Source organism: Aquabacterium sp., from assembly GCF_049317225.1.
Lineage (GTDB): Bacteria > Pseudomonadota > Gammaproteobacteria > Burkholderiales > Burkholderiaceae_C > Aquabacterium.
The window spans coordinates 1-55,689 of the sequence record NZ_JBMOIR010000018.1; the positions used below are offsets into that span (position 1 = coordinate 1).

Here is a 55,689-nt window from a genome sequence, read left to right on the forward strand (position 1 = left end):
GCACGCGCACCACGTTCGAGATCGCGGCCAAGCGCCTGAGCGCCGACGTCATCAATCTGGACATCGCTCGCTCGTCGGCCTCCAAGGGTGAAAGCCTGCTGGACACCATCTCCAACCTGTCGGCCATGAGTGCCGACATGTTCGTGGTGCGTCACTCCGAGTCTGGTGCACCTTACCTGATTGCCCAGCATGTTGCGCCCCACGTGCATGTGGTCAACGCCGGTGACGGCCGCCACGCGCACCCGACGCAGGCCTTGCTCGACATGTACACCATCCGCCACTACAAGAAGGATTTCACCAATCTGACTGTGGCGATCGTGGGTGACATCGTTCACTCCCGCGTGGCTCGCTCCAACATCCATGCGCTGACGACCTTGGGTGTGCCCGAGGTGCGCGTGGTCGGTCCTCGCACCCTGGTGCCCGGCGACCTGCGGGAGATGGGCGTGCGTGTCTGCCACAGCATGGAAGAGGGCATCATGGATGCCGACGTGGTCATCATGCTGCGCTTGCAAAACGAACGCATGTCGGGCGGGATGCTGCCCAGCGCCGGTGAGTTCTTCAAGGAGTTCGGTCTGACCGAATCGAAGCTGGCACTGGCCAAGCCGGATGCCATCGTGATGCACCCGGGCCCCATCAACCGTGGCGTGGAAATTGACTCCGCTGTGGCCGATGGCAAGCAAAGCGTCATCCTGCCCCAGGTCACGTTCGGCATTGCCGTGCGCATGGCCGTGATGTCCATTCTGGCTGGCAATGAGGCCTGATCCATCATGAAGATTCTGATCAAGAACGGCCGACTGGTCGATCCCGCTTCCGGCCTGGACCAGGTTGGTGACTTGGCCATCGCGGGTGGCCGTATTTCGGCACTGGGTTCCGTGAGCGCCGACTTCGCGCCCGATCGCACCATCGACGCCACGGGCCTGATCGTGGCGCCCGGTCTGGTGGATCTGGCTGCACGGTTGCGCGAGCCCGGTCACGAGCATGAAGGCATGCTCGAATCCGAACTGGCTGCGGCGGCAGCCGGTGGGGTCACCAGCGTCATCTGCTTGCCTGACACCGATCCGGCGCTGGACGAACCCGGCCTAGTGGAAATGTTGAAGCTGCGCGCGCGCAAGCTCAGCCGTTGTCGTCTGTTCCCTCTGGGGGCGTTGACCCGCGGCCTCAAGGGCGAGAACCTGACCGAAATGGCCGAACTGCAGGAGGCTGGTTGTGTCGGCTATTCGCAGGCCGAGCACCCCATCAAGGACACACAGGTGCTGGTGCGTGCCATGCAGTACGCGGCCACCTTTGGCTATACCGTCTGGTTGCGCCCTCAAGATCCCTGGTTGGGCAAGGGTGTGGCGGCCAGCGGCCCGGTGGCCACGCGCCTCGGTTTGTCTGGCGTGCCCGTCACGGCTGAGACCATTGCCATCCACACCATTGTGGAATTGGTGCGCACGACAGGTGCTCGGGTTCACTTGTGCCGCCTGTCGAGCGCGGCAGGCGTGGATCTGGTCCGTCAGGCCAAGGCGCAAGGTTTGCCCATCACGGCCGACGTCAGCATCAACTCCTTGATGTTGACCGATCTTGACATCGGCTTCTTCAACTCATCCATGCGTGTGACGCCCCCGCTGCGTCAGGGCCGTGACCGCGATGCCTTGCAGGCTGGGCTGGCCGATGGCACCCTCGATGCCCTCGTGTCTGACCACAATCCGGTCAGCGCCGATGAGAAGAACCTGCCATTTGGCGAAGCTACACCGGGTGCCACGGGGCTGGAGCTCCTGCTGAGTCTGGCGCTGAAGTGGTCGGGCGCCGACCTGAGCGATCAGCCCGACGCTGAGAAGTTGCGCCGTGCGTTGGCCGTGGTGACCCAAGGGCCTGTGAAGGTACTGGGTGATGCGTTGGGTTCGTTGTCGTCCAGCGCCGGTCGCTTGACACCAGGTGGTGTGGCCGATGTGGTGGTGTTTGACCCTGCCGCCCGCTGGCCCGTGCAACCCGATGTGCTGGTCAGCCAAGGCAAGCACACCCCGTTCGCCTTCCAGACTTCTGGCTTTGAATTGGCCGGACGCGTGCGCCTGACGCTCGTGGCCGGACAGGTCGCGCACGAAGCCGAATAAGCAAGGCTGAGCGCTGATGTCGACTGGCAACATGGGTGCGTCCTCTTCTGTGGCATCGGTGCCTCATGTGTCGCTGTGGCGATTGCCCGTGGCCCTTTGGCGTCTGTTGCGTGTTTTGGGCCATGTTCTGGTGGCATGGGTCAAGTCATGGATCGTCTGGCCCGGGCTCGACGAGCATGGGTGGCATGACGAAAACTTGAAGTGGTCATGCAAGTTGCTTCAAATCTTGGGCATCGAGTTGCATGTCCAGGGGCGAGCGCATGATGGCGCCAAGCTGGTGGTGGCCAATCACATCTCGTGGTTAGACATCGTGGCCATCAATTCGGTTGTGCCGTCGCGCTTCGTGTCGAAAGCAGAGGTGGGGCGCTGGCCCTTGATTGGGCGACTGGTGACCGCAGCTGGCACGTTGTACCTCACCCGGGAGCGCCGTCGCGACGCCATGCGCGTGCTGGGTTTGATGGCTCAGTCGTTGCGGACGGGCCACACGGTAGCCGTTTTCCCGGAGGGCACGACGGGGAGTGGTCATGGCGTCATGCATTTCCATCCCAACTTGCTGCAGGCCGCGATTGACGCTCAAGTGCCGGTTCAGCCTGTGGTCTTGCGCTATGCCGACAGGGATGCTCCGGTCAGCGCCAAAGCGGCTTATGTGGGGGACACCAGCCTGATGCAGTCCCTCTGGTGGGTGGTGTCTGCACAGGGCTTGTCGGTGCACGTCACCGTGCTGCCCTCGCAATCTGTGTCTCATGCGGATCGCCGCGCCATTGCTTCCGAACTGCGAAATGGCATTGAAAAAGTTCTGTATGACGAAATAGATGCTGCAAATGTGAAAATTTGCGCAAATTAATCCCGTCTTTTCGGACTGCAGGTGTCAAGTAGTAACTCTACTCTGACGACATCCACATAGCCCCTGAGGCAAAGTGGATGTACGCCGGTCCGGAATTCCAAAAGAATTGTGAAGCTGGATCGGTGTGGCATCCCGTCAACCATGTTGAGGAGTCACTCCAATGTCTGACAAGAAAATTCGGCGCCTTCCCCTTGCCGCCGCGGCCATGGTCGCGTGCATGAGCGCCCATGCCGGTTACACCTCCCCTGATGGCAATTTCAGCCTGTCTGGCTTCGGCACGCTGGGTGCTTCTCGCACAACCACGGATGAGGCACTGTTCAACTACCCTGGTCAGGGTGGTGGTGCCGGGAAGACTTTCAGCTTGGATCCCGACAGCAAGGTTGCCGTCCAGGGTACCTACAAAGCGACGCCGACGGTGTCTGCCACCGCGCAGGTCATGACCAAGTACGACGCCGAAGGCTCGTACGTGCCGAATTTCGAATGGGCTTTTGTGAAGTGGCAACCTGTCAGTGGTTTGTCTGTCCGTGCCGGCCGCATGGGCGCTCCCTTCTTCATGGTGTCTGACTTCCGTGACGTGGGTTACGCCAACGTTGCTGTGCGTCCCAACCTTGATGTGTACGGTCAAGTGCCGGTGAGCTACTTTGATGGTGGCGACGTTTCTTATCAAACATCCCTGGGGCCAGCCAGCGTCACCGGTACGTTGTGGGCGGGTAGTTCGTCTGCCTCCTTCACCAGCGCGCTGAACAGCCCTCTGGGCGCGGTGCCTCCTAGCGACATCGACATCAAGCGCGCTTTGGGTTTCAACTTGCAAGCCGAATTTGATGGCGGCTACACCCTGCGCTTGGGCCACATGCAAGGCCGCTTGACGACCAAATCTGCAACAGCGGACTACGTTGTGGGTGCAATGGCTCCTGTGATCGCCGGTTTGGCTGGCGCGACGGCTCAAGCAGAGGCTTTGGCCTTGTCTGAGCAGCTTCATGTGAGCAACGAACGCGCCACGTTCTCTGGTGTCGGCTTCACCGTAGATCGTAACAATGTCGTGGTTTCGGGCGAGTACACCAAGCGTAAGGTGGGTGGTGTTGGCTATGTGCCGGACACAACTGGCTGGTACACGCTTGCTGGCTACCGTTTCGGGAACTGGCTCCCCTATGTGTCGTTCTCTAAGCTGAAGGTGACCAATCCGAACGCCAAGATGCCGACAGTGACGTCGGCAGTTCTGGCGTCGGCTGTGGTCGGCACGCAAACCGTGCTGAACACGCAGAAGTTGAGCGAGCGCACCAACAGTGTTGGCATTCGCTGGGATGCAACATCCAGCTTGGCAGTGAAGGCGCAGTTTGACCGTGTGGTCAAGCCTGTTGACTCGAACGGTCTGTTCCTGGTCGAGAATCCTTCCGGTGCCTTGCTGTCTGGCGGCAAGTTCCTCGGTGCCAAGAAGAACATCGACGTGCTGTCGCTGTCTGTCGACTTCGTCTTCTAAGCTGAAGGGAGCAATAACATGAAATCCAAGATCACCCTTCAATCTCTGGTTGTGGCAGGTCTGATGCTGGTCGCTCAAGCTGCCAGTGCCCAGGTCGCCGTCATTGTCAACCCAAAGAGCCCCTTGGCCTCCATGACGCAAGATCAGGTCGCTTCGATCTTCTTGGGTAAGACCAACACGCTGCCTTCTGGCGCAGCAGCTGCACCTGCGGACTTGCCTGAATCCAGTGCGATTCGCGAACAGTTCTACAGCAAGGCTGCTGGCAAGACTTCTGCGCAGGTCAAGGCTACTTGGGCGCGTCTGACCTTCTCGGGTAAGGCTACGCCTCCCAAGGAACTGGGGGCCGCGAACGAAGTTAAGAAGTACGTGGCATCTAACCCGGATGCCATTGGCTACATCGAAAAGTCGGCTGTTGACAGCAGTGTCAAGGTCGTTCTGATCGTTGAATAACGCGTCCATCGCGTTTTTCAAGGAGGGCTGCCGCGCTGGCATTGGCGTGGCAGCCCTTTTGTCTTGTGTTAAGGCAAAAACGCTTGCGCCGGGACCTCTACAATGCCGCGTTCCGTTGAAAGGTTCCTGATGTCTGATTTCTCGTTTACTGGATGGCTGCACGACGGTCTCCTGTCGTGGGCAATCAATGGTCTGGCCGATGCTGCCTGGTGGCAGATCGTGGCCTACACCCTGATCCTGACCCATATCACCATTGCGTCGGTGACGATCTTCCTGCATCGCTCGCAGGCGCACCGTGCGTTGGAGTTGCACGCCATCCCGTCGCACTTTTTCCGTTTCTGGTTGTGGTTGACCACGAGCACGGTGACCAAACAGTGGGTGGCGGTTCACCGCAAGCACCACGCCAAGTGCGAAACCGTCGAAGACCCTCACAGCCCCGTCACACATGGTATTCAGACGGTCTTGCTGCGTGGTCGCGAACTGTACCGCGACGAGGCGTTGAAAGAGGACACACTCAAGAAGTACGGTCACGGCACACCGGATGACTGGCTTGAGCGTAACCTTTACACCCCTCGCAACAACTGGGGTCCCATCGTGATGCTGCTGATCGATCTGGCGCTGTTTGGTGCCATCGGTATCACTGTCTGGGCCGTCCAGATGGTCTGGATTCCGATCACGGCGGCCGGGATCATCAACGGTTTGGGGCACTACTGGGGTTATCGCAATTTCGAGGCCCCTGATGCGTCAACCAACATCTCGCCGTGGGGCATCATCATTGGCGGTGAAGAGTTGCACAACAACCATCACACCTATCCCACATCAGCCAAGTTGTCCGTCAAGTCGTATGAGTTCGACATTGGCTGGGGCTACATCCGTGCCCTGGAGATGATGGGGCTGGCCAAGGTCCGCAAAACGCCGCCGCGTCTGACCCTGGGCGACATCAAGCCTGTTGCCGATGCGAAGACGTTGGAGGCCATCGTTGCCAACCGTTATGAACTGATGGCTGGGTATGCCCGAGAAGTACGTCGCGCCTGCAAGGTCGAGTTGGTCCGTCTCAAGGCGTCTGGCCAAGAGGCTGCCGCCAATCAACTCAAGCGTGTGCGTCCTTGGGTGCACCGCGATGCGGCGCAAATGCCTGTCGGCATGGAGCAGCAGGTGCAGCAGGTGTGTGATGCCAATCCTCAATTGAGCAAGCTGTTGGCCATGCGTGAGGAACTGCGTGCGCTCTGGACGCGGACCAATGTATCGGCTGAGCAACTGGTATTGGATCTGCAGGCGTGGTGTCAGCGTGCTGAAGCCAGTGGCATTGCCGCGTTGCAAGAGTTCTCGCTGAAGGTGCGTGCGGCTGCGGTCTGAAGAAGCGCGCCTGTCACCGTGCTTTCCAAGCCGCCTTCGGGCGGCTTTTTCTTGCCTTGGTGACGGGGGGGGCTTGTGTGGCCAAGCCTTATAGCCTGCGGTGTGTGGCAACGGATCGGCGTTCGTGCCTGCTGGCTCTGGGTTGTTGGCCGCCTTGTTGAGCTTGAACTTCAGCGGTGCCCTCGGAGAAAGTGCAGGCAATAAAAAACCCGCCGGCTTGCGCGAGGCGGGTTTTTGAGGGAAAGGCTGAATTACTTCAGCTTGATTTCCTTGTACAGCACGTGCTTGCGAGCCTTGGGGTCGAACTTCATGAATTCCAGCTTTTCAGGCGTGGTCTTCTTGTTCTTAGCAGTGGTGTAGAAGTGGCCGGTACCCGCAGTGGATTCCAGCTTGATCTTTTCGCGTCCGCCTTTAGCAGCCATGGTTCAGTCTCCAATCACAGTTCGCCACGGGCGCGCAGGTCGGACAGGACCTGATCGATACCCACTTTGTCAATCAGACGCAGAGCGGCTGTCGAGATGCGCAGACGCACCCAACGGTTTTCGCTCTCGACCCAGAAACGACGGTACTGCAGGTTGGGCAGGAAACGACGCTTGGTCTTGTTGTTGGCGTGGGAAACATTGTTCCCGGACATCGGGCCCTTGCCCGTGACTTGACAGACGCGTGCCATGACGCTTCTCCGTTCGCTGTATTGCGCTTATGTTGCGGTCGATGCCCAGAGCAGGGGGTGTTGACGCCATTGCTGGCTTCGGCCCTGTTGAAGCACCCTTCCGGAAGCATCCGCATCAAGTGACTTGACGCATCCACTCCGGGACGAATTTTGCAAAAACCGAGATTATAGCGAGATTCTGGCGACTTGGCAAAGCCTGTCACGCGAATCTCGCGAAAGTCCGGTCAGCCTTGCTCTTGCTCGAGGAAACGCTGGGCATCCAAGGCGGCCATGCAACCGGTGCCGGCGCTGGTGATCGCTTGGCGGTACACGTGATCTTGCACGTCGCCAGCGGCAAACACGCCGGGTACGCTGGTCATGGTGGCAAAGCCATTGTTGCCGCCACGGGTCACGATGTAGCCGTCCTTCATTTCCAGCTGCCCCTTGAAGATATCGGTATTGGGCGAGTGGCCAATGGCGATGAAGCAGCCCTTCAATTCCAGTTCTTTGGTGCTGCCTTCGTTGACGTTCTTCAGGCGCACGCCGGTGACGCCGCTCTGGTCGCCCAGCACTTCGTCCAGCACGTTGAAGAGGTGCAACTCGATCTTGCCGGCGGCAACCTTCTCCATGACCTTGTCGTTCATGATGGGTTCTGCGCGGAACTTGTCACGACGGTGGATCAGGTGGACCTTGCTGGCGATGTTCGACAGGTACAGCGCTTCTTCCACGGCCGTGTTACCGCCGCCCACCACGCAGACCACCTGGTCGCGGTAGAAGAAACCGTCACAGGTGGCGCAACCGCTCACGCCGCGGCCCATGAACGCCTCTTCGGACGGCAGCCCCAGGTATTTGGCCGAAGCGCCGGTGGCGATGATCAGGGTGTCGGTCGTGTAGGTGCCCGCGTCGCCTTTCAGGGTGAAGGGGCGCTTGGACAGATCCACTTCATTGATGTGATCAAACACCATGCTGGTCTGAAAGCGCTCAGCATGCTGCTGAAAGCGTTGCATCAGATCGGGGCCCTGGACACCATGGACATCTGCCGGCCAGTTGTCCACTTCGGTGGTGGTCATCAATTGACCGCCTTGGGCCATGCCAGTGACCAGGGTGGGCTTCAGGTTGGCGCGGGCAGCATAGATGCCAGCGGTGTAGCCTGCGGGGCCGGAGCCCAGGATCAGAACCTGGCTATGTTGGGGCGTGCTCATGAATGAGGCCTTTCGAGATGTTGATGTCGACTGGATGCAAACTGTGTGGCTAACCGGGGGCAAGTTCTGGTATGCCGATTAACGTCCACTCGTTAAAGTGCTAAATATTTCCGGTACACAGCCGAAAATTGTAGAGACAGCCTGTTTGTCACACTCCTGTACGGGTCAAAAAGACCTGTTTTAAGGTGTGTGGAACCGACAGACTCAGAAAAATTCAGTCTTCACTCACGAGGAGCACCCCACATGGCCATGTTGTCCAATCTTGATCTGATCCGGCGCGTTCCGCTGTTCTCGATGCTGACGCCGGCCCAAGCCGAGTCCGTGGCCGAGGGCGTGGTCAAGCGTCGCTACCGTCGTGGTGAGTTGATTGTTGAAAAAGGGCGCAAGACCAATGCACTGTTCATCCTGTTGACTGGACGTGCGCGCGTGGTGGCAGCAGATGAGCGTGGTCGAGAGGTGATTCTGGCTGTGCTGGAAGCGGGTGACTACCTGGGGGAAATGAGCCTGATCGACAACGAGCCGCACTCTGCGACCGTTCGTGCCGAGGTGCAAACCGATGTTCTGGTCTTGGGTCGCCCCGAGTTTGCGCGCTGTCTGCCCGAAAATTCCTCTCTGGCGTATGCCATCTTGCGCGGCATGGTGCAGCGTCTGCGTGCTGCAGATCGCCAGATCGAGTCTCTGGCGCTTCTCGATGTCTATGGCCGCGTGGCGCGTGCATTGTTGGATATGGCGGATGAAGATGCTGGCGAAAAAGTTATTCGCGGCAAGGTTTCGCGTCAAGATCTGGCCAAGCATGTCGGTGCTTCGCGCGAAATGGTCAGTCGTGTCATGAAGGACCTTGAAGAGCGTGGCTTGATCGAGACGCAGGAAACCGGCAGCGTGGTGCTCAAAGAGCGTTTGGCATCTACGGCCTGATCTTTTTTGTTTGCACCTGTAAACCGCCCCTCTTCAGGGGCGTTTTACTTTGTCGGGCCACGTCGAGCCAAGGCAAAAAATGCCATCAAAATGACGACATGACATTTCCTCTCGGATCCCTTCATTCCGACAGTTCGCCGGTGACAACGCGCATGGGTGGTCGGTTCCACAGGCAGGCGGCCATACCGTCAGTTGGGCCTGTTGAGCCTCTGGAAAACACATTTCGGTTTCAGTCCGCACTCTTCATCAGTGGTCTGCTGTGGGTGTTGGCGCTGCTGGCCATGACCAGTCACAGTCCGCTTGATCCTGCCTTCACCACGTCCGGGCAGAACACGGAACCTCGGAATTGGGCGGGGCAACTGGGCGCCTATGGTGCTGACATTGCCATGATGCTGTTCGGTCGTTCGGCATGGTGGTTGCTGCTCATTGGCTTGCGTGTGTGGTTGGGCGCGTTGGCCCGTTGGCTGCGCCGGGACACGGGTGCCAGCGTGTCGGTGTCTGGCGCGCCACCGGTGGTGCCGCATGAGCGCAGCCTGACGTCTTGGCGCTTCTGGTTGGGGGTGGTGGTGCTGGTTGCGGCCAGTTGTGCGCTGGAATGGTCCCGTCTTTATCGGAATGAACTGGCCGTACCAGGGGAACATGCTGGCGGCGTGTTGGGCATGGCCTTGGGGCAGTTGGGCATGCATTGGCTGGGCTTCAATGGATCCGGCGTCCTGTGGATTGCTTTGTTGGTGGTCGGTGCCGCCTTGGCCTTTCGCTTCTCTTGGCTGGATGTGGCCGAAAAGATCGGTGAATTGACCGATCGCCTGCGTCAACAGCGCGAAGCGCAGCGCGAGGTCGAGCAGGACATCCGCATTGGCGAGCAGGCCGCCATCGAGCGTGAGCGGGTCGTCGAAGAGGTGCGTCACGAACTGCCCGCTGAGCCTGTGCCGCTCATCATCGAGCAACCGGTGATCGAGGTGCCCAAGTCCGAGCGCGTGGTCAAGGAGAAGCAAAAGCCCTTGTTCGTTGAAATGGGTGACAACAAGCTGCCCCAGATCGATCTGTTGGATGCTGCACCCGGCCGCATGGAAACCGTGACCCCCGAGTCGCTGGAGATGACGTCGCGCCTCATCGAGAAGAAACTCAAGGACTTTGGTGTGGATGTGCGTGTCGTGGCGGCGTCGCCGGGGCCAGTCATCACCCGTTATGAAATTGAGCCTGCCACCGGGGTCAAAGGCTCGCAGATTGTCAATCTGGCCAAGGATCTGGCGCGCTCCCTGTCGCTGGTGTCCATCCGCGTGGTCGAAACCATTCCGGGCAAAAACCTGATGGCGCTGGAGTTGCCCAATGCCAAGCGCCAGATGATTCGCCTGACTGAGATCCTGGGCTCGCAGATCTACCACGAGGCGCAGTCCATGCTGACCATCGGTCTGGGCAAGGACATCGTGGGGGCACCTGTGGTGGCCGATCTGGCCAAGATGCCGCACTGCCTGGTCGCAGGGACCACCGGCTCCGGTAAGTCGGTGGGCATCAATGCCACCATCCTCAGTCTGTTGTACAAGGCCGAGGCGCGGGATGTCCGTCTGATCCTGATCGACCCGAAGATGCTGGAAATGAGCGTCTACGAAGGCATTCCTCACCTCTTGTGTCCCGTTGTGACGGACATGAAGCAGGCGGGCAACGCGCTGAACTGGGCTGTGGGTGAAATGGAGCGTCGCTACAAGCTCATGTCCAAAATGGGCGTGCGCAACCTGGCGGGCTACAACAAAAAGATGGACGACGCCAAATCGCGTGGCGAGCTCATCCCGAATCCGTTCAGCCTGACTCCCGATGAACCCGAGCCGCTTGACCGACTGCCACACATCGTCATCGTGATCGACGAGTTGGCGGACCTGATGATGGTCGTCGGCAAGAAGATCGAAGAGTTGATCGCGCGTTTGGCGCAAAAGGCGCGTGCGGCCGGCATTCACTTGATCCTTGCCACGCAACGTCCTTCCGTGGACGTTATCACCGGCCTGATCAAGGCCAACATTCCTACCCGCATTTCGTTCCAGGTGTCCAGCAAGATCGACAGCCGCACGATCCTGGATCAGATGGGGGCCGAGGCCTTGCTGGGTCAGGGGGACATGCTCTATTTGGCGCCGGGTACCGGCTTGCCGACGCGCGTGCACGGCGCCTTCGTGTCGGATGATGAGGTGCACCGTGTTGTCGAATACCTGAAGACCCAGGGTGAGCCCAATTACATCGAAGGCATTTTGGAGGGCGGCAGCCTGTCTGATGAGGGCAGCAACCTGGATGGCTCACCGGCAGGCGGCAGCGAGGGCGAGCAAGATCCGATGTACGACAACGCGGTTTCCATCGTGCTGCAGCATCGCAAAGCTTCGATTTCGCTGGTTCAGCGCCACCTGCGCATTGGCTACAACCGTGCGGCCCGGTTGCTGGAGCAGATGGAGAAGTCCGGACTGGTCTCGTCCATGTCGACCAATGGCAACCGCGAAATCATTGTCCCTGCTCGCGGCGGCGAGGGCGGTGCCACGGCGGCACCGTGGGACGCTTGATGAAGGCAATCTGATGTTGAACTTGAATCTTCGCCGGGTGGTCATGGCGGCTGCGCTGTCCGGCGGCTGGGCTGCTGCGCAAGCCGACGCTGTGGGCAGCTTGCGCCAATTTGTCAAAGACGTGCAAAGCGGACGAGCCGCCTTCACGCAAACCGTCACGTCTCCGGACGGCAAGCGGGTGCGTAAATCGCAGGGCGCGCTGGAATTCCAGCGGCCCAACCGGTTCCGCTTCACGTACAACACCCCGACAGAGCAAGTCATCGTTGGGGATGGCAAGCAGGTCTGGCTGTACGACGTGGACCTCAATCAGGTCACGGTCCGTCCCATGAGTGATGCCTTGGGTGCCACGCCTGCGGCCGTGCTGGCCGGCGGGGCGCTGGACAAGGACTTCACCCTCAAGAATGTGACTGCGTCTTCATCGGGTGCGGCGTCCGCGGCCCCGATGCCTCAACAGGCAACGACGTCTCTGGAATGGGTGGAGGCCTTGCCGCGTCACAAAGAGGGGCAGTTCCAGTCCATGCGGGTCGGATTCCGCCAGGGCCAGTTGGCCGCATTGGAAATCCTGGATGGGTTTGGCCAGCGCTCACGGCTGGACTTCACGCAATTCGATGCCAAGGCCGCCTTGCCGGCGTCCCGGTTTCAGTTTGTGCCGCCAGCGGGCGCCGACGTGCTCAAACAGCCTTGATGCACAAGGCATGCCCCTTTGGTTGGTGCCAACTGGGGTGTCCACCTGACTGGTTTGGTGAATGCGCCAGATCCGTTCGTTGCGGATCTGGCGTTTTGCTTGGTGCGTGGGCACCAAGCTCAGCTGGCATCAGCCTTCGCGCTTGCCGAAGCCAGGGCGCTTGCCGCCAAAGCCACCGGGTTTGCCGCCCGACTTGAAGCCGGGCTTGCCGCCGAAAGGCTTGCCGCCAAAGGGCTTGTCACCGAAGCTGCGCTCGCCGCCAAACGACTTCTCGCCGAAGGACTTGCCGTGAGCGGGCTTGCCGCCAAACGGCTTGCCGTGCGGACGATCACCAAAGCTGCGCTCACCGCCAAAACCACGGTCGCCTTGAGGGCGCTCGTTGAAGTTGCGCTCACCGCCAAAATCGTTGCGGTCGTCAAATGGGCGGCTGCCGCGCGCGCCACGGTCGGCAAACGGACGGTCCTGACCACCGCTGCGGGGTTCAAAGCTGCGCTGCTCGTGGCCGCCGAACGGCTTGCGCTGTTCGCCGCTAAAACCGGCCGGTTTGAAACCCGCCTTATGCACCACGCGATGAGCGCCATCCTGGCCGCGATCCCGGTCGCCAAAGCCACCGCGGTCGCCGCTGAAGCGACGCTCTTCGCCACCAAAGCGCTCGTTGCGATCGCCCTGGAATTCGCGACGACCGCCGCCGAAGCCGCCTTCACGGTTGCCTTCGAAGCGAGGACGCTCACGATCACCAAAACCGCCGCGATCACCGCGGTCGCCGCCAAAGCGTGGCGCACGGTCGTCGCGGCCACGGTGGGCGGACATCGACTTGCCACCCATGCGGGACGCCTTGTCGGCGAAAGTCTTGAGCTTGGGCTCCAGGCCTTCGATCACCGACTCGGGGATGCGTTGGGTGGTGAAGCGCTCGATGCGACGCACCATGGGGATGTCACGGCGTTCGGCCAAGGTGATGGCCAAACCACTGCGGCCGGCGCGACCCGTGCGACCAATGCGGTGCACATAGTCTTCGGCCTTCATGGGCATGCCGTAGTTGATCACGTGGGTGATGGTGGGCACGTCGATGCCGCGAGCGGCCACATCTGTTGCCACCAGCACGCGCAGTTGACGGTTGCGCAGGGCTTGCAGGACGCGGTTGCGGCGACCTTGCGGCATGCCGCCGTGCAGGGCAGCCACAGCATGACCCACGTCAGCCAGACGGTCAGCCAGGATGTCGGCGTCGCGCTGGGTGGCGGTGAAGATCACGGCTTGGTCCAGTGCGCGGTCTTCCAGCAGGCGGTCCAGCAGCATGTTCTTGTGCGCCAGCGTGTCAGCCAGGTGCAGACGTTGCTCGATGTTGTCGTGGCTGTCGGTGTGCGAAGCCACTTCGATGCTCACGGCATCACGGGTCATGCGCTGAGCCAGTTGGCCCACGTGACCGGCGAAGGTCGCGCTGAACATCAAAGTCTGGCGTTCTGCAGGCGTCTGGTCGGCAATGGCTTCGATGTCATCGATGAAGCCCATGTCCAGCATGCGGTCGGCCTCGTCCAGCACCAGCACTTCCAGGTTGCTCAGCACGGCGGCGCCGGTGTTGAGGTGATCCAGCAAGCGACCAGGGGTGGCAATCAGCACGTCCAGAGGACCCTTCAGCGCCTTCAACTGGTAGGCGTAGGGCACGCCACCGACCACGGTGGCCACGCGCAGACCTTGCATGTGGCGGCCGTAGGTGCTGGCCGACTTGGCCACCTGCATGGCCAATTCACGGGTGGGGGCGAGGACCAGCACACGAGGGCCGTGTACCTTGCCCTTTTCGCGACGCTTGGTGTTGTCGCCACGGGCGGCAATGATGCGCTCCAGTGCAGGCAGCATGAATGCAGCGGTCTTGCCGCTACCCGTGCTGGATGCCACGCGCAGGTCAGCGCCTTGCATCGCGGCCGGGATGGCTTGAATCTGCACGGTAGTGGGTTGCGTGTAGCCCGACTCGGTCAAAGCTGCGCACAGCGGTGCGCTCAGGCCCAGATCGGTAAACGTGGGGCCGCCAGCGTGCACTTGCGTGGGCTCGCCGGTTTCGGCTGCTTCGCAATCAAAGGCCTCGGCCTCGATGCGACGCGCCAGGGCGTCCAGCTGGGATTCACCAGATTGAATAGGGGTTTGATTCGACATGAACTTCTTTCAAGCAATGCAAAGCTCAGCCATTTGTCAGTCAAAGACAAATGACTTGCAGGGGCCATGACGCTGATACGCAGATCAGTCAACCAGCCCCAAGTGGGGTCGCTATGGATTCGTGTCCGTACTTCGTGACAGGCGCACGCAGCGCTCGAAGGATCACGGTGAGTCGGTTTGAAAGCGACGGCATCGCCGCCAACCGGAACTCAAGACACGCTCTTGGCAAAGCACCCGACGGTGTTGCCCGGCTTGAAAAAGGTCAGAGGGGATGAACGAAAATTCCCTGCAATTCCAAGGAATAGGTAATTGTGACACGTCCATTAGGGTTTGTCTAGGGGGCTATGAACGCATTCGATCTTTGGCGCAGCATGGGCATACATCCGGTGCTCGCACTCCTGCGACAATTTCCCCATGAGCACACAAGAGAGCCTGTCGCTTGATCTCCCCGGGGCCGACGGCCCTTCTTCGGCCTCAGTGTCGGGGTCTGTGCCCCTGGGCGCGCCCCTTGCGGAGCGTTTGCGCCCTCATACGCTGGATGAGGTGGTTGGGCAAGATCACCTGCTGGGGCCTGGCCAGCCATTGCGTGTTGCATTCGAGTCGGGGCAACCCCACTCAATGATCCTGTGGGGGCCGCCGGGCGTTGGCAAAACCACGCTGGCTCGCCTCATGGCGCATGCTTTTGATGCGCAATTCCTGGCAATCTCGGCTGTGCTGGGCGGGGTCAAGGATATCCGTGAAGCCGTTGAGCAGGCGCAGGCCGCGCGACGCACCGGTCGTCGCACCATCGTTTTTGTGGACGAGGTCCATCGCTTCAACAAAGCACAGCAAGACGCCTTCCTCCCGCATGTCGAGTCAGGGCTGTTCACGTTCATTGGCGCCACGACGGAGAACCCCTCGTTTGAGGTCAATGCCGCCTTGTTGTCACGTGCGACGGTTCATGTGCTGCGCGCCATGGACGATGCCGCCATGCTCACCTTGCTGGAGCGCGGGCGTGCCGCGTTGGCGGGGCCGGCTCTCACGCCCGCAGCCCAAACGCGATTGATTGCCTATGCTGACGGAGATGCCCGTCGCGTGCTCAACACCTATGAGACCCTTGCAGGCATGCTCAAGGGGCGCGATCTCATTGACGAGGCCGCACTGGAAAAGTCCCTGGGGGAACAACTGCGTCGTTACGACAAGGGCGGTGACCAGTTCTACGACACCATCTCGGCCCTGCACAAGTCCGTGCGAGGCTCAGATCCCGATGCGGCTTTGTATTGGTTTGTGCGCATGGTTGATGGTGGGGTGGATCCGCGCTACATCGTGCGCAGACTCATCCGCATGGCCAGTGAAGACATTGGCCTGGCCGATCCGCGTGCGTTGCGACTGGCACTGGATGCTGCCGAGACCTATGAGCGCCTTGGCTCGCCTGAAGGTGAGCTCACCCTGGCGCAATGTGTGGTGTATCTGGCCGTGGCCCCCAAGAGCAATGCGGTGTACACCGCGTACAAGGCCGTGCGGGCTTGGGTCAAGCATGACGTGACCCGACCTGTGCCCATGCATTTGCGCAATGCGCCCACCAAGCTCATGAAAGAGTTGGGGCACGGCGATGGCTATCGCTATGCGCACGACGAGCCGGATGCGGTGGCTGCGGGCGAACGGTATTTTCCGGATGGCATGCCCGCGCAAGCCTTCTACCAGCCTGTTGCGCGAGGCTTGGAGATCAAGATTGGAGAGCGGGTGGCACAGTTGCGCTCGCTGCTGGGCGACGAACGCTCGAAAGACTGATCGGCCTCGTCCGTCGTGTCCAATCAGGGCAGTGTGATCGTGATGTTGGCAACCTGCGGGGCCATCTGGACGATGTGATGAGGTTCGCTCAGCCGCTCTCGGGCGAAGCGTGTGAGCTGCCAATTCAGACCCAGGAATGTCGTCAGAGCGAGTAAGCCAATGATCGACGCGATGACCCAAAGAGGGACTTCGCTTCGCAATTGATGTCGTACTCGGTCTGGCGCCTCCCAATGAGGCGCGAATCCGGCGCCATGACCTTTGATGCGCGCAATTTCGTCACCCACGCGCGCGGTGAGGTAGCCGAGCTTCTCTGAGCCTTCCATCAGGTACTTGCCTTGAAAGCCCAACAAAAGGCACATGTGAAAGACTTCCATGGCTTGTACTCGCGGTGCTCCCTCTCTGCGCAACGCTTCCAGCTTGTCAAAGAACAACTCACCGGCCAATTGATCGCCAAAGAACTGCACTTGCAAGGGTAGGCGCTGCCACGCTTCCCGAACCTTGAAACTCGACATGAGTATGGCTTCGTCGATCGTGGCGCAAAACGCGTATTTGCAAGCATAGACATCTTCGGCTGATGCATTCAATCTCGTTGCGCCTCGCTCGAAAGAGGTCAAGAACTGTTTGATGCGATCTCGGAAAACTTCGCCATCCAGCGGAGCATGTTTGGCGCGGAGCAAAAACAGAAGATAGAACCCGTCGTACATCAAATCAAGCAAGCTACTGCTGTCACTGTGCTGCTCGTGTGCCGAGTGGGTTTTGACGGGAGGCCGGTCGAAAAGGCTTGGGTTCTCGTGGGTGGAACGCATCATGAAGTCCGATCAAGCAGTGATGGCAATCAACTCCAGTCCCAAGTCCTGGATGCCGGACGGCACATAAACGGTCACGGATTGGGATTGCAGCATGCGCTCGTAGAGATTGCCGCGCTGCTCCATGGCGAAGTAGTAACAGCCGGGACGAACAGGCACTGCCGCTGGAACCTGTGGTGCGTGCACGAGACGCACGCCAGGCATGGCGGAGAGTACCAACTTGTCCACGTCATCAGGCGCACCGACCTTGAAGCGCTGAGGCACGATCTCGACCAACTCGGCGGGCGTCACGGATGCTGAGACTCCGAGGAAGAACTGCGTGGTTTCTGAGATTTGGTCCGACGCCAAACGACCAGCGTGGAATGACGGCACCTTCTCTTGAAGTGCAATGGAGAAGCAGCGTGTGGAGATCACCGTCTCAAGCAGTTCGCGCACGATCTGGTCCAGCTTGGTGAAGGCAGGCCCCGGGTTCGCGTGCTCGTAGGTTGGCAAGTCTGCCAGCGAGTACGTCTTTGAAAACGTCATCAAGGCACCGGCCAATTCCAGCAACTTCTCGAACAGTCGTTCCGGGTGCAGGCTGGCATGGCGCGCAAGATGAGACAGTCCTGCAAAGGCGGTGCTGGCCGTGTGCAGCAGCCAAAACGATGCCACGTCACCCGAGCGAAACTCGATGATGTTCTTGCTGGGCTCCCGGTGTATGCCGTACAGCGCATCGACCTTCGCCTGCAGGACATCCAGCAGGCGGCGCAAATATAAAAAGAGTGCTGGTGATGATTGGATCTGAATCGTCGGAGGGATGAACCGACCGTCAAGCTCGTAGCCTCCCGTAGCACTCCGTTTGAGCCTCAGGGCTGGCATGGTGATCAGATGAGATCGAGGTTCGCGATCTGTGAGCAGCTTCGCGGACTTTTTGAGTGTGGTGAGTTCTGCTGTGACCGACGCCGTGAAGATGTCTGCCACGTGCTGGTGGTGGAGATAGTAACGAACAGCCGTGTCTGCTTCTTCCTGGGTGCTGGCCATGTTGCTGCCAGCGCTGCGCAGCGGGGCCAATGCGAGGTGAACGATCTCTTCACCGTCTCTGGTCGACAGTTCGTTCAACGAAATGGCGGGGGGCAGGTCATCCTCGCTGGGAGCATTCAACAACTCCCCGTCTGGCATGACAGCCTGAATTTCCAAGATGCGCAGCAAGCCGGATTGGAGTGCATCGGCATCAATCTTGATGTGTTTGATGCCCCATGCATAAGGATGGACCAGGCGCGTCATCTGAGCCAGTCGCCACTCATGATAGGCATCTTGCTGCTGAAAGTGTTGCGGGCGCAGGAACAGTCCTTCGCCCCAAAGAATCTTTTGTGAATGGATCATGAATAGCTTATGAGTGAGGGCTTACATCCGCTCAGGGCACGGAATGGCTACGTGACGTGCGGTGCCGGACGGCATGTTCATTGGCTCGCCAATTTGCACACTCATCGCGCACGCATGCGCTCCGATGGAGAGCCCTGTTGCTTCGGCAGTGCTGGCCTTGAAGGCATAACGCCATCGACCGGGCGCAGGGTTTCGATAGAGCATCACCACACCAATGAACTTGATCTCGCGCGGAAGTCTCTCCGACGCTTCATAGCGCTTTCCGGGGTAGATCTGAACTTCCTTGACGCTGACGAGCTCATCTCCCATGGCCGCTCTTTCCTTGTCGAGGTCGCCAAATGAACCAGCAGGCGCTTGCAAGAAGCTGTCGACGCCATGCAGTCTGTAAAGGCGGACCAGAACAGACAAGGGCAGGCCATCGGCGGTGGTGTTCAAGGATGAGCTGGCGGCGATGCGCCAGTTGATATGGCGATCAGGGCGTGCGCTGTCCTGGACGTCAGGCCTCTTGAGCCCAAAGCTATCCAGAACTGTGTCGGTTACGTTGCCGAACCATCCAGGCCACTGTGAAGGGGCTTGACTTGAAGCGTCCAGCAAACCCTGATCCCTGTCCAGTGCCGCCGAGGCAGATGGCGGAGCGCTGGCGCATGCGGAAAGCGTCGTGCAAGCCGCCATGAAGCATTGGCGGGTCCATCCCTGAATTGATTTATGCATATCTCTGACCACGTTTGTGACGCGGGTTGATAAAAGTTTATGTTCTATTTGAGGATCAAATCATGAGCCACACCTAACAGAGGGGTGGTATTTGCAACGAGATGAAAGAGTCTGTAATTCACCCCCGAATGGGGGCGGGCAAGCCAAATGAATTTAGATTTAATGCGCGCTGTTCGTGGTGGCTTGATCTGCTGCGAGCATCAAACAAAAGAAATTCAGGGAGTACTCGAATGACGGAGATGAATGCCCAGCGAGCCGTTTCTCGCATGCTGGCCATCGTTTTGCTAATTGCTGTATCGGCCTGTTCAACCGCCCCCAAGCGGGATGCAGAGGCAGAGAAACAGGCTGTGCAGGAGAAGGTCGGGGAAAGTCTTTCCGCTGCGGACAAGGCGCACAAAGCGGGGCAGGTGGATCAGGCCTTTGAGCAAATTGACAAGGCCATCAAACTGGATCCGGCCTCCAAGCAGCCGTGGCTCAAGAGAGCGCAAATTCACTTTGATGCACGGCAGTATGGGTTCGCCATTTCCGACGCCGAAGAGGTGCTTCAGCGTGACGTCAACGATGTGACCGCAAAGAGCATTCTGGCCGTCAGCGGCTTGCGCGTGAGTGCCCAGGCACTGGAGCAATTGCGCAAAGTCAATGAGGTGAGTGGTTCGACGCGCAGCGAAGCTGAAAGCGTTGCACGCATCATTCGCGAGGCACTTGGCGAACCCATTCTGATCCCGGCTGCAGCCATGCCCGTGACGCCTGCAACCAAGACAAAGGCGCGCCCCGCGCCTCGCAAGGTGGCCGGTGCTGGGAGCACTGACGCCGTCGCGTCAGAAGCGGGCCCAGTGTCGACGGCCAAGCCGTCTGCACCCGTGAAGCCCGCCAGTCCCCCAGTACGCAACAACCCGTTTGGCGCTTTGCAGTAATCGAATTCAAGAAGGGATCGTCATGGCCAAGAAAGACAGCATTCAGGATCGATTGGGGCGTGTCCGAGCCCCTCGCGTTCAACTGACATATGACGTTGAAGTGGGTGATGCCATCGAGCAAAAGGAAATTCCTTTTGTGGTGGGTGTCATGGGTGACTTCACGGGGCAGCCCAATCCGGACAAGCCCCAGACCAAGCTGAAGGACCGCAAGTTTGTCAATGTCGACATGGACAACTTTGATGAGGTCATGACCGGCATGGCACCACGTGCCAGCTATCGCGTGACGAACCGGTTGACCGGGCAGGGTGGCGAGTTCGCTGTCAATCTTGCGTTCAACAAGATGGATGACTTTCGTCCGGAGTCCGTGGTGCAGCAGGTGGATCCATTGCGCAAGTTGCTGGAGGCGCGCACCAAATTGTCCGACTTGCGTAACAAGCTGGCGGGCAATGAAAAGCTGGAGGACGCACTGAGCGAAGTGCTGAGCAACACGGAGAAGCTCAAGCAAATCGGTGACGAGGCTCAGAGCGTGGAGCAGGAGTGAACCCATGAGCGCACAACTGCAAACTCAAACGGCGGCACCTGTCGAGCGTCATACCCTGTTGGATGACATTGTCGCGCGCAGCAAGGTTGCCAAGACTGAAACCGAGCACGCCCGAGCCAAAGACATCATTGGTGAACTGGTCAAAGAGGTGATGGAGGGCACGGTGATCGTGTCTGAGAACCTTTCGGCCAACATCGATGCACGCATTGCAGAAATCGATCAGCTGATTTCCGAGCAACTCAGCGAAATCCTTCATGCCCCGGAGTTCCAGAAGCTGGAGTCATCTTGGGCAGGGCTGCATTACCTCTGCAAGCACACTTCAACAGGCGAGCGACTCAAGATCAAGCTCTTCAATGCGACCAAGCGAGACATCGTCAAGGATTTCAAGACAGCCATCGATTTCGATCAGTCGGCGCTGTTCAAGAAGATTTACGAGGAGGAGTTTGGCACCTTCGGTGGCTCGCCATTCGGCACGCTGATCGGGGATTTTGAAGTGGGCCGAACAGCCGAGGACATGTACTTTGTCGAGCAAATGGCGCATGTGGCGGCCGCCGCCCATGCTCCATTTATCTCGGCAGCATCGAACGAGTTGTTTGGACTGGAGAGCTTCACTGATCTGGGCAAGCCTCGGGATCTGGCCAAGGTCTTCGACACCGTGGATTACGCCAAGTGGAAGTCTTTCCGAGAGTCAGAGGACTCCCGTTATGTTGGGCTGACACTGCCGAGGTTTCTGGGGCGACTGCCGTACGACCCCAAGGAAGGTACGACCACAGAAGGCTTCAATTTTGTGGAAGACGTTGACGGGTCCGATCACAGTAGGTATCTGTGGGTGAATACAGCCTATGCACTGGGTGCGCGCTTGACGGCCGCCTTTGAGACCCATGGCTGGTGTGCCGCCATTCGCGGTGTGGAGGGCGGGGGCTTGGTGGAAGACTTGCCCACGCACACATTCAAGACCGATGACGGTGAATTGGCCTTGAAGTGCCCGACCGAAGTCGCCATCACAGATCGCAGAGAGAAAGAGCTAAGCGATTTGGGCTTCATCCCATTGGTGCATTGCAAGAACACCGACTACGCCGCGTTCTTTGGCGCCCAGTCTGCTCAGAAGGCACGCAAATACGACAGCGATGCCGCCAATGCCAATGCTGCCTTGTCTGCACAGCTGCAATACATGTTTGCTGTCTGTCGGATTGCGCACTACATGAAGTCCATGATGCGCGACAAGGTGGGAAGCTTTGCCAACACGCTCGATGTCGAGCGCTATTTGCATAACTGGCTCATGCAGTACGTGGTGGATTCTCAGGATGCCTCCCAGGAGATCCGTGCTCAGAAGCCGCTTCGCGAGGCCAGCGTTGAAGTCAGCGAAGTGCCCGGTCGTCCAGGTGTGTACCGTGCGGTTGCCTTTGTGCGGCCGCATTACCAGTTGGACGAATTGTCTGTTTCGCTGCGTCTGGTTGCGGAGATGCCGCAAGGTTCGAAGTAAGCCAGAGCACATCGACCGACGGCCCAGACGCCGTTGGCGCTAACTCAATCAGGAGTGATCCATGAAGGACATCTACGTCAAGTTCAGCAAGCCGCTCAACGGCAAAGAAATAAAGGGCGAGTCGCGTGACAACGGGACGGGCACCACGCATCCGGCACCTTGGTTTGAGGCCACGAGCTGGAACCATTTCATTCGCCAACCGAAGTCTGCAACAGCTTCTACGGCGGGTGGTCACACCGCAGAGCGTTGTGAACACGGTGAAATGATCTTCACCAAAGATCTGGATCTGGTGAGCCCCCAGCTCTGGGAAGCGTGTTCCGCAGGCACCTTGTATGACGACGTAGAGATTCACTTCATGCGTGCGAATGGGACCAATGATCGGGTCTTGTACCTGAAGATCCAACTCAAGAAGGTCATCATTTCTCAAGTGGTGCCCAGCGTGGATCAGGAGGGTTTGCCGACTGAAACCTTTGGCTTGAAGTACTCGGCTGTGCAGTGGACCTATACGCAGCAGACGATGGATGGCAAGTCCAAACCGGGGCAGGTTGCGTCCTGGAGCCTGGCAACGAACAAGGCAACCTTCGACGCCCCGAACTGATCGGTGTGTGACTGAGCGTTGACCAAGATGGGGCGGGTGGTGCCCCATCTCTTTTTAGAGGCAACCATGTCCAAAGTCGTGCGCATCCGTCGCAGCATTTTTGACCGATTGCTGGGGGGGCATAGTGATACCCCAGAGGGGGTGATGCAGACCTGCACCATTGAGCAAATGCGTGACGCCGTGGCGCGTGACCTTGAGTGTTTGCTCAATGCAAGATCGGCCCTGGACTTTGAGTCCAAGGAGCTGGGTCCGTATGCCAGTCGCTCTGTGGTTTGCTTTGGCGTCCGGGACTTCGTGGGGCGCGTGATGTCGAGTTCCGAGGATCGGCGACACATCAGCCACAGCTTGTCTCATGCGATTGAAGCACACGAGCCGCGACTTCAACATGTGCGGGTCGAGTTCCATGAAGACCAAAAGGACCGTGGTTCGTTGGGGTTCACCATTCGCGCGATGTTGGTCATTCGACCTGCGCGTGAGAGCGTGAGCTTCGATGCAGTGCTGCAGCCCTCGCTATCTCGCTATCGCGTGACGCAGGCACGTTTTGCCACGCATTGATGAATTAACACTCGCCAGTCGAGTCGCCGTATGGATGAACTGCTGCCCCATTACGAACGCGAATTGGCGTTTTTGCGAAACCGGTCAGGGGACTTTGCTCGTCGCTATCCCAAGATTGCTGGGCGTTTGCAGGTCAGCGGGGACGTGGGGGATGATCCTCATGTCGAGCGGCTCATGGAGTCATTTGCCCTGCTGGCCTCGCGTGTCCATAAGCGCTTGGACGATGATTTTCCGCTGTTCACCGAGTCCTTGCTGGAGGTGCTGTATCCGCACTACCTTCGGCCTTTTCCATCGTGCTCTGTGGTGGCCTTCGATTTGGGCAGTGCAGCGGCGCAGATGAGTCAAGCTGTGGTGGTTGAACGGGGATGCTCCTTGCATTCACGGCCCGTCAAGGGGGTGACTTGTAAGTTCAGGACGACACAAGATGTGCGCCTTCTTCCAATCAAGCTGACAGAAGCGAGCTATCGCAACGCCATCGCTGCGCCCAGTGGCGGGTCTGCGTTGCCGCAAGGCGCAACCTCTGTGCTTTCCCTGTCACTCACGCGGATATCGACGCAGATGTCTTGGCGGCAACTGCTGGAATGTGCGCTCACGGTCTATTTGGATGGCGAGGCATCACAGGTCAGTGTGCTCCGAGAAGCAATTTGCCATCACGCTCAGGCCGTGATGATTCAGATTGGCGCCAACCAGCCTTGGCGCCAAGTGTGCGATGGCGCGAAGGGAGCAGCCAGGGCGGTCTTGCAAGGGTTCGACGCAGATCAGGCCTTGGTTGACTGGGACGCGCGATCAAATGTGGCATATCGCTTGTTGGCGGAGTACTTTGCGTTTCCTGAGAAATTCAACTTTGTCTCCTTGCCTGCCGTTGGCGGCTTGATTCCTGAAGAGGCCGCGGTGGACTGCATCACATTGCATCTGCCGATGTGCGGCATCCGTGCAGATTCAGATCAATCGCGCTTGCTGGAGACCATCTCGGCGAGCAACTTTGTGCTGGGTGCAACGCCTGTGGCCAATCTCTTTCGTCAAGCGGCTGATCCGATCCGGCTGACTCATCGCAACTCGAGCTATCCCCTTGTGGTGGATGGTCGCAAAGCGTTTGGCTATGAGGTCTACGCACTTGATAGGGTGTTTCGGGTTCGACAGTCAAGTTCGGGTGAGACCGTCGATGAGGTGCGCCCGTTTTTCTCCCTGCATCACGATGACTTGGCGGGAGATGGTGGGCGCGGGGAGGGCGTGTCGCCCGGGCACCTGGGCTACTGGCAGCTGAGCCGAGATGAAGATTTGGCGCAAGTGAGTCCAGGGTACGAGACGAGCCTCACGTTCGTGGACGGGCGCTTTGAGCCCATGACACCGGGCGTGGACACACTGTCCCTCGAAGTGACGGCAACCAACAGAGATCTGCCGAGTTTGCTGTCACCAGGGACTGCCGGTGGGGATCTCTTCGTGGAAGGTGGTGGTCCTGCGCGTGAGATCAAGTTGCTGAAAAAGCCAACCTCCTCGATGCGGGTGGAGCGTGGGCGTGGCGTGTTGTGGCGCTTGATCTCCCATTTGTCGCTGAATCACTTGTCGCTCTCGGGGGCTGGACTGGATGCGATCAAGGAGATGCTGCGTTTGTACGATTGGCCGCGAAGTGCCGCCAATCAGCGTCAGATCAATGGCTTGGTGGCGATTGACTTTAAACCGGCTTCAGCGTGGTTGCCGGGGCAACCCTTTGCGACGTTTGTACGTGGCACCGAGATTCGCCTGACGGTTGACGAAGAGAGCTTCGTTGGTACAGGGCTGGGCTTGTTTGCTACGGTGCTGGATCGCTACTTTGGCATGTATGTGCATGCCAACAGCTTCACCCGTTTGACGCTGGTGTCGGCACGAACTCAGGAAGAGGTGGTGACATGCCTGCCCCGCAACGGCGACATCACACTGCTGTGATTCCAGCGCTGCTGGATGAGCCGCAGCGCTTTGAGTTTTTTCAGGCTGTTCGCCTGTTGGATCGCTGGCTGGCATCTGCTGAGGCGGGGCGCGGTCTGCGTCGTGTGCAGTTCCGCAATTCAATTTCACTGGCATTTCCAAGCAGCGAGATCGAGTCGCTGACGGTGCGCGGGCGTACTGATCTGGAGGATGTCGATCGCACAAGCGGTCGGGATGCATCAGAGATTGATGCTGTGGAATTGACGCCATCCTGCATGGGCTTGCTGGGTGTGTCCGGTGCACTGCCTTTGTTTTATACCGAGGCGATTGCGCAGCGTGAATTGATGCACCGAGATCCCTCGGCGCGGGCCTTCTTGGACATCTTCAGCCATCGAGCCGTGTCGATGTTCTATGAAGCATGGCGCAAGCATCGACTGCCCATTCAGTTTGAGCATGACCGTCGGGATCGCTATCTTCCGATCGTGTTGGCTTTGTCCGGTTTGGGGCAGCGCGGGATTCGCGAGCAGCTGCGCTCGCTCCTGGGCGGTGTGCGGGACGAAAGTCTGGCCTTTTTTTCTGGGGCTATCCAGCAGCGTACCTGGTCTGTGCATCAGATGCAGAGTGTGCTCACTCAGTATTTCGGCGTTCCGGTGCGCATGGAGCAGTTCGTGGGACGGTGGTATGACGTTCCAGAGGAGGGCCGAACTTGTCTGGGGCGTGAGACTGTGCGTCTTCGCGGAGCGGGTGTGCTGGGCCAGTCGGCTCTGGTGGGCGCGCGTGTCTGGCAGCGAGATCTGCGCATGCGCGTCGTTCTGGGGCCATTGAACCGCCGCCGGTTTCAGAGCTTCTTGCCCGGTGCATCTGGTGCGCTGGCACTCAGGGAGTGGCTGACCTTGTTCACTGGCGTGAGTCTTGAGTACGAGATCAACTTGCAGTTGGCCAAAAACGAGGTCCAGGGGGCCAGTCTGACGAGTGAGCGACTGCCCATGCAGGGGTGTCTGGGATGGGACACCTTTTTGTTGACCGCCGGCGCTCAGTCCGACCGGATGGACGTTCGTTATGACATTCATTTGGCCTGATCCGAGCCAAACAAAACATTTACCTACGCTGTCATCGCCATGAGTCAAAACCTGAAGACACTCATCACCAAGCTCAACGACACCACAAGGCAGGCCGCTGAGCGTGCTGCCAGCCTTTGCATGAGCCGTGGTCACTTTGAAGTGGACATTGAGCATTTCATGCTGGCACTGTTGGAGCAGCCTCAGAGTGACATGGCCGTGCTGTGTCGGCGTTTTGATGTGTCCGTGACAGGGCTGCAGAGCGACTTGGAGGATGTTCTGCGCGACTTCAAGGCTGGCAATGCCCGAACCCCCGTTTTCTCTGCGCATCTGCCTGTCTTGCTTGAGCACGCGTGGCTGATCGCATCGCTGTCATCGCACACGGTGCGGATACGAAGTGCCGACTTGCTGCTGGCATTGCTGACAGAACCCGCGTTGAGCCAACTGGCCGCACGTGCTTCTCGGTGGTTTGCTCGATTCAAGTTGGACGAGATTCGGCACCGTTTGGCTGAGTGGACTCGGGACTCCGTGGAATCAGAGCAGGGCTCTCAAGCATTTCTGGGATGCTCTGCCGATGGTGAGGGCGAGGCGCAGGGGGCTGCGGGGCGAACGCCAGCGCTGGATCAGTTCACCATCAATCTGACGGCCCGTGCGCAAGCGGGCAAGGTGGATCCTGTCATTGGGCGTGATGCCGAGATTCGGCAGGCCATTGATATCTTGATGCGCCGTCGTCAGAACAATCCGATCCTCACGGGGGATGCGGGGGTGGGTAAGACCGCTGTGGTGGAGGGGCTGGCGCTGAGAGTGGTGCAAGGGGATGTGCCGCCGAGCTTGCAAGGCGTCGCCATTCACGTGCTGGACATGGGCTTGCTTCAGGCAGGGGCTTCGGTAAAAGGCGAGTTTGAGAACCGCTTGAAGAACGTGATTGATGAGGTGCGAAAGAGCCCTCACCCCATCATTTTGTTCATTGACGAGGCACACACCATGATTGGTGCAGGGGGACAGGCCGGACAGAATGACGCCGCCAATTTGCTGAAGCCTGCTTTGGCTCGCGGGGAGCTGAGGACGATTGCCGCAACAACTTGGGGCGAGTACAAGAAGTTCTTTGAGAAGGATGCGGCACTTGCTCGGCGCTTCCAGGTCATCAAGGTCGAGGAGCCGACGGAGGAGTTGGCATGCGCCATGTTGCGCGGCATGGCGCCGCTGATGGCCAATCACTTTGGTGTGAGGCTGTTTGACGAAGCCATCACCGAGGCGGTGCGGCTGTCTGCGCGATACATCAGTGGCCGACAGTTGCCCGACAAAGCCATCAGCGTGCTGGACACAGCGTGTGCCAAGGTGGCATTGGGGCAGAGCGCCACTCCCGCGCGCGTTGAGGATGCGCGTAAATGGGTGGATCGTTTGGATGCGGAGGCGGCGTCGCTTCAACGAGAGCAAGCCACGGGTGTGTCGCACGAGGCACGATTGGCTGATTTGAAGGGGCAACGTGACGCAGCAGAAGCGCAAATGTTGGCCGATGAGCAGCGTTGGTCTGCAGAGCAGAGCTTGGTGCGAGAGATTGTGGCGCTGCGAGATCGGATGGAGCATCACGCGGGGGGGCTGTCCAGCGAGGAGCAAGCGGTCCTGACGCAGAAGCAAACCGAGCTGGCTGCGTTGCAAGGTGAAGCACCGTTGGTGCCCATGCAAGTGGATGGGCAGGTGGTGGCTGAAATCGTCGCGGCCTGGACGGGGATTCCGCTGGGCAAGATGGTCAAAGACGAGATCAATACGGTGCGCAACCTGCAGGCCACGTTGCAGGACCGGGTGATCGGCCAGGATCATGCGTTGACAGCGATCGCGCAGCGTGTTCGCACGGCCCGTGCCGGACTCGAGGATCCGAACAAGCCTAAAGGGGTTTTCTTGTTTGTGGGGCCGAGTGGCGTTGGCAAAACCGAGACGGCTTTGGCGCTGGCCGACATCCTCTATGGCGGCGAGCGCAACCTCATCACCATCAACATGAGCGAGTACCAGGAGGCGCACAGCGTCAGTGGCTTGAAGGGCTCTCCCCCGGGGTACGTCGGCTATGGCGAAGGTGGTGTGCTGACCGAGGCCGTCCGTCGCAAGCCTTATAGCGTGGTCTTGCTGGATGAAGTGGAGAAGGCACACCCGGATGTGCTGGAGATGTTTTTCCAGGTGTTCGACAAGGGTGTCATGGATGATGCCGAGGGGCGTGAGATCGACTTCCGAAACACGGTGATCATCCTGACCTCGAACGCTGGCTCGCAGGGCATCATGCAGGCCTGCTTCAAGCATGACGAGGCATTGGGGGGGGCGATCATGAAGACGCCAGCGGAGTTGCCCGCCGCAGATGAGTTGGCCGAGGTGCTGCGGCCGGTGCTGTACAAAACGTTCAAGCCAGCTTTCATTGGACGGACCAAGGTGGTGCCTTACTACCCGCTTCAGGACGAGGTGCTGGCAGAGGTGATTCGCCTGAAACTTGATCGCATTGCCAAGCGCGTGCGGGCGAACCATCAGGCCGAACTGGAATATGACAAGGCCTTGATCGAGACGGTGCTGGCGCGCTGCACGGAGGTGGATACCGGTGCACGCGCCGTCGATCACATCTTGAATGGCAGCCTGTTGCCGGAGGTGGCTGACAGTGTGCTGGCACGCATGGCGGCAGGGCAGGTCATCAACAAGATCAAGGTGTCAGCGGGCAAGAATGGCGCTTTCAAATTCAAAGTGAGCTGAACTGTGCTGTGTCGCGGGGGCGCGCAGGGGCGTTGCGGTCAGTCTGCGAGCATCAGCAATGCTTCGTCGCGCCAGTACAAGACGGCCTCGTAGTAGCCTTCCCACACGCAGCCGTTACAGCCTCGTCCGCAGCATGATGTGGGCGCTGGTGGCGGCGAGCGTAGTGCAACGCCCTTTGATGCAGCCTGCGCCTGCAGCGTGGCAAACATGGCCTGAGCCGAAGCGAGGTCGGTGAGCGGGAAATCCTGCGGGTTCATGGGCGACAAATGGGTCGTGCAAAGTGCTGATCTGATCGAGCGCGCCGTGGCATATTGCGTGACTGACTGCATGCCGTTGAGGCGGGCTGGGCCTGGGGTGTTGCGGTGATCTGTCGTAATGGCTTGAGATGTCCCACATCAACCCTGAATTGTCCAATATCGATGTGCCCACGACCACGACCACGACCGCGATGCTGGCGGTGTATGGCCGTGTGGTGACGTGGAAGCATTTGATTCTCACTGCAACGGGGATCTTCTTGCTCATGAGTGCCGCGTCGGTGGGCGTGGCGTGGTGGGCGTGGCAGAACCTGGCTGCACAGGTCGTGCTCAAAGAGCAGGATGTGCGAATCCGGCTACCCGAAGCTTTGGCAGTGGAAGCTGCTGTTAGTCAGCGGGTACAGGTCAGGGTGGATCAGACGGTACCGGTTCGGGTGCCAGTGCAGCAGGATGTGCTCATTCCGCTGGATGGGGAGATCCCGATCCAGGTCAGCTTGGACACGGTGGTGCCGATTCGGCTGGCGGTGCCCGTCAAACAGGTGTTCAAGGTGGATCAGCTGGTTGACCTCGATACGCGTGTTCAGACAAAGGTGCTGGGCATGTCTGTGACCGTGCCCATCAAGGGGCAGGTGCCTGTTCGCGCGGACGTGCCCATCGACATGATGATTCCGGTGGCGCAGGATGTGCCCATTGCGATGACCGTGCCGGCAAAGGTCCAGGTCAAGGAGCCCTTGCGCACGCGCATTGACACGGTCATTGAGGCGAAGGTGCCCCTCCATCAAGCCTTGTCTGTGCCCATTACGGCACCGGTGAAGGCTCGACTGACTTTTCCTGAGCGCACGGTGGCGGCGGGCTTGAATCTGATGGACGTGACCATCCCATTCGATTCGGTCAAGCTGATTCAGCGCGAGGGCATGCCCCAAGGACCTGGGGGGCATTGATGTCGGTGCCAGGGATGGGTGAGGCTGCGCGTGGATGGCACCGGCCCGTGACAGGTCGGGTCTTGCTGGGTGTGAGCGTGGGCTTGTTGCTGGTGTGGGTGCTGGCGCTGGTCACGGGCGCCTGGCTGTTTTATGCCCATTGGCAGAGCGTGATCTCGGTGGTGAATCAGCCCATGACCTTGCGCTTGCGCGATGGCACGCAGGCGGTGGCCGAGGTGTTGACGCCTATGCAGGCGCAGTGGCCGCGTGTGGCGCCGCTACGCCTGCCCGTAGATCAGGTGATCACGGTATCGGCGCAGGATGACGTGCAGGCACAAGTTCGGGTGCAGGCGAGACTGCCGCTCAGGACCGAGGTGCATGTGCAGCAGGCTGTGCCGGTGAAAACAACCATGGCCTTGAGTGTGCCCGTGGTGTTCGACTGGCTGCCTCGCCTGGATGTCAGGGTGCCCATCGAACTGAGCTTGCCCGTGGACATGCACGTGCCCGTGGTGGCAGACATTCCGGTGTCCTTGGACGTGCATGTGACCGGGACGTTGCCGGCGTCCCTGGACGTGCCTTTGCGAGCTTCGCTGCGGGTGCGTCCCGCGTTGTTGGGGGCGATGCAGTCCGAGGTGGTCTCGCAGACTTTGTTTGCATGGCGGGCGCCGCAGTCACCGGTGCCGATGATCATTGAGTCCGCGAACTTGCGCGTGCCGTTTGATTTGACCTGGCTGCGTCAGCGCTGAGGCTCGGCTTGATCGGCTTCACGGAGGACTGCGATGGCCTCCTTGCACCAGTTGTACCAGCCGTGCTCGTACATGATGCCGGTCTTCAGAATGAGGTGCTGGATGCGTGCCTCGCGGGTGAGCGGGGTGCCTGTTGGGAAGTCTCGTGCCTCGATGGCGCGGTAGGCGGCCAGCTTGGTGGCGTGCAAGGCCATGCGCCGTTCGATTTCGGCCTGCATGCCCAGGGGGCCGATGACGGCATCGGCGCGCAGTCGCACCATGAGTTCGTCGCGCATGTCGACCAAGGGAGCTGGTTCGCGCGCCCAGCGTTCCAGTTCGATGCGGCCGGCATCGAGCACGTGGTACATCTTTTTACGGGTGCGTCCGCCATCGGGGGCCGCTTCGGAGGCGATCCAGCCGTCTTTTTCCATGCGCGCCAACTCACGGTAGATCTGCTGGTGCGTGGCGCGCCAGAAGAAGCCGATGGACTTGTCAAAACGGCGGGCGAGGTCGTAGCCTGAGGACGATTTTTCCAGCAGGGACGTCATCAAGGCGTGAGAAAGCGACATGGCGCCAGTCTACGTGTCGTCAGACAACTATGCAACCAGTTGCATACCTGTCTCGAATCCCCTAATATGCATTCATGCAACTGGTTGCATAGTTGCGTTGTCCTTATCGTTTCTGTTTCATCATCAGAAAGAGCCTTTCCATGAGCGCTTATCCCCACCTCCTGCAACCGCTTGACCTGGGCTTCACCACCCTGCGTAACCGTGTCCTGATGGGCTCGATGCACGTGGGTCTGGAAGAGGCCAAGGATGGCTTCGAACGCATGGCTGCTTTCTACGCTGAGCGTGCGCGCGGTGGCGTGGCGCTGATGGTGACGGGTGGCATTGCCCCGAACGACGCCGGCCGTCCTTATCCCGGTGGTGCTCGCATGGCCACGGAAGAAGAGGCCGCGCAGCACAAGGTGGTGACCGATGCCGTGCACGCTGCCGGCGGCAAGATCGCCATGCAGATCCTGCACTTTGGTCGCTATGCCTACCATCCTGGTATGGTCGGCCCCAGCCCGATCAAGGCCCCGATTTCGCCGATTCCCCCCCGTGAACTGACCACTGAAGAAGTCTGGCAGACCGTGGAAGACTATGCCAACTGCGCCGCCATGGCTCAGAAGGCAGGTTACGACGGCGTGGAAGTGATGGGGTCGGAAGGCTACCTGATCAACGAATTCATCGCGGCTCGCACCAACCACCGTACCGACGAGTGGGGCGGTTCGTACGAAAACCGCATGCGCTTCCCGGTGGAAATCGTCAAGCGTGTGCGTGAGCGCGTGGGCGCGAACTTCATCATCATCTATCGCCTGTCCATGCTGGACCTGGTGGAAGGTGGTTCGGATTTTGACGAAGTGGTGCAGTTGGCCAAGGCCATCGAAGCGGCTGGCGCCACCATCATCAACACCGGGATTGGCTGGCACGAAGCCCGCATTCCCACCATCGCGACCAGCGTGCCGCGTGGTGCCTTTGCTTGGGTGACCAAGAAGATGAAGGGCCAGGTCAACATCCCTCTGATCACGACCAACCGCATCAACACGCCGGAAGTGGGCGAGCAGATCCTGGCCGATGGTTGCGCCGACATGGTGTCGATGGCGCGTCCGCTGCTGGCCGATCCGGAGTTCGTGAACAAGGCCGCAGCGGGCAAGGCCGAGACGATCAACACCTGCATTGGCTGTAACCAAGCTTGTCTGGACCACACCTTCAGCGGCAAGATCACGTCTTGCCTGGTGAACCCACGTGCCTGTCACGAAACGATCCTGAAGATCGAACCGGTGACGGCGAAGAAGCGCGTGGCTGTGGTGGGCGCCGGTCCTGCTGGCCTGGCTGCTGCCACCACTGCTGCGCGTCGTGGTCACGATGTCACCCTGTTTGAAGCGGGTGAGGACGTCGGCGGCCAGTTCAACATCGCCAAGCAAGTGCCTGGCAAGGAAGAGTTCTACGAAACGCTGCGCTACTTCCGCAACGAGTTGAAGGCTTCGGGCGTGAATGCGCAGTTCAACACCCGCGTGAGCGTGGACGACCTGGTCAAGGGCGGTTTTGACGAGATCCTGCTGGCCACTGGTGTGACGCCTCGTACGCCTGCGATCGAGGGCGTGGACCATCCCAAGGTGCTGAGCTACCTCGACGTGCTGCGTGACAAGAAGCCGGTGGGCAAGTCGGTTGCCGTGATCGGTGCCGGTGGGATTGGTTTTGACGTGTCGGAATACCTGACCCATGAAGGCGAAAGCCCCTCGCTGAACCTGGAGAAGTTCAACGACGAGTGGGGCATTGATTCGGCGTACACCGAGCGTGGTGGCCTCAAGGCGCCGCACCTGCCGACACCGCCCCGTCAGATCTTCTTGCTGCAACGCAAGACCAGCAAGGTGGGCGATGGTCTGGGCAAGACCACGGGCTGGATCCACCGCACCTCTCTGAAGAACCGCAACGTTGAAATGATTGCTGGCGCGAGCTACAACAAGATTGACGATGCGGGCTTGCACATCACGGTCGCTGGCAAGGACGTTCTGCTGCCGGTGGACAACGTGGTGCTGTGCGCGGGTCAAGAGCCGTTCCGCGAACTGCAAGCTGGCCTGGAGGCCGCTGGCCAGAAGGTGACGCTGATTGGTGGCGCCGATGTGGCGGCCGAGCTGGATGCCAAGCGCGCGATCAAGCAGGGCACCGAAGTCGCTGCAGCGCTGTAAGCCTGCCCGCGTGATCGACAGGCACAACGATGCGTCAGACGCGCATCGTTGTGCTGGTGTCGGATGAACCCTTGTCGGAGTTCGAAATGGCTTTGTCTCCCCATCTGCAACCGGCCGTGGCCGCTTCGCTGGCCCTGTGGCACGACATGGTGTCGCAAAAGGACATGGCACGTTTGCCGTCCATCTTGCGCGATGACGCCGTGTTTCGTTCACCCATGGCGCATTCCCCCTACGCGAGCGCCGCGGCGGTGAACCTGATCCTGACAACCGTCATGCAGGTGTTCGAGGCGTTTGAGTATCACCGTACCCTGGTGTCGGATGATGGTCAGAACGTGGTGCTGGAGTTCAGTGCGCGCGTGGGCGACAAGCAGCTCAAGGGCATCGACATGATCCGGTTCGACGACAACGGCAAGATCGTGGACTTTGAAGTCATGGTCCGGCCCATGAGTGGCTTGCAGGCGTTGGGTGCCGAAATGGGCGCTCGCCTGGCGGCTTATCTGCCTGCCTACAAGGCTTCACCTTCTCAGTGAGATTCAAGATGCAATTCGAAACTTTGGCTGTGTCGGTTGACCAGCACGTTGCCACCGTCAAGCTCAACCGTCCTGAAAAGGCCAATGCCATGAACTGGCAGATGTGGCAGGACATTCGCAGTGCCATGCAGTGGGCCGATCGCACGCCTGACGTGCGTGTGGTGATTCTGGAAGGTGAGGGCAAGCACTTCACCTCGGGCATTGACCTGACCATGATGATGGGTCTGCAAGCCCAGATCAAAGATGATTGCGACGGCCGCAGCCGCGAGAAGCTGCGTGCGCTGGTGCTGGAGTTGCAAGACACGCTGACCAGCATTGAGCGTTGCCGCAAGCCCGTGCTGGCAGCCATTCACAATGGCTGCGTGGGCGGTGGCGTGGATTTGATCAGCTGCACCGACATGCGTTACTGCTCGGCGGATGCGTACTTCACGATCAAGGAAATCGACATCGGCATGGTGGCCGATGTGGGTACCTTGCAGCGCCTGCCCAAGTTGATTGGCAACCAGGGCATCGTGCGTGAAATGGCCTTCACGGGCCGCAAAGTGCTGGCTGACGAGGCGCAGCGCATTGGTCTGGTCAATCAGGTGTTCGAGACGCGTGAGGCCCTGCAGGCTGGCGTGCGCGAGATCGCTGTGTTGATCGCGGCGAAGTCGCCGCTGTCCATCCGTGGCACCAAGGAAATGCTGAACTACAGCCGTGACCATTCCGTGGCCGATGGCTTGAACTACATCGCCACCTGGAATGCAGCGATGCTGATGTCCAGCGACCTGACCACGGCCATGATGGCCAGCATGTCGAAGCAAACGCCGCAGTTCAAGGACTGAGTGAAAGGCGTGCACCCGTGTTGCATCGGCTGACGCACGGCTTGATCACACTGGTGCTGGCACCGTGCCTGTTGGCGCAAGGCCGATGGGTGCGGCGCATGACGCCGGTTTTGCCGGAGCCTGATGGCCCTCGGGAGGGTGTCATTGGGCGGGGGCGGCCGTTGCGGGTGCTGATCCTCGGGGACTCGTCTGCTGCGGGCGTGGGGGCCGCTCATCAGGATGAGGCCCTGAGCGGCCAGTTGAGCCGCGCGCTGGCGCCTTGCTTTGCGGTGCAGTGGTCGTTGCAGGCCTGCACCGGGCATCAGATCAAAGATGTGATGGCGGCAGTTCGCCTGCTGCCGCCCAAGCCATGGGATGTGGTGGTGGTGGCGGTGGGTGTCAACGATGCCACGGGCATGACGCGTTTGTCAGCCTGGCTAGACGGGCTGTCGACCTTGCGGACCCAGTTGCGACAGCGGCATGGCGCATCCTGTCTGGTGTGGTCGGCGCTGCCGCCTGTGCACCATTTTCCGGCTTTGCCGCAGCCGCTGCGCTGGTATCTGGGGCGATGTGCTCGCCGATTGGAACAGGCACTGCGCACCTGGGTGGCGCGGCACGATGACTGCGTGGTGGCCGATGTGAACTTTCCGATGGATCTGCGGTACATGGCCACCGATGGCTTCCATCCAGGGCCGCTGGCCTATGCCGCGTGGGGGCAAGCCTTGGCGGAGCTCATCGCGCAGCGGCTTGCCGAATGGCCACGGGCGTGAGCCCGGTCCAGCGTTTGACGGCGCGGTACAGGGCGCTGAGTTCCGAGTAGGCGGCGCGTTGTGCTACCTCTTGCAATGGCAGCGGGGTGTGGCGCAGGTCGTGGAGCACCTGTTCGCGACGCACCTGTTCCATCAATTCCTTGAAGCTCTGACCATCGTCGGCGAGTCGACGCTGGATTTGGCGGGCTGACAAGCCGAGCCGGGCTTCGACTTCGGGGCCTAGCTTGTCGAGCAACGGAACTGTGCCTTGCTGCAAGGCTTGCGCAATGAGTTGTCGCAGCACCGCATGCAATTGGGCCTGATCTTGCCGGTGCTGGGCCCATTGTTGGTCGGTCAGCGCCGACATGAGTTGATGCAGGTGGGCATCGGCATGGGGGTTGGGCAGTTGCAGCCAGATGGCGGGCACGCGCTCGCCACCAAAAGGTGCGTCGAAGTCGATGGGGCCACCGACATAGTCCAGCAAAGGTTGTGGATCGAGCGGGGGCGGGCAGGGGAGCCAGGTTTGAGAGGGCGCCAGTCGGCGGCCGGCCACCCATCGGACAAAGGCGAGGCGAGACACCATGGCGAAGGTCCAGAGATGGGTGTCGCGCGGGACGTCGCCCATGCCGGTCAGGCGGTTCTCCAACCACTCGCCTTTGAGTCGGTGCTCGGCCTGAATCTCGGTGCAGACCAGCGATTGCATGCGCTCGTATTGGGCCAGACCGTCTTCGAGTCGGCGGCAACTGATGAGGGCGTAGCCCAGGCTGCCCATGTTGGCGGGGCGTACCTGCTGACCTACGCTCAGCCCGATGTGGGGGTCCTTGCACAGCGCAGCGGCGCGATGCAGTGCTTCGGCCAGTCGGGCGCAGGGCACCCATTGCGGGCCGGGTTCGCTGTCTGATTCTGGCAGGCCCAATGCGCTCAGAACAGGCTGAGGATCGAGGTCGCAGGCGCGCACGTGGTCAACCACCAGCCGTGCGTAGTTGCTGTTGAAGCCAAGGGTGGGAGGGGTGTCGTGCATCACGGGGGATGGTAGTGCAGGCGCGTGGTGCCTGCGGCCAATGCACTGGTGCCATCGGTCAATGACGGGAAGTAAAGCCGTCTTTAAGGTGGCGGGCATGAAACACTTTCTCCGCTCGACCTTCCTGACGCGCTTTGGCCCCGCTGCGGCCAGTGCGAACTCTGCCACCGCTTCGTCGTCCCGTTCCTTGCGGGACTTGCCCGGGCCGCGTGCGTGGCCGTGGGTGGGCAACAGCCTGCAGGTGGACCGCCATCGCGTGCATCAGCAGCTGGAAGCGTGGTCTCGACTGTATGGGCCGCTGATGCGCGTGGATCTGGCGGGCATGGAGATGATGGTGGTCAGCGACCATGCCGTGATTGCGGCGGCGTTGAAGGCGCGTCCGGAACAATTTCGTCGCCCATCGCGGATGCAGGCCATTGTGCGAGAGATGGGCATTGCCGATGGGGTGTTTCTGGCCGAGGGCGCTCATTGGCTTCAGCAGCGGCGCATGGTGATGGGCAGCTTTGCGCCGAACCAGATTCGGCATTACTTCCCGGCGCTGCGGCAGGTGACCTCGCGCTTGCATGCGCGCTGGCAGCATGCGGCCGATCAGCAGATGCCGATTGACTTGCAGGCGGACCTGATGCGCTTCACGGTGGATGCGGTGTCGGGCTTGGCGTTTGGCGTGGAGGTGGACACGCTGTCGTCCGACGGGGATGTGATTCAACAGCACCTGGACCGGATCTTCCCGGCCTTGTGGCAGCGGTTGAATGCCTTGGTGCCTTACTGGCGTTGGGTACGTTTGCCGCGTGACCGGGCTTTGTCGCACAGCGTGCGCGCGGTCAATGCGGCGATTGCCGTCTTCATGCGAGATGCGCGGGTACGCTTGCAAGACCCGGCACGGCGAGTTGCCCCACCCAACTTGCTGGAAGCCATGCTGGTGGCCGCCGACGAGCCCGGCTCCGGCATGCGAGACACGGATGTGGCGGGCAATGTGTTCACGATGCTGCTGGCAGGGGAAGACACCACGGCGACCAGCCTGTCATGGATGATTTATTTGCTGAGCCGGCACCCGGTGGCCTGTCAGCGTGCGCGCGATGAGGTGGACCGCGTGCTGGGACCACTGGCGACATGGCAGGTGGACGACTTGGCGAGGCTGGACTGGCTGGAGGCGTGTATCCACGAAACCATGCGGCTCAAGCCAGTGGGGCCCGTGAATGTGCTGGAAGCGGTGCAGGACACGGAACTGGCAGGCGTGCACCTGCCCGCAGGGACCGCCGTGATGCTGTTGATGCGCCAGGATGGGGTGCGCGAGGGCATGTTTCCTCATGCACAGGACTTCCGGCCCGAGCGCTGGTTGGGCGACGGCGGTGGCTTGGTGCCCGACCATGCACGACGGGTGGCCATGCCGTTTGGGGCAGGGCCCCGCATTTGCCCGGGGCGCTACCTGGCCATGCTGGAAATCAAGCTGGCGGCGGCCATGCTGCTGAAATCTTTTGACGTGATCAGTGTGGACACGCCCGATGGCCGAGAGGCCTGCGAACACCTGGATCTGACCATGGTGCCAGAAGGGGTGACGATGCGCTTGCGCCTCAGAGCATGACCTGTGTGCCGAGCTCGACCACTTGGTTGGGCGGCAGGCGATAGTAGGTTGCTGCCCCTTCGGCTTGGCGCGTCATCCAGCTGTACAGCGCACATCGCCAGGCAGGCAGGTTGCCGGGGCCATCGACCACGGTTGAGCGCGCCACAAAATAAGTGGTGCTCATGGCATCCAGGTGCAGTGTGGTGTCTTGCAGCGTCTGAAGCGCAGCAGGGATGTCGGGCTCTTCACGGAAGCCAAATCGCACGCTGAGCTCCCAGACCTGATCCGAGAGATGCTTCAACACCAATCGCTCGTTGGGCTGGATGTAAGGCACGTTCTCGTTGATCACATGCAGGAATACGGTCTGCTCGTGCATCACCTTGAAGTGCTTGAGATTGTGAAACAGCGCGCTGGGCACGATGCCGGTGTCGGAGGTCAGGTACACCGCCGTGCCTGCCACACGTGGCACATCAGGCAACGGGCCGTTGATGAAGTCGTCCATCGGGATGTCGATGCGGCGACGTTGCTCGGCCACGAGCCTGCTGCCTTCCTTCCAGGTGGTCAACATCAGGAACAGCATGGCGCCCATCATCAGGGGGAACCAGCCACCTTGCAGTAGCTTGGCCAGGTTGGACGCAAAGAAGAAGAATTCAAGCGCAGCAAACAGGATCAGCACGGTCATGAGCACATGGCGACCACGGGCCTTGCTCAGTCGCGTAACGATCAGGGTCAGCAGCGTGGTGATGATCATCGTGCCGGACACGGCAATGCCATAGGCCGCGGCCAGTGCGCCGGAGGATCCGAACGCTAGCACCAGTGCGATGACACCCAGCAGCATCCACCAGTTCACGCTCGGCACATAGATCTGGCCTTGTTCACGGTCAGAGGTGTGCAGGATTCGGATGCGGGGCAGGTAGCCCAGGCGGCTGGCTTGCAGAGTGAGTGAGTACGCGCCGGAAATCGTGGCCTGCGACGCAATGACGGTGGCCGCCGTGGCGAGAACCACCATGGACAGGCGCAGGCTTTCCGGAACCAACAGGAAGAAGGGGTTACTGACCGCAGAAGGGTCTCGCAAAACAAGGGCGCCCTGGCCGAAGTAGTTGATGATCAGGCAGGGAAAGACGAGACCGTACCAAGCCAGACGCACAGCACGGCGGCCGAAGTGGCCCATGTCGGCGTAGAGCGCCTCGCCCCCGGTCAAGGCCAGAAAGACCGCGGACAGAAGCAGAAAGGCTGCACTGGGTTCTTGAATGGCAAAGCGCAAGGCATGGAGCGGACTGAGCGCTTGCAGAACCTCGGGGGTTTTGGCGATGCTGATGGCTCCCACTGCAGCAAGAGACAGGAACCACACAATGGTGATAGGGCCAAAGAAGATACCGACGCTGCCCGTTCCGTTCTTTTGAATGAGGAACAGGCCGATCAGGATGACGATGGTGATGGGCACGATGGCGTGCTCAAACCGCGGCGTGGCCACGCTGATGCCCTCGACCGCAGACAGCACGGAGATGGCGGGCGTGATGATGGCGTCGCCATAAAAGAGCGCGGCGGCAAACACGCCTGCCCCGATGACCAACCAGGCTCGGCGCGAGTGGTCGCCGGCCATGCGGTGCGCCAGTGCAGTGAGGGCCAACACCCCCCCTTCACCATCGTTGTCGTGCTTCAGCACAATCCACACATACTTGACCGACACGATGAGCAGCACCGCCCATAGCAGTGCAGACAATGTGGCCAGGATGTGTTCCGGCGTTGCGGGCAAAGCGTGGTGCCCGGTGAAGGCCTCTTTGAATGCGTAAAGCGGGCTGGTGCCGATGTCACCAAAGACCACGCCCAGCGCGGCCAGCGTCAAGGCAGCCAGTGGGGTGTTACCGTGCGCATGTGAGGGACCCGCTTGAACGGCAGCGGGTGGTGAGGTGGTGGCGGACATGAAGGTCACTCTCCAGTTTGAAATCGGTAGCCCACACCCACTTCGGTCAGAAAGTGGCGAGGCTGGCTGGGGTCGTCTTCCAGCTTGTGGCGCAGGTGGCCGACATAAATGCGCAGGTAGTGGCTGCTGTCGGCATAAGAGGGGCCCCACACTTCGCGCAGCAGTTGCCGGTGGGTCATGACCTTGCCGGCATGGGCCAACAAGACACACAACAAGCGGTACTCGATGGGGGTGAGGTGCACGGCATGACCGTCACGGCTGACCTGACGCCGTACGAGGTCGACCTTGATGCGACCAAAGTGGACATCGGGGGACTCGATGGTGGTGCCTTGGCGGGCGCGGCGCAGCATGGCTCGAACGCGAGCCAGCAACTCGCCTACCGAGAACGGCTTGGTGAGGTAGTCATCGGCCCCGGCGTCGAGCACGTCGATCTTGTCCTCTTCGGCGGCGCGTGCCGACAACACCAGAATGGGCATGCCCGACCAGTTTCGCAGGTCGGACACAAAGGTGCGTCCGTCTCCGTCAGGAAGGCCCAAGTCCAGGATGACCAGATCAGGTTTGCGTGTGCCCGCTTCGATCAGACCTTGTTGCACGGTGCTGCTCTCCGCGACCCGGCAGCCATCGGATTCGAGCGCGGTACGCACAAAGCGGCGGATGTGTGGGTCGTCTTCGACCAGCAAAACAGTAGGGGAGGGCGTGGTCATGCGCGGACCTCCGCTTCGGGTTCGATCTCTGGTGGGGTGCCCAGTGGCAGATGGAAGTGCACGGTGGCACCACCCTCTGGTGGGTTGACGGCTTCGATCTGCCCGCCGTGCGCGTCCACGATCAGTCGTGCAATGGCCAGGCCGAGGCCCATGCCGGGCACCGCACTTTCAGGGTGACCTCGCTCAAACAGCTCGAACACAGACGTCAGTCGATCGGGCGGAAAGCCGTCGCCCTCGTTGTGGACGTAGACGTGCAGCAGGTCGTCTTGCGACTGAACGTGAATGTCGATGGCAGCGTGTGCGGGGGCGTACTTGATGGCGTTTTCCAGCAGATTGCCAAAGACGCGCTCCATCAAGACGGCGTCGAGTTGCACCAGGGGCAAGTCGGCAGGAATGTGGGTGCGGATGGGGTGGCCCGCCAACGCGGATCCCAGCAACTGAATGCTGGCACCGATGACTTCTTCAATGGGTTGCCACTCTCGCTTGAGCGGCAGGCCACCTTGCTGCTGGCGGCTTTGCAGGCGAGCCATGTCCAGCAGGTTGTTGACCATGCGGTGCAGACGCAGGGCTTGGTCGCGCAGATCCTCTGCCAGGTCGTGGGCCACGCCCGTGCGCGTCTCGGGTTGCATGGCCAGTGTTTCGGCCATGCCGACCAGAGAGGTCAAGGGGGTACGGATGTCATGCGACAGGGCAGACAGGATAGAGTTGCGCAAACGCTCGTTGTGGACGGCCAGTTCGGAGCGATACGCCACGTCCACGAAATGCAGCCGCTCCAGCGCGGTTGTGGCCAAGGACGCCAGGCCTTCCAGCAAGCCAGCGTGCTGGGTCAGTGCCGTACCGCTGTCGACGGTGACGGCCATGACGCCGCGCCGCCGGGTTGAACCAATCAAGGGCAACAACAGGTGGTGCCCGTTTTCGTCGGCCATGCGGTGTGCACGCTCCGGGCCGCGCGTGATGGAGTCTGCCAAGCGCAGCAGGTAGTTGACCTGACTGGTCTGGCCACACGCCAAGTGGAGTTGTTCGTGTTCGTCAGGCAGCCACAAACGCAGCTTGGCTTGAAGTTGTTGCGTCAGAAAGGTTTCCACATCCGCGATCACCTGGTCGACGGTCAGCGCACCAGCCAACTGGCGAGCCAGCTGATGCAGGGCTTCCGAACGTTGCGCGGCTTGCTGCGCCTCCTCGGCGCGTTGGCGCATGGCGTTGGTGAGGTGACCGATCAGGAGGGCGACCGTCAGCATCACCATGAAGGTCAAGAGGTACTGAATGTCACTGACCGCGAACGAGAAGCGGGGTGGGACGTAAAAGAAGTCAAACAACCCGACGCTCAAAAACGAGGCCATGACGGCGGGGCCGCGACCCAGCCAGGTGGCCGTCATGACGACGGTGAGCAAAAACAGCATGACGGCGTTGACCGGCTCCAGCCAGTCGTGCAGCGGCATGGTGAGCACGGTGGTGAGCCCGCAAGCCAATGCGGCCAGGACGTAGCGCAACGCGGGCCCCAGCGTGTGGGCAGAAACGGCGGGCGTGGGTGAGATGGGATTCAGCATGGATGACCAGGAGAGCTGTCACGATGGCAGTCTGCGCGACGCGCCCTCTCAATGCTGAAAATTCTGGCAGCGATGGCGTAAAAAAGGCGTAAATGCCCGAGCCCTAGCGCGGGGTGCCCTCAATGCTGCGCAAGGTGAGTGATTCGCCGGCGAGCCATTGCTTGCGTGCCGAACCGCAGTGGGGGCAAGGTTCGATCCGATCGGGCGGGGTGAAGTGCGCGCCGCAGGCCATGCACCGCGCCTGGGCTGCCACAGGGTGCAGGCACAACTCGGCGCCATCGGCCAGCGTGCCGGGCAGCGCCGTGAGCAAGGCGGTGCGCAGGGCGCTGTCGTCCACGCAACTCAGGGCGCCGATGTCGATTTCGATGCGGGTGATGCGGGACAGGTGATGGTGCTGACGCTCCAATAGCGCGACCACCTCCATGGCCAAGGCGGCTTCATGCATGGTGTGGCGGGGCAATCCAGTGGAGGATCTCGGGCCAGGCCTGCGTCATGGCTTGTTGCATGGCGTCCGACAATGGGGCGCCCAGTTCAAAGTTCTCACCGCGCAGAGACAGGAGCCAGGCACGGGGCGTGCGTTGCTTCAGGGTGTGGGCACACAGGTGCAACAGCTGGCCTGGCGTGCATTGATGACTGCTGAGTGCGGGCCCTGATCGTGCTGCACGGATGCGGCGCCACTGTACCGGCTGGGACTGGCGGGCTGCGGCATCGATGAACAGCACGCGGTCGCGCCAGCGGAGGTCGTAGGCGTGCTCGACCATGAGTTGCTGGTCGCTGACGATGGCGAGGTCCCAATGATGGTGGTAGCCCTCACCGTCCAACCAAGCACTCAGGCGTTCAGCAAACAGCGGGCCTACGGCATCGTCACCCCGGCTGGGATTGCCCACAGTCACGATGAGGGTGGTGCCCCAGTCGCAGGGCATCTCGTCATCGTCGGTGTCGATGAGGCCGATGGTGCTCATTCTGCGGTGGGGGGCCAGTTGCTGGCCACGGTCTGTGCGTTCACATCGGGTCGCTCCAGCGTGCCGTCTTCGTGTTTCAGCAGCACGTCGGCCAGCGAACCATCGGCCGCAAGCACTTCAACGCGCAGTGGCATCTTGCCGACCGCATGGGTGGCACACGACAGGCAAGGGTCGTAGGCCCGGATGGCCACTTCGATGTGGTTGAGCAAACCTTCGGTGATCTCGCGGCCATCAAAGTACTGGGCGGCCACGCTGCGCACGGCTTCGTTCATGGCTGTGTTGTTGTGCGTAGTCGAGACAATGAGGTTGGCGTACTCGATCAGGTCATCGTCGCCCACACGGTAGTGGTGCAGCAAGGTGCCGCGTGGTGCCTCGATCACGCCAATGCCTTCGCGCAGGGGCGTGCCCGATGCCATGAGGTCGGTGCCACAGATGTCGGGGTCATCCAGCAGGCGGGCAATGCCTTCGGCGCAATGCAGCGTGTCGATCAGGCGTGCCCAGTGCTGGGCCAGCGACGCCCCAACGGGCTTGCCGTCGCCCCATGCCATGAACTCCACACGGGCAGCTTCAGCCAGCGGGGTGTCGAAGTAGCTGGCGTTGTTGACCCGTGCCATGGGGCCGACACGGTACCAGCCATGCTCAGGCCCCAGCGCTCGCAGGTGCGGGAACTTCATGTAGGTCCAGGGCTTGACCTCCTCGACGATGAGCTGCTGGTAGTCATGCACGTCCACCTGATCGACGATGAGTTGCCCCTGCGCATCTTTCACCCGCAAGGCCCCGTCGTACAGGTCGGCGGCCCCGTCTGGGCGCACCAAGGACATGAAGCCCGATGGGAAATTGGCAAAGCGCCCCTGCTCGGGTTGACCGGCCAGGAACAAGTCGCGTGCCAGGGTCAGGGCGCTGACACACCACTGCGTGATCTGGTCGATGTCGGCGCGCATGCGGTCACGGTCTTCGCGCGACAAGGCCTTGTTGAAGCCACCGGGCACTGAGCCCGTGCCATGCACCCGTTTGCCCGTGAGGATCTGGATGACCTGTTGGCCGTACTTGCGGATGCGGATGCCTTGTAGCCCTAACTCCCGCTCGTCTTGCAGAACGCCGACGATGTTGCGGTGCGCCACCGCATCGTCAAAGCCGAACAGCAGGTCTGGCGAGGCCAGATGAAAGAAGTGCAGCGCGTTGGACTGCAGCACTTGCGCAAAATGCAGCAAGCGACGCAGTTTTTCAGCGGTGGGGGTGATACGGCCGTTGCCGATCACAAAGGCATCGCAGGCCTTGCTGGCAGCGAGCAGATGGCTGACCGGGCAGATGCCGCACAGGCGTTGCACCAGCGTGGGCACCTCCCAGTAGGGGCGGCCCTGAATGAAGCGCTCAAAGCCACGGAACTCGACAATGTGCAGCCGTGCCTGATGCACCTTGCGGTGTTCGTCGAGCAGCAGGGTTACCTTGCCGTGGCCTTCCACGCGGCTCACGGGCTCGATGACCACCCGGTTGAGACCAGCGGGGTCAGATGCGGTTTCGAGAGGATGGGACATGGCGGCTCAGTCGAAATGTCGGTCAGGGCGAGGGATCACAGCGTCACGCTTCGCCAGTGCCGCGAGGATGAGCTCGCGGAAGGCGGCCGCAGGCGGCGGGCAACCTGCCAGCGTCACATCAATGGGGACCACTTCGTGCAGGGGCAGCACCTTTTGCAACAAGGGGGGCAGCTCGGGGTCGCAGGGGACTTGCGGGTTGTGCAGGTCGGCGCCCAGATACGCCTCGGCCACCAGTTCCGCCACCGGGATGCCATTGCGCAGCGCTGGTACCCCGCCATACATGGCGCAGGCGCCCACCGCGACCAGGGTGGTGCAGCGGGCGCGGAACTCGCGCAGCACCTCCACGTTTTCCTTGTTGCACAGGCCGCCTTCAATGAGGCCAATGTCCACGCCAGCTTCGCTGACGTGCTTGATGTCGGTCAGCGGACTGCGGTCAAACTCGATGTGCTCAATGAGGTCGGCCAGCGCTTCGTCCACGTCCAGAAATGACATGTGGCAACCAAAGCAGCCCGCCAGCGAACAGGTGGCAATGCGCAGCTTGCGGGGCGTCATCAGCTGTCCTCCGGGCGTTGGGCGATGTCGACCGTGTCGTATGGGCGTTGGCCAATGGGGATCACAAAGCCCTGACGCTTGGGCATCAAGGCACCCACGGGGCAGATGTGCACGGCGCGGTCGGTCACGGTCACATCGCTGTCTTTCAACTGCCCGCTGGCGCTGTTGACCATCAGCGTGGTGTGCGCGCCCCGGCCACCGATGGTGAAGACGTTTTTGCCATCCACCTCACGGCTTGCACGCACGCACAACTCGCACAAGATGCAACGGCTGCGGTCCAGCATGACATCGGGGTGCGAGGCATCGACCTCGTGGTGCGGATAGGCATGCACATAGTGCGTGTCTTGCATCTCGAGGTGATAGGCCACGGCCTGCAGGTGGCAGTTGCCGCTTTTTTCGCAAAACGGGCAATGGTGGTTGCCTTCGACGAACAGCATCTGGGTCAGACGCTGGCGGTCGTGGTTGATGTCAGCCGCTTCAGATTCCACCACGAGGCCCGCGCTGGCAGGCAAGGTGCACGAGGCCATCATGCGACCGTTGATGCGCACGCTGCACACCTTGCAACTGCCGATGGGGTCGAAATCGCGGTGGTGACACAAGTGCGGGATGTACACCCCGGCGTCTTGCGCAGCCTGCATGATGGTCTGGCCAGGCTTGAACGGAATGGGGCGCCCATCCAGCAAGAAGGTGCTGAGCGGGGTGGTGGGGGTGTCGCTCATGGGCGGACCTCCAGGTGATGCATGTCCACACAGGCAGCGTCCAAGTCGAAAGCCTGTGCATCGGGCACGAGCTTGCGCGCGATGTGATCAGGGAAATGGGCCAGCACATCCAGCAAGGGGTGTGCGGCCGTTTGTCCCAACCCGCAGTGACTCAGGCGTTGCATGATCTGGCCGGTTTCGCGCAACCGCGCCATGTCGGCAGGTCCTGCATGGCCGGCCATGAGGCGGTCGGCTGTGTCGACCAACTGCGTGCAACCCACGCGGCAGGGCGTGCAGAAGCCGCACGACTCGTTGGCAAAGAAATGCGTGTACTGCCGGGCCACGTCCACCATGTCTCGGCGCTGATTGAACACGGTGAAGGCGCCACCAGTGGGCAGGTCTTCAAAGCTGATCTGGCGTTGCAACTGGCTGGCATCAATCAGCTTGCCAGACGGCCCGCCGACCAGCACGGCCTGCACATCTTCGGCTCCAGCGTCTTGCAGGACGTCTGCGACGCTCACGCCCCAGGGGATTTCGTACATGCCGGGCCGGGCGACGTCACCTGCCACGCTCAGGATGCGGGTGCCGCGCGACTGTTCGGTGCCGTGTGCGGCAAACCACTGGCCGCCATGCACGGCAATTTGGGCCACTTGCACAAACGTTTCCACGTTGTTGTTGACCGTGGGCAGTCCGAGGTAACCCCGGTCGACCGGGAAGGGGGGACGGGTGCGGGGGATGCCGCGCTTGCCTTCCACCGATTCGATCAGGGCCGTTTCTTCGCCGCACACATAGGCGCCCGCCCCCAGGTGCAGCGCAATGTCAAACGCCTGGCCGCTGCCTGCCACATTGGGCCCCAGCCAGCCGGCTTCGTGCCGCAAGGCCAGCACATGGCGCAAATGGGGCGCAATGAATTCGTACTCGCCCCGCACATACAAAAAGCCCTGCGTTGCACCCACGGTGAGGGCGGCAATGGTCATGCCCTCAAATACCTCGTGGGCCCATTGCATCAGCAGCATGCGGTCCTTGAAGGTGCCGGGCTCGCCCTCATCGGCGTTGCAGGTGATCGCGCGTGGGCCGGGGGCGTTGCGGCAAGCCTGCCACTTCATCCAGGTGGCAAAACCTGCGCCGCCGCGTCCGCGCAGGCCGGCGGCTTTCAACTCGTTGACCATGCCGTCTGGCCCGCGCTCGCGCATGGCGTGCAGGCCGGTGCCGGGCGCGATAGGGTGGCTCAGGGTCAGGCTGTGACGCCAGACCGGGTTGTGAACCGCAAAAAAGTCTGCCGGCCAGATGTCCAGCGGGGTCTCGCTCAGGATCAGGTCGGCCATTTCATCGACCCGACGAGGGGTCAGCAGCACCAAGGGGCGTCCGTTGATCAAGCCGGCCGGGCCTTGGTCACACAAGCCGGTACACGAGGTGCGGTGCACCGAAACCAAGCCATCGGCCCGGGTGATGCCCTCGGCCACCCCCAGGCGTTGGCACAAGCGGGCCAGCAAGGCTTCATTGCCCAGCATGCGGTCGGTGACGCTGTCGCTCAGGTACACCGTGTAGCGGCCACGCGGTGTCAGACTGAGGAAGTGATAGAAGCTGATCACGCTGCGCACGGCGGCATAACTCAGCCCCCACCGCTGTACCAGTGTGTCAATGGCGGCCGCAGGCACATGCCCGTAGCGTGCCTGAATGGCGCGCAGCACCTGCAGCAGGTTCTGCGGGCTGGCTGGCCAGGTGGCCAGGATGTCGCTGAGATCCGGGGAGGGCGTCATGGGCGCATCAAAAAGGTTCAGCCAAGGTCAGCAGATGCGTGGCAAAGGGTCACCCATCAGCCAGTCCAGCATACGGCATCCACCAAAGGCTGTCCGCATCTGGACGCCATGTTGCGCGTCTTGTGTGACGGTTCCAATACGGACCGCATCGCGGCCTTGTGGATGGGCGCGCATCACGGCCAGCAACGCCTCGGCATCGTCTGCAGCACACACCGCCAGTAACTTGCCTTCGTTGGCCAGATAGAGCGGGTCCAGCCCCAGCAACTCGCATCCGGCTTGCACGGCAGCTTGAACGGGCAGGGCCGCTTCGTCGAGCATCATGCCCACGCCCGATGCCATCGCCACCTCATTGAGGCTGGTGGCCACGCCGCCCCGGGTCGGGTCGCGCAGGGTGCGCAGTTGGGCGCCGCTGGTCAGCATCGTTTGCACCAAGCCGTGCAAGGCAGCGGTGTCCGACAGGATGGGGGCATCGAAGTGCAGGCCTTGCCGTTGGCTCATCACGGCCAAGCCGTGCTCGCCCATGCTGCCAGACAGCAGGATGGCATCGCCAGGGCGGGCCAGTCGGCCAGACAGGTGCACACCGGGGGCCACCCAGCCCACGCCTGCGGTGCTGATGTAGCAACCGTCGCCCTTGCCGCGTTCGACCACCTTGGTGTCGCCGGCCACCACGGTGACACCGGCCTCGCGCGCAGCCTGGCCGAGCGCGTTGGCAATCCGGACCAGATCTGCCAGGAGCAGGCCTTCTTCCAGCACAAAGCTCACGGTCAGGTACAGCGGGGTGGCGCCCATCATGGCCAGGTCGTTGACCGTGCCGTGCACTGCCAGTTGCCCGATGTTGCCACCCGGAAAAAACAAGGGTGACACCACATGCCCATCGGTCGACATGACCAACCGGTGTCCTGCAGGCAGATGGGCGGTGCTGGGTAGCACCACGCCGTCGTCACCGGTGTCGATATGGGGCGCGTCGGGTGACGCAAAGGCTGGCGCAAAGACCTCGGCAATCAGTTGATGCGTGGCGCGGCCGCCGGCACCGTGGGTGAGGTCGATGCGGCCGTGGCGTTTGTCCAGCGGGCGCAGATAGTGGGGTTTGGCGGAACTCATGGCGCGGGAGCGGGCGAGGGGGCGCGGTGGCGCCCGTAGGCGTAGTGTGCGGCGCAAGCACCTTCCGAGCTGACCATGCAGGCCCCCATGGGGCTGTCGGGGGTGCAGACGCTGCCAAACAGCTTGCAGTCGGTGGGCTGGCGCTGGCCGCGCAAGATGGGTCCGCACAGGCATTGTGGATGGTCGGGCACCATGGCGGCGGGCAGACTGAAGCGGTGCTCGGCGTCCAGGTCGGCCCATTCAGGCCGCAGGCACAGGGCGCTGTGCGGCAACTCACCCAGCCCCCGCCAGGCAAAGCGGTCGCGCACCGTGAACACCTGCGCCACCAAGGCCTGAGCCTTGAGGTTGCCCTGGGCTTGCACCGCGCGGGCAAATTCGTTTTCAACCTCGGCACGGCCCTCGTTGACTTGCCGGATCAGCATCAGAATCGCCTGCATGATGTCCAGCGGTTCGAAGCCAGCCACCACCACAGGCAGGCCATGCTCGCGCGCAAAGACCTCGTACGGCTGCGTGCCAATGATGGTCGATACGTGCGCGGGCCCCACCAGCCCGTCGAGGGCCACGGGTTCAGGCTGGGCCAGGATGGCGTGCATCGCTGCGGGCGTGAGCACGTGGTTGCACAACACGCTGAAGTTGCGCAAGCCTTCTGCCCGGGCCGTCATCAGGGCCACGGCCGTGGGTGGGGTGGTCGTTTCAAAGCCGATGGCCAGAAACACGACTTCGCGGTCGGGGTGCGCGCGTGCCAGTTGCAAGGCATCGTCCACGGCATAGACGATGCGCACATCCGCCCCTTGCGCACGCGCCTTGAGCAGACTGAGTTGATGCGAGCCGGGCACACGCAAGGTGTCGCCATAGCTGGCCAGGATCACCGAGGGCAGCTTGCCCGCCGCAATGGCCTGATCAATGCGCCCCACCGGCAAGACGCACACCGGGCAGCCGGGGCCGTGAATCATGTGCACGGCAGGCGGCAACAAGTCCAGCACCCCATAGCGAGCCAGCGCATGCGTGTGGCCGCCGCAAAACTCCATGAAACGATAGGTGCGACCCGGCTGGCACGCTTGCGCAATGGCCTCGGCGAGCCGACGGGCCAGCACCGGGTCCCGGAAGTCGGTCACGTATTTCATGGCGTGTCGGTCTGCGCGTGATGGGCCTGCAGTTGGGCAAAAGTGGCCAGCGTCTGCTCAGCCTCGTCGGGGTCCAGTCGGGACAGGGCATAGCCCACATGCACGATCACGTAGTCCCCTACCTGCACCTCATCCAGCAAGGCGAAGGACACCTGCTTACGCAGTCCGCCCAAGCTGACCACCCCGTCACCGGAAGGGCTCACATCAACAACAAGGGCGGGCAGGGCTAGACACATGGCAAAGGCATGACGCGGTTAGAGCAAGGTGTGGTGCGCCACCCAGGCTTGGCCCAGGCTGATGCCGCCATCACCACAAGGATAGTGCGCGGCACGCCAGACTTCGAGCCCCTGTGCATGCAGGTGCTGCGTCAGCGCATCATCCAGCAGACGATTGGCCATGCAGCCGCCGCTGAGCACCACGATGCGCAGTGCCTGTGCTCGTGCATGGGCACTCACCCAATGGGCCAGTTCACGCGCCAGCGTGGCGTGGAAGCGGGCGGCGGCAGGTGCGCGGCCCGCTTGCGTGGTATGCCTCAGCAGGTCGTGCATCAGCGGACGCCAGTCCAGCGTGGCGGGCGGTGGGCTGTCCAGCGCTGTGCACGTCGTGGCGGGGAGGGGCGCACGGTGAGGCCATGCGGTGCTGGCCAGACTTTCCAGCCGCATGGCGGCATCGGCCTCGTGATCGTTGATGTCCAGCAGGCCGAGCAGGGCAGCGGCGGCATCGAACAGGCGCCCCATGCTGGTGGTGGCGGGCTGTAGGGCTGTTTGCAGCCACGACTGAAGCATCGCCGCATGGGGTTGGTGCGGCCAGCGGGCTGTGATCTCGTCGCCGCGGTCCAGTTGATGCAGCACGGCAGCGGCCACACGCCAGGGTTCGCGGGTCGCACGGTCACCGCCGGGCAACAGCAAAGGGTGCAGGTGGCCCAGCCGTTCGCAGTGCGCAGCGTGCACACGCAGCAACTCGCCCCCCCAAGCCTGACCATCTGGCCCCAGTCCATGTCCGTCGAGCGCGAGGCCCAGGACCGGCTCGTGGCTGCGTGCGTCGGCCGCCTGCTCGGCCAGAACGGTGGCCACATGGGCGTGATGGTGGGCCACGGGGATCACCGGCAATGGCGTGGCCGTGGTCGACTGCGTGTGGGCCAGTTGCGCTGCCAGCCGCGTACTGAAAAAGTCCGGGTGCAGATCGCAAGCGATTGCCGCTGGTTGGGCGTGCCGTTGTGCCAACCAGTTCTGCACCAACTTGCTCAGGGCGGCGCGGGTGCCCGCGCCATGCAGGTTGCCAACGTGGGGTGACACAAATGCCCCCACGGCATCGTGTTCATCCGCTTGGGTCAGGCAGACGGTGGCTTTGAGCTCGGCACCCAGGGCCAGCACGCTGTGGGGGGCGCCCGCCACAGCGGGGCCCAGCGGCGAGGGCAAAGGTGCCCAGCCACGCCCGCGTCGCAACCAGCAGGCGCTGCCATCGGGACGCACGCGCATCACCGAGTCGTCGTTGCGTGCCAGGATGGTGCGGTCGTGCATCAGCAATGCGTCGGCCATGGGGGCCAGTTGCTGCCACGCGTCGTCATCGTCGATCACCAAGGGCTCGCCCGCTGCGTTGCCGCTGGTCATCACCAAGGTCAGCGGGTGGGCGTGATCCAGCCAAGCAGTGCCATCGGGTCGTCCGGCGGCTTCGTGAAACAGCAGGTGGTGCAGTGGGGTGTACGGCAGCATCACACCCAGCCAGGCCAGGTGCGGGGCGACGCCGGGCAGGTGCTGCTTCGCGGCATCGCTTTGTGACACCAACACAATGGGCCGCTCGGGCGCCGTCAGCCATCGCACTTCGTCGCCAGACAGGTGCGCCCATTGCTGCGCAGACGCCGGGTTGGCCACCATCACGGCCAAGGGTTGGTTGGGCCGCCGTTTCAGCGTCCGCAGGCGAGCCACAGCGTCGCTCTGGCGGGCATCGCAACACAGATGGAATCCCCCCACGCCTTTGATGGCCACGATCTGCCCCGCCAGCAAGCGCGCCAAGGTGTTGGCGATCGCGTCTCCGGCTTGAGGCGCCCCCTGCCGGTCCCAAAGCTGCAACTGTGGTCCGCACTGAGGGCAGCACTGCGTCTGGTCGTGAAACCGCCGGTCAGCGGGGGTGTCGTATTCGTTCTGGCATGCCGGGCAGAGGCCGAATCCCGCCATGCTGGTCTGGGCCCGGTCAAAGGGCAGGGTGCGCGTCAGCGTGTAGCGCGGGCCGCATTGTGGGCAATGGATGAAGGGATGGCGCCAGCGGCGGCTCGCGGGGTTGCACAACTCCGCCAGGCACGACGGGCACACGCCCAGATCCGGCCCCCACAAGGCCTGTGGATGGCGTTGCGCCAGGTGCGTCACGCTGGGGCGAATCTCAAAGGGGGCGCCAGGGGCCTGCATGGTGTCGTTGAGGCCAGGCTCACAGGGCACCATGTGCGTGACCCGTGCAGGCGACGGCATCTGCCACAAAGCAGCCACCAAGTCGTCGACCTGTTGCGCCGGGCCGCACAGGCTCACGCGCACCCCGTCGGGCGTGTTCTGCACCCAGCCGCTCAGGCCGCGTTGCGTGGCCTCGCGCCAGATCCAGGGGCGACATCCCACCCCCTGCACTTGGCCGCGTAGCGTCAGCTCGCGGCGCACTGTTGTCGAAGCCACGCCATCCAGTCCTCGAAGCCCGCGCCCGTTGTGGCAGACACTTGCATCACCAGCGCATCCGGGTTGACCTGCCGAATGAAACCCACAGCTTTGTCCACGTCAAAGCTCAGATAGGGCAGTAGGTCGCACTTGTTCAGCAGGATCAGGCCCGCCGCCTGAAACATGTCCGGGTACTTCAAGGGCTTGTCTTCACCCTCGGTCACCGAAAACACCAGCACCTTGGCGCGTTCACCCAGATCAAAACCTGCTGGGCACACCAGGTTGCCCACGTTCTCAATCATCAACACACCGTGAGGCAGAGCGGGTAACTCGTGCAGCGCATCGTGCACCTGTCGAGCGTCCAGGTGGCACCCCTTGCCCGTGTTGATCTGCACAGCAGGTACACCCGTGGAGCGGATACGTTCGGCATCAAAGCTGGTTTGCTGATCCCCCTCGATCACCGCCACCGGGACTTGGGCGGCTTTCAGCCGTGTCACGGTTTCTACCAACAAGGTGGTTTTGCCCGAGCCGGGGCTCGACACCAGATTCAGCACCAGCGTGTGCTCGCCCGCCAAGTGTTCGCGCACATGGTCGGCCATGTGCTGGTTGCCAGCCAGGATGTCTTGTTCCAGCTGAAGCACGCGGGTGTGCAGCCCCTCACCGTGGTGAGCATGATCGTGCGTGTGGTGGGACTCGCAGCCGCAAACGGTACACATGAAAACGTCCTGAATTTCTGAAGGAATCGCAAGACAGTATCTCAGCTTGATGACGGTTTGACGCTAGGATTTCAGCTTGTCTTTCCCCTACGGCCCGACGCCAGCGCACCCATGAGCAGCTTTCCCTCAGACATCTACACCGAGCCCAAAGACCAGGATGTCGACACCCTCCAAAACCTCGGGCCTTTGGCGCCGATGGCCGGGGTGTGGGAAGGTGTGCGTGGCCTCGATGTCAAACCCAAGGTGGATGGCGCTCGCAAACAGGCCTACGTCGAGCGCATGGAGTTGCAACCCATCGACCCGGTGACCAACGGCCCGCAGCTTCTCTACGGGCTGCGCTACCGCACCCACGTGACCAAGCCCGAGCAGGTCAAAACCTATCACGAACAGGTCGGCTACTGGCTGTGGGAGCCCGCCACCGGCACGGTTGTGCACACCCTGACCATTCCCCGCGGGCAGGCTGTGGTGGCCATGGGCAAAGCAGCCCCCGATGCCAAGTCGTTCAAGCTGGAAGCACGTCGCGGCAGCACCGAAAACGGCATCTCTTCTTTGCCTTTCCTCGAATACGCCTTCAAGACGGTCGCGTTCCACATCGAGGTGACGATCCACGACGACGGCACCTGGTCCTACGACGAAGACACCGTGCTGGACATCAAAGGCCAGACCGAACTGTTTCACCACCGAGATGGCAACACCTTGACCAAAGTGGCTGAGCCCACGCCCAATCCGCTGGCGCTGGCGAAACGCACCTGATTTTTACGATGTGGTAGCTGACCTCGATTCGCGGCAAAAAGTCCAGAGAGCTTCACCTAGGTTGGGGGTAACAAGATGTTGCTGTTCCGCCTAAGATGTAAGCAGTTTGTATGAAGTATTTGGGAGTGATGATGAAAAAGACATCCGTCGTGGCGGCGATGCTGTTGGCCTCGTCGACGGCTTTTGCCGCAGGTTCCGATTTGGTGACCAATGGTTCGTTCGAATCCAATCAACTGTCCAACGGCACTTGGAGCCTGTTCACCAGCCTGACTGGCTGGACGGTTTCCGGTGGCGATGGCAAGGTCGAGTTGCGTAACAACGTGGCCGGCTCGGCGCAAGACGGCGTGATGTACGCTGAACTGGATGGCAACACCAACGTTTCCATCAGCCAGACTTTGGCCACCACCATTGGGCAGGTCTACACACTGAGCTTCTGGTACTCCAGCCGTGTAAACGTCGCGCTGAGCAGCCAGGGCATTCAGTGGGACGTGGGTAGCCTGACCGGTTCGGTTGACACCTCCGGCGCGGTCAACACCACCGGCAACAACGTTTGGCAGAACTTCACGACCACGTTCGTCGCTAACAGCTTGTCGACCACATTGAGCTTTGCCGCCATTGGCAAGAGCGATTCTTTGGGCACCTCGCTGGACAACGTCAGCGTGAAGGCAGCTTCGGTGCCGGAACCTTCTTCCTATGCGCTGATGGGCGCGGGTTTGCTGATGTTGGGCGCCATGAAGCGTCGTCGTTCCAGCTGATCGGCCGAAACGGATAGCGTTAAGCCATCCCGTTACTGCACAGGCGCCTTCGGGCGCCTTTTTCGTTGATGTGTCTGCCTGTGCGCACGTTGAGCGTGAATTGTTGGCAATTTTTCCGGCTTGCTGGCGTCCGCATGGCCGAATTTGCGAGTAAACCCTAGGCGCCGGTTACAGAATGTAGTGTGGCTGTGTCGATGCAGGCCATGTCAGTCTAGGAGAGATCATGAAGTTCCGCGCCCTGTTGCTTGCCGCCCTGTTGGGCTCAACTGCTGCACAAGCTGCGACAGAGTTGGTGACCAATGGTTCATTCGAAACCAGTTCGGTTGCCAGCGGAAGTTTTGCCTCAGTGTCTTCTTTGGCGGGCTGGACGATCGCAGGCAAGAAGTCGACCGTTGAATTGCGAAACGACTTGGTCGGTGCGGCAGAAAGTGGTGCCGTGTTCGCAGAACTCGACAGCTCGAAGAACACCACGATCAGCCAACGGCTCAACACGGTCGTGGGAGAAACCTACACGCTGAGTTTTTGGTACGCCAGCCGCCCGGGTGTCTTGGGTAACAGCTTGGGTCTCCAATGGCTTGTTGGTTCAGAGTCTGGCACCGTTGATACTTACTCCGGCACTTTGGCCAAGCAAGTGATCAATGCAACGGCCGACAACATCTGGGTGAACTTCACCACCAGCTTTGTTGCAACCAGCACCAGCACGGCGTTGAGCTTTGCGGGACTGGGGAAGAGCGACGGCTTGGGTACATCGCTGGACAACATCAGCGTCACTCAGACCAGTGTTCCCGAACCCACATCCATCAGCATGCTGTTGGCTGGCTTGGTCGCCATGGGCCTGATGA

Annotated in this window: 52 protein-coding genes (1 of these 52 only partly in view); 28 read left to right on the forward strand and 24 right to left on the reverse strand. The window is 61.2% G+C overall.

Translation table 11 applies throughout. From position 1 onward, the window contains the following. From ACOYNB_RS11235 to ACOYNB_RS11260, 6 genes are all read left to right on the forward strand, one after another. The coding region (locus tag ACOYNB_RS11235) for an aspartate carbamoyltransferase catalytic subunit (RefSeq protein WP_422839159.1) at positions 1-761 on the forward strand (761 nt) is incomplete at its 5' end. A 6-nt stretch (positions 762-767) separates the two neighbouring features. Then, entirely contained in the window at positions 768-2,093 is a 1,326-nt protein-coding gene (locus tag ACOYNB_RS11240) for a dihydroorotase (RefSeq protein WP_422839160.1), read from the forward strand. A 16-nt stretch (positions 2,094-2,109) separates the two neighbouring features. Beyond that, positions 2,110-2,937, forward strand: coding sequence for a lysophospholipid acyltransferase family protein (locus tag ACOYNB_RS11245; protein ID WP_422839161.1), 828 nt, complete (start codon positions 2,110-2,112; stop codon positions 2,935-2,937). Between the two features lie 160 nt (positions 2,938-3,097). Then, on the forward strand, positions 3,098-4,414 hold the full coding sequence (locus tag ACOYNB_RS11250; protein WP_422839162.1) for a hypothetical protein: 1,317 nt from the start codon (positions 3,098-3,100) through the stop codon (positions 4,412-4,414). Between the two features lie 18 nt (positions 4,415-4,432). Further along, positions 4,433-4,864, forward strand: a complete 432-nt coding sequence (locus tag ACOYNB_RS11255) for a hypothetical protein (RefSeq protein WP_374256394.1) — start codon at positions 4,433-4,435, stop codon at positions 4,862-4,864. A 129-nt stretch (positions 4,865-4,993) separates the two neighbouring features. Then, positions 4,994-6,220: a DesA family fatty acid desaturase gene (locus ACOYNB_RS11260; protein ID WP_422839163.1), complete on the forward strand. Its 1,227-nt coding sequence runs from the start codon at positions 4,994-4,996 to the stop codon at positions 6,218-6,220. Between the two features lie 251 nt (positions 6,221-6,471). On the opposite strand, the gene rpmG is transcribed toward ACOYNB_RS11260, so the two are convergent. From rpmG to trxB, 3 genes are all read right to left on the reverse strand, one after another. Next, on the reverse strand, positions 6,472-6,642 hold the full coding sequence (rpmG, locus tag ACOYNB_RS11265) for a 50S ribosomal protein L33 (protein WP_374256390.1): 171 nt from the start codon (positions 6,640-6,642) through the stop codon (positions 6,472-6,474). Positions 6,643-6,656: 14 nt separating this feature from the next. Next, positions 6,657-6,890, reverse strand: coding sequence for a 50S ribosomal protein L28 (gene rpmB / locus ACOYNB_RS11270; RefSeq protein ID WP_058087944.1), 234 nt, complete (start codon positions 6,888-6,890; stop codon positions 6,657-6,659). Between the two features lie 224 nt (positions 6,891-7,114). Then, the gene (trxB, locus tag ACOYNB_RS11275; RefSeq protein ID WP_422839164.1) at positions 7,115-8,071 is read right to left on the reverse strand and encodes a thioredoxin-disulfide reductase; all 957 of its coding nucleotides are present in this window, start codon (positions 8,069-8,071) and stop codon (positions 7,115-7,117) included. Between the two features lie 243 nt (positions 8,072-8,314). On the opposite strand from trxB, the gene ACOYNB_RS11280 reads away from it, so the two are divergent. The 3 genes from ACOYNB_RS11280 to lolA all read left to right on the forward strand — a co-directional run bounded on the left by ACOYNB_RS11280 (position 8,315) and on the right by lolA (position 12,211). Then, complete coding sequence (locus ACOYNB_RS11280; protein WP_374256386.1) at positions 8,315-8,986, forward strand: Crp/Fnr family transcriptional regulator; 672 nt, start codon at positions 8,315-8,317, stop codon at positions 8,984-8,986. A gap of 98 nt (positions 8,987-9,084) precedes the next feature. Next, positions 9,085-11,526: a DNA translocase FtsK gene (locus tag ACOYNB_RS11285; RefSeq protein ID WP_422839165.1), complete on the forward strand. Its 2,442-nt coding sequence runs from the start codon at positions 9,085-9,087 to the stop codon at positions 11,524-11,526. A gap of 13 nt (positions 11,527-11,539) precedes the next feature. Further along, positions 11,540-12,211, forward strand: coding sequence for an outer membrane lipoprotein chaperone LolA (lolA, locus tag ACOYNB_RS11290; RefSeq protein WP_422839166.1), 672 nt, complete (start codon positions 11,540-11,542; stop codon positions 12,209-12,211). Between the two features lie 129 nt (positions 12,212-12,340). Here the strand turns inward: lolA and ACOYNB_RS11295 are convergent, their stop codons facing one another. Next, positions 12,341-14,356, reverse strand: coding sequence for a DEAD/DEAH box helicase (locus ACOYNB_RS11295; RefSeq protein WP_422839167.1), 2,016 nt, complete (start codon positions 14,354-14,356; stop codon positions 12,341-12,343). Positions 14,357-14,770: 414 nt separating this feature from the next. Here ACOYNB_RS11295 and ACOYNB_RS11300 point away from each other — a divergent pair, with 414 nt between their 5' ends. Then, positions 14,771-16,126 carry a replication-associated recombination protein A gene (locus ACOYNB_RS11300; RefSeq protein WP_422839168.1) on the forward strand — a complete coding sequence of 452 codons (1,356 nt, stop codon included), beginning with the start codon at positions 14,771-14,773 and terminating at the stop codon, positions 16,124-16,126. 23 nt (positions 16,127-16,149) lie between these two features. Here the strand turns inward: ACOYNB_RS11300 and icmH are convergent, their stop codons facing one another. Genes icmH through tssJ form a run of 3 tightly spaced genes read right to left on the reverse strand, consistent with a single transcriptional unit; the run spans position 16,150 to position 19,005 of the window. After that, positions 16,150-16,935, reverse strand: a complete 786-nt coding sequence (gene icmH / locus ACOYNB_RS11305; protein ID WP_422839169.1) for a type IVB secretion system protein IcmH/DotU — start codon at positions 16,933-16,935, stop codon at positions 16,150-16,152. Between the two features lie 9 nt (positions 16,936-16,944). Beyond that, the gene (gene tssK / locus ACOYNB_RS11310) at positions 16,945-18,294 is read right to left on the reverse strand and encodes a type VI secretion system baseplate subunit TssK (protein ID WP_422839170.1); all 1,350 of its coding nucleotides are present in this window, start codon (positions 18,292-18,294) and stop codon (positions 16,945-16,947) included. 21 nt (positions 18,295-18,315) lie between these two features. Beyond that, a complete protein-coding gene (tssJ, locus tag ACOYNB_RS11315) occupies positions 18,316-19,005 on the reverse strand; it encodes a type VI secretion system lipoprotein TssJ (RefSeq protein WP_422839171.1) in 690 nt (229 codons plus the stop codon). A gap of 230 nt (positions 19,006-19,235) precedes the next feature. On the opposite strand from tssJ, the gene ACOYNB_RS11320 reads away from it, so the two are divergent. From ACOYNB_RS11320 to tssH, 8 genes are all read left to right on the forward strand, one after another. Further along, positions 19,236-19,919 (forward strand): hypothetical protein, encoded by a 684-nt coding sequence (locus ACOYNB_RS11320; RefSeq protein ID WP_422839172.1) that lies wholly within the window; start codon positions 19,236-19,238, stop codon positions 19,917-19,919. Positions 19,920-19,941: 22 nt separating this feature from the next. Then, entirely contained in the window at positions 19,942-20,460 is a 519-nt protein-coding gene (gene tssB, locus ACOYNB_RS11325; protein WP_422839173.1) for a type VI secretion system contractile sheath small subunit, read from the forward strand. Positions 20,461-20,464: 4 nt separating this feature from the next. Then, entirely contained in the window at positions 20,465-21,943 is a 1,479-nt protein-coding gene (tssC, locus tag ACOYNB_RS11330) for a type VI secretion system contractile sheath large subunit (protein ID WP_422839174.1), read from the forward strand. A gap of 61 nt (positions 21,944-22,004) precedes the next feature. Beyond that, complete coding sequence (locus ACOYNB_RS11335; protein ID WP_374256378.1) at positions 22,005-22,541, forward strand: Hcp family type VI secretion system effector; 537 nt, start codon at positions 22,005-22,007, stop codon at positions 22,539-22,541. Between the two features lie 66 nt (positions 22,542-22,607). Continuing rightward, positions 22,608-23,096 (forward strand): type VI secretion system baseplate subunit TssE, encoded by a 489-nt coding sequence (gene tssE / locus ACOYNB_RS11340; protein WP_422839175.1) that lies wholly within the window; start codon positions 22,608-22,610, stop codon positions 23,094-23,096. Positions 23,097-23,126: 30 nt separating this feature from the next. Then, positions 23,127-25,019, forward strand: a complete 1,893-nt coding sequence (tssF, locus tag ACOYNB_RS11345) for a type VI secretion system baseplate subunit TssF (RefSeq protein ID WP_422839176.1) — start codon at positions 23,127-23,129, stop codon at positions 25,017-25,019. Beyond that, the gene (gene tssG / locus ACOYNB_RS11350; protein WP_422839177.1) at positions 24,983-26,077 is read left to right on the forward strand and encodes a type VI secretion system baseplate subunit TssG; all 1,095 of its coding nucleotides are present in this window, start codon (positions 24,983-24,985) and stop codon (positions 26,075-26,077) included. The genes tssF and tssG overlap by 37 nt, the downstream gene beginning before the upstream one ends. Positions 26,078-26,116: 39 nt before the next feature. Further along, positions 26,117-28,786: a type VI secretion system ATPase TssH gene (tssH, locus tag ACOYNB_RS11355; RefSeq protein ID WP_422839178.1), complete on the forward strand. Its 2,670-nt coding sequence runs from the start codon at positions 26,117-26,119 to the stop codon at positions 28,784-28,786. Between the two features lie 38 nt (positions 28,787-28,824). Here the strand turns inward: tssH and ACOYNB_RS11360 are convergent, their stop codons facing one another. Next, positions 28,825-29,043 (reverse strand): oxidoreductase-like domain-containing protein, encoded by a 219-nt coding sequence (locus tag ACOYNB_RS11360; protein ID WP_422839179.1) that lies wholly within the window; start codon positions 29,041-29,043, stop codon positions 28,825-28,827. Positions 29,044-29,171: 128 nt separating this feature from the next. On the opposite strand from ACOYNB_RS11360, the gene ACOYNB_RS11365 reads away from it, so the two are divergent. After that, entirely contained in the window at positions 29,172-29,981 is an 810-nt protein-coding gene (locus ACOYNB_RS11365; RefSeq protein ID WP_422839180.1) for a hypothetical protein, read from the forward strand. Continuing rightward, complete coding sequence (locus ACOYNB_RS11370; RefSeq protein WP_422839181.1) at positions 29,981-30,706, forward strand: hypothetical protein; 726 nt, start codon at positions 29,981-29,983, stop codon at positions 30,704-30,706. Before ACOYNB_RS11365 ends, ACOYNB_RS11370 begins: the two co-directional genes overlap by 1 nt. Here the strand turns inward: ACOYNB_RS11370 and ACOYNB_RS11375 are convergent. Beyond that, entirely contained in the window at positions 30,697-31,254 is a 558-nt protein-coding gene (locus ACOYNB_RS11375) for a PadR family transcriptional regulator (protein WP_374256365.1), read from the reverse strand. The two genes, ACOYNB_RS11370 and ACOYNB_RS11375, sit on opposite strands and share 10 nt — an antisense overlap. 140 nt (positions 31,255-31,394) lie before the next feature. On the opposite strand from ACOYNB_RS11375, the gene ACOYNB_RS11380 reads away from it, so the two are divergent. The 4 genes from ACOYNB_RS11380 (at position 31,395) to ACOYNB_RS11395 (ending at position 35,519) form a co-directional block, all read left to right on the forward strand. Continuing rightward, a complete protein-coding gene (locus ACOYNB_RS11380) occupies positions 31,395-33,416 on the forward strand; it encodes an FAD-dependent oxidoreductase (RefSeq protein WP_422839182.1) in 2,022 nt (673 codons plus the stop codon). Between the two features lie 86 nt (positions 33,417-33,502). Then, on the forward strand, positions 33,503-33,946 hold the full coding sequence (locus tag ACOYNB_RS11385; protein WP_422839211.1) for a nuclear transport factor 2 family protein: 444 nt from the start codon (positions 33,503-33,505) through the stop codon (positions 33,944-33,946). An 8-nt stretch (positions 33,947-33,954) separates the two neighbouring features. Further along, complete coding sequence (locus ACOYNB_RS11390; RefSeq protein ID WP_422839183.1) at positions 33,955-34,770, forward strand: crotonase/enoyl-CoA hydratase family protein; 816 nt, start codon at positions 33,955-33,957, stop codon at positions 34,768-34,770. Positions 34,771-34,787: 17 nt separating this feature from the next. After that, positions 34,788-35,519 (forward strand): SGNH/GDSL hydrolase family protein, encoded by a 732-nt coding sequence (locus ACOYNB_RS11395; protein ID WP_422839184.1) that lies wholly within the window; start codon positions 34,788-34,790, stop codon positions 35,517-35,519. Here the strand turns inward: ACOYNB_RS11395 and ACOYNB_RS11400 are convergent. Then, positions 35,482-36,519: an AraC family transcriptional regulator ligand-binding domain-containing protein gene (locus ACOYNB_RS11400; RefSeq protein ID WP_422839185.1), complete on the reverse strand. Its 1,038-nt coding sequence runs from the start codon at positions 36,517-36,519 to the stop codon at positions 35,482-35,484. The two genes, ACOYNB_RS11395 and ACOYNB_RS11400, sit on opposite strands and share 38 nt — an antisense overlap. A gap of 97 nt (positions 36,520-36,616) precedes the next feature. On the opposite strand from ACOYNB_RS11400, the gene ACOYNB_RS11405 reads away from it, so the two are divergent. Then, positions 36,617-38,101, forward strand: a complete 1,485-nt coding sequence (locus ACOYNB_RS11405; protein ID WP_422839186.1) for a cytochrome P450 — start codon at positions 36,617-36,619, stop codon at positions 38,099-38,101. On the opposite strand, the gene ACOYNB_RS11410 is transcribed toward ACOYNB_RS11405, so the two are convergent. The 14 genes from ACOYNB_RS11410 to hypB all read right to left on the reverse strand — a co-directional run bounded on the left by ACOYNB_RS11410 (position 38,091) and on the right by hypB (position 53,339). Next, on the reverse strand, positions 38,091-40,004 hold the full coding sequence (locus tag ACOYNB_RS11410; RefSeq protein ID WP_422839187.1) for a potassium transporter Kup: 1,914 nt from the start codon (positions 40,002-40,004) through the stop codon (positions 38,091-38,093). The two genes, ACOYNB_RS11405 and ACOYNB_RS11410, sit on opposite strands and share 11 nt — an antisense overlap. A gap of 5 nt (positions 40,005-40,009) precedes the next feature. Then, entirely contained in the window at positions 40,010-40,708 is a 699-nt protein-coding gene (kdpE, locus tag ACOYNB_RS11415) for a two-component system response regulator KdpE (RefSeq protein ID WP_422839188.1), read from the reverse strand. Next, complete coding sequence (locus tag ACOYNB_RS11420; RefSeq protein ID WP_422839189.1) at positions 40,705-42,255, reverse strand: DUF4118 domain-containing protein; 1,551 nt, start codon at positions 42,253-42,255, stop codon at positions 40,705-40,707. Before ACOYNB_RS11420 ends, kdpE begins: the two co-directional genes overlap by 4 nt. 103 nt (positions 42,256-42,358) lie before the next feature. Continuing rightward, entirely contained in the window at positions 42,359-42,700 is a 342-nt protein-coding gene (locus ACOYNB_RS11425) for a hydrogenase maturation nickel metallochaperone HypA (protein ID WP_422839190.1), read from the reverse strand. Then, on the reverse strand, positions 42,693-43,217 hold the full coding sequence (locus tag ACOYNB_RS11430; RefSeq protein ID WP_422839191.1) for a hydrogenase maturation protease: 525 nt from the start codon (positions 43,215-43,217) through the stop codon (positions 42,693-42,695). Before ACOYNB_RS11430 ends, ACOYNB_RS11425 begins: the two co-directional genes overlap by 8 nt. Next, positions 43,214-44,752, reverse strand: coding sequence for a Ni/Fe hydrogenase subunit alpha (locus tag ACOYNB_RS11435; RefSeq protein ID WP_422839192.1), 1,539 nt, complete (start codon positions 44,750-44,752; stop codon positions 43,214-43,216). The genes ACOYNB_RS11430 and ACOYNB_RS11435 overlap by 4 nt, the downstream gene beginning before the upstream one ends. 6 nt (positions 44,753-44,758) lie before the next feature. Further along, positions 44,759-45,304 (reverse strand): NADP oxidoreductase, encoded by a 546-nt coding sequence (locus tag ACOYNB_RS11440; RefSeq protein ID WP_422839193.1) that lies wholly within the window; start codon positions 45,302-45,304, stop codon positions 44,759-44,761. Continuing rightward, positions 45,304-46,023, reverse strand: coding sequence for a 2Fe-2S iron-sulfur cluster-binding protein (locus ACOYNB_RS11445; protein ID WP_422839194.1), 720 nt, complete (start codon positions 46,021-46,023; stop codon positions 45,304-45,306). Before ACOYNB_RS11445 ends, ACOYNB_RS11440 begins: the two co-directional genes overlap by 1 nt. Beyond that, on the reverse strand, positions 46,020-47,762 hold the full coding sequence (locus ACOYNB_RS11450) for an NAD(P)H-dependent oxidoreductase subunit E (protein ID WP_422839195.1): 1,743 nt from the start codon (positions 47,760-47,762) through the stop codon (positions 46,020-46,022). The genes ACOYNB_RS11445 and ACOYNB_RS11450 overlap by 4 nt, the downstream gene beginning before the upstream one ends. Positions 47,763-47,789: 27 nt before the next feature. Continuing rightward, entirely contained in the window at positions 47,790-48,863 is a 1,074-nt protein-coding gene (gene hypE, locus ACOYNB_RS11455; protein ID WP_422839196.1) for a hydrogenase expression/formation protein HypE, read from the reverse strand. Then, complete coding sequence (gene hypD / locus ACOYNB_RS11460) at positions 48,860-49,987, reverse strand: hydrogenase formation protein HypD (protein WP_422839197.1); 1,128 nt, start codon at positions 49,985-49,987, stop codon at positions 48,860-48,862. The genes hypE and hypD overlap by 4 nt, the downstream gene beginning before the upstream one ends. Continuing rightward, entirely contained in the window at positions 49,984-50,223 is a 240-nt protein-coding gene (locus ACOYNB_RS11465) for a HypC/HybG/HupF family hydrogenase formation chaperone (protein ID WP_422839198.1), read from the reverse strand. Before ACOYNB_RS11465 ends, hypD begins: the two co-directional genes overlap by 4 nt. A gap of 18 nt (positions 50,224-50,241) precedes the next feature. Beyond that, positions 50,242-52,644, reverse strand: a complete 2,403-nt coding sequence (hypF, locus tag ACOYNB_RS11470) for a carbamoyltransferase HypF (RefSeq protein ID WP_422839199.1) — start codon at positions 52,642-52,644, stop codon at positions 50,242-50,244. After that, positions 52,614-53,339, reverse strand: coding sequence for a hydrogenase nickel incorporation protein HypB (gene hypB, locus ACOYNB_RS11475; RefSeq protein ID WP_422839200.1), 726 nt, complete (start codon positions 53,337-53,339; stop codon positions 52,614-52,616). Before hypB ends, hypF begins: the two co-directional genes overlap by 31 nt. 111 nt (positions 53,340-53,450) lie before the next feature. Here hypB and ACOYNB_RS11480 point away from each other — a divergent pair, with 111 nt between their 5' ends. The 3 genes from ACOYNB_RS11480 to ACOYNB_RS11490 all read left to right on the forward strand — a co-directional run. Beyond that, positions 53,451-54,092: an FABP family protein gene (locus tag ACOYNB_RS11480; RefSeq protein WP_422839201.1), complete on the forward strand. Its 642-nt coding sequence runs from the start codon at positions 53,451-53,453 to the stop codon at positions 54,090-54,092. A 131-nt stretch (positions 54,093-54,223) separates the two neighbouring features. After that, entirely contained in the window at positions 54,224-54,847 is a 624-nt protein-coding gene (locus ACOYNB_RS11485; protein WP_422839202.1) for a DUF642 domain-containing protein, read from the forward strand. A gap of 223 nt (positions 54,848-55,070) precedes the next feature. Continuing rightward, a protein-coding gene (locus tag ACOYNB_RS11490) for a DUF642 domain-containing protein (RefSeq protein WP_422839203.1) crosses the window boundary here: on the forward strand, positions 55,071-55,689 show its 5' portion. It continues 20 nt past the right edge of the window; only the first 619 of its 639 coding nucleotides appear in the window; its start codon is at positions 55,071-55,073; its stop codon lies off the right edge, out of view.

What these genes read in the sequence shown, in the direction of transcription:
- ACOYNB_RS11240 (WP_422839160.1), top strand. Translation starts at nt 768, where the DNA reads ATGAAGATTCTGATCAAGAACGGCCGACTGGTCGATCCCGCTTCCGGC.
- ACOYNB_RS11245 (WP_422839161.1), top strand. Translation starts at nt 2,110, where the DNA reads ATGTCGACTGGCAACATGGGTGCGTCCTCTTCTGTGGCATCGGTGCCT.
- ACOYNB_RS11250 (WP_422839162.1), top strand. Translation starts at nt 3,098, where the DNA reads ATGTCTGACAAGAAAATTCGGCGCCTTCCCCTTGCCGCCGCGGCCATG.
- ACOYNB_RS11255 (WP_374256394.1), top strand. Translation starts at nt 4,433, where the DNA reads ATGAAATCCAAGATCACCCTTCAATCTCTGGTTGTGGCAGGTCTGATG.
- ACOYNB_RS11260 (WP_422839163.1), top strand. Translation starts at nt 4,994, where the DNA reads ATGTCTGATTTCTCGTTTACTGGATGGCTGCACGACGGTCTCCTGTCG.
- rpmG (WP_374256390.1), bottom strand. Translation starts at nt 6,642, where the DNA reads ATGGCTGCTAAAGGCGGACGCGAAAAGATCAAGCTGGAATCCACTGCG.
- rpmB (WP_058087944.1), bottom strand. Translation starts at nt 6,890, where the DNA reads ATGGCACGCGTCTGTCAAGTCACGGGCAAGGGCCCGATGTCCGGGAAC.
- trxB (WP_422839164.1), bottom strand. Translation starts at nt 8,071, where the DNA reads ATGAGCACGCCCCAACATAGCCAGGTTCTGATCCTGGGCTCCGGCCCC.
- ACOYNB_RS11280 (WP_374256386.1), top strand. Translation starts at nt 8,315, where the DNA reads ATGGCCATGTTGTCCAATCTTGATCTGATCCGGCGCGTTCCGCTGTTC.
- ACOYNB_RS11285 (WP_422839165.1), top strand. Translation starts at nt 9,085, where the DNA reads ATGACATTTCCTCTCGGATCCCTTCATTCCGACAGTTCGCCGGTGACA.
- lolA (WP_422839166.1), top strand. Translation starts at nt 11,540, where the DNA reads ATGTTGAACTTGAATCTTCGCCGGGTGGTCATGGCGGCTGCGCTGTCC.
- ACOYNB_RS11295 (WP_422839167.1), bottom strand. Translation starts at nt 14,356, where the DNA reads ATGTCGAATCAAACCCCTATTCAATCTGGTGAATCCCAGCTGGACGCC.
- ACOYNB_RS11300 (WP_422839168.1), top strand. Translation starts at nt 14,771, where the DNA reads ATGAGCACACAAGAGAGCCTGTCGCTTGATCTCCCCGGGGCCGACGGC.
- icmH (WP_422839169.1), bottom strand. Translation starts at nt 16,935, where the DNA reads ATGATGCGTTCCACCCACGAGAACCCAAGCCTTTTCGACCGGCCTCCC.
- tssK (WP_422839170.1), bottom strand. Translation starts at nt 18,294, where the DNA reads ATGATCCATTCACAAAAGATTCTTTGGGGCGAAGGACTGTTCCTGCGC.
- tssJ (WP_422839171.1), bottom strand. Translation starts at nt 19,005, where the DNA reads ATGCATAAATCAATTCAGGGATGGACCCGCCAATGCTTCATGGCGGCT.
- ACOYNB_RS11320 (WP_422839172.1), top strand. Translation starts at nt 19,236, where the DNA reads ATGACGGAGATGAATGCCCAGCGAGCCGTTTCTCGCATGCTGGCCATC.
- tssB (WP_422839173.1), top strand. Translation starts at nt 19,942, where the DNA reads ATGGCCAAGAAAGACAGCATTCAGGATCGATTGGGGCGTGTCCGAGCC.
- tssC (WP_422839174.1), top strand. Translation starts at nt 20,465, where the DNA reads ATGAGCGCACAACTGCAAACTCAAACGGCGGCACCTGTCGAGCGTCAT.
- ACOYNB_RS11335 (WP_374256378.1), top strand. Translation starts at nt 22,005, where the DNA reads ATGAAGGACATCTACGTCAAGTTCAGCAAGCCGCTCAACGGCAAAGAA.
- tssE (WP_422839175.1), top strand. Translation starts at nt 22,608, where the DNA reads ATGTCCAAAGTCGTGCGCATCCGTCGCAGCATTTTTGACCGATTGCTG.
- tssF (WP_422839176.1), top strand. Translation starts at nt 23,127, where the DNA reads ATGGATGAACTGCTGCCCCATTACGAACGCGAATTGGCGTTTTTGCGA.
- tssG (WP_422839177.1), top strand. Translation starts at nt 24,983, where the DNA reads ATGCCTGCCCCGCAACGGCGACATCACACTGCTGTGATTCCAGCGCTG.
- tssH (WP_422839178.1), top strand. Translation starts at nt 26,117, where the DNA reads ATGAGTCAAAACCTGAAGACACTCATCACCAAGCTCAACGACACCACA.
- ACOYNB_RS11360 (WP_422839179.1), bottom strand. Translation starts at nt 29,043, where the DNA reads ATGAACCCGCAGGATTTCCCGCTCACCGACCTCGCTTCGGCTCAGGCC.
- ACOYNB_RS11365 (WP_422839180.1), top strand. Translation starts at nt 29,172, where the DNA reads ATGTCCCACATCAACCCTGAATTGTCCAATATCGATGTGCCCACGACC.
- ACOYNB_RS11370 (WP_422839181.1), top strand. Translation starts at nt 29,981, where the DNA reads ATGTCGGTGCCAGGGATGGGTGAGGCTGCGCGTGGATGGCACCGGCCC.
- ACOYNB_RS11375 (WP_374256365.1), bottom strand. Translation starts at nt 31,254, where the DNA reads ATGTCGCTTTCTCACGCCTTGATGACGTCCCTGCTGGAAAAATCGTCC.
- ACOYNB_RS11380 (WP_422839182.1), top strand. Translation starts at nt 31,395, where the DNA reads ATGAGCGCTTATCCCCACCTCCTGCAACCGCTTGACCTGGGCTTCACC.
- ACOYNB_RS11385 (WP_422839211.1), top strand. Translation starts at nt 33,503, where the DNA reads ATGGCTTTGTCTCCCCATCTGCAACCGGCCGTGGCCGCTTCGCTGGCC.
- ACOYNB_RS11390 (WP_422839183.1), top strand. Translation starts at nt 33,955, where the DNA reads ATGCAATTCGAAACTTTGGCTGTGTCGGTTGACCAGCACGTTGCCACC.
- ACOYNB_RS11400 (WP_422839185.1), bottom strand. Translation starts at nt 36,519, where the DNA reads ATGCACGACACCCCTCCCACCCTTGGCTTCAACAGCAACTACGCACGG.
- ACOYNB_RS11405 (WP_422839186.1), top strand. Translation starts at nt 36,617, where the DNA reads ATGAAACACTTTCTCCGCTCGACCTTCCTGACGCGCTTTGGCCCCGCT.
- ACOYNB_RS11410 (WP_422839187.1), bottom strand. Translation starts at nt 40,004, where the DNA reads ATGTCCGCCACCACCTCACCACCCGCTGCCGTTCAAGCGGGTCCCTCA.
- kdpE (WP_422839188.1), bottom strand. Translation starts at nt 40,708, where the DNA reads ATGACCACGCCCTCCCCTACTGTTTTGCTGGTCGAAGACGACCCACAC.
- ACOYNB_RS11420 (WP_422839189.1), bottom strand. Translation starts at nt 42,255, where the DNA reads ATGCTGAATCCCATCTCACCCACGCCCGCCGTTTCTGCCCACACGCTG.
- ACOYNB_RS11425 (WP_422839190.1), bottom strand. Translation starts at nt 42,700, where the DNA reads ATGCATGAAGCCGCCTTGGCCATGGAGGTGGTCGCGCTATTGGAGCGT.
- ACOYNB_RS11430 (WP_422839191.1), bottom strand. Translation starts at nt 43,217, where the DNA reads ATGAGCACCATCGGCCTCATCGACACCGACGATGACGAGATGCCCTGC.
- ACOYNB_RS11435 (WP_422839192.1), bottom strand. Translation starts at nt 44,752, where the DNA reads ATGTCCCATCCTCTCGAAACCGCATCTGACCCCGCTGGTCTCAACCGG.
- ACOYNB_RS11440 (WP_422839193.1), bottom strand. Translation starts at nt 45,304, where the DNA reads ATGACGCCCCGCAAGCTGCGCATTGCCACCTGTTCGCTGGCGGGCTGC.
- ACOYNB_RS11445 (WP_422839194.1), bottom strand. Translation starts at nt 46,023, where the DNA reads ATGAGCGACACCCCCACCACCCCGCTCAGCACCTTCTTGCTGGATGGG.
- ACOYNB_RS11450 (WP_422839195.1), bottom strand. Translation starts at nt 47,762, where the DNA reads ATGACGCCCTCCCCGGATCTCAGCGACATCCTGGCCACCTGGCCAGCC.
- hypE (WP_422839196.1), bottom strand. Translation starts at nt 48,863, where the DNA reads ATGAGTTCCGCCAAACCCCACTATCTGCGCCCGCTGGACAAACGCCAC.
- hypD (WP_422839197.1), bottom strand. Translation starts at nt 49,987, where the DNA reads ATGAAATACGTGACCGACTTCCGGGACCCGGTGCTGGCCCGTCGGCTC.
- ACOYNB_RS11465 (WP_422839198.1), bottom strand. Translation starts at nt 50,223, where the DNA reads ATGTGTCTAGCCCTGCCCGCCCTTGTTGTTGATGTGAGCCCTTCCGGT.
- hypB (WP_422839200.1), bottom strand. Translation starts at nt 53,339, where the DNA reads ATGTGTACCGTTTGCGGCTGCGAGTCCCACCACACGCACGATCATGCT.
- ACOYNB_RS11480 (WP_422839201.1), top strand. Translation starts at nt 53,451, where the DNA reads ATGAGCAGCTTTCCCTCAGACATCTACACCGAGCCCAAAGACCAGGAT.
- ACOYNB_RS11485 (WP_422839202.1), top strand. Translation starts at nt 54,224, where the DNA reads ATGAAAAAGACATCCGTCGTGGCGGCGATGCTGTTGGCCTCGTCGACG.